This window comes from Paractinoplanes hotanensis (assembly GCF_023717965.1).
In the GTDB taxonomy this organism is placed as follows: Bacteria; Actinomycetota; Actinomycetes; order Mycobacteriales; family Micromonosporaceae; genus Actinoplanes; species Actinoplanes polyasparticus.
Genome location: NZ_JAMQOL010000075.1, coordinates 1 through 56,624, shown reverse-complemented (window position 1 = coordinate 56,624; position 56,624 = coordinate 1). Strand labels below are relative to the sequence as shown.

The following is a 56,624-nucleotide window of genomic DNA, read 5'->3' as shown; positions in this document are numbered from 1 at the left end:
CGCCATGATGCGACCCGACCTCGTTCGCGGTGTCATCGGGATCAGTGGGCCGCCGCAGATTCCCCGGGGTCCCGCCGGCCTCCTCACTGGCTCGCAAGACATGTTCACCGACGGCCGGCGGTTCTACCTCGAGTACCTCCGGGACGTCGGACCGGCCGATGCGGAGTTCGACCAGAACCCGCGGGCCACGCTGCGCGGCGCGTTCGACGTTCTCCAGTACGGCTATGAGGTCACCGAGCCCGATGAGCGCATGATCGTGCAGCCGGGACAGGGGCTGCGCGACACCTGGCCCGATCCCGGGCGTCTGCCCGACTGGATGTCCGAGCAGTATTTCGACCTGCTCGCGGCCTCCTTCGAAGAGCACGGATTCACGGCGTCGCTCAACTTCTACCGCAACCTGGATCGCACGTGGGAACTGACCGCGCCCTTCGATACGGTCGCGCTCACCGTGCCCTCGTTGCTGCTCTTGGGCGAGAAGGACGTCGTTCGCTCGATGTTCGACTATGAAGATTTCGTCGAGACCCTGTCGAGGAACCACCCGGGATTCCGCGGCACCACCATTGTTCCCGGAGCCGGGCACTGGGTGCCGGGGGAACAGCCCCAAGCCGTGACGGACATCATCCTGACATTCGTCAAGGACCTTTCGTGACCAAGCGAATGGAGAATCATGCAACTCACTGAGTACCGAACATTCGGCAGGACCGGTCTGCGCGTCAGTCCGATCACTCTCGGGACCATGAATTTCGGCGACCCGACGTGGGGCGCGGACGTGAAGACGTCCGAGGCCATCATCGACCACTACCTCGACGCCGGTGGCAACACGCTGGACACCGCCAACGGATACGCGGAAGGGCGCTCGGAGGAGACAATCGGGGGCTTTCTCACCAAGCACCCTGGCCGGCGTGACCGTGTCGTGCTGGCGACGAAGTTCGCGGGCAGCATGTTCCCGGGCGACCCCAACGGTGGCGGGGCCGGCCGGAAGGCGATCATGCACCAGGTGGAGGCCTCGCTCAATCGACTCGGCACCGACTACATCGACCTTTACTGGCTGCACAACTTGGATCCGCACACGCCGCTAGAAGAGACCCTGGGCACGCTCGATGACCTGGTACGCTCCGGAAAGATCCGGTACTTCGGATTTTCGGACACCCCAGCCTGGGCTGTGGCTCGATTGGTGACCATCTCGGAACTGCGCGGGTGGAGCGCTGTCGCCGGCATCCAGGTGGAGTATTCCTTGCTGGAGCGTTCGGTCGAGGGCGAGCTGTTCGCGGCCGCACGGGCGCTCGGTCTGGGGGTCGCCCCGTGGAGCCCGCTGAGCGGAGGTGTGCTGTCCGGTAAGTACACCCGGACAGTCCATCGTCCGGCTGATTCGGGCCGGGCCACCATGAGCGACTCCCAGGCGCTGCCGGAGTCCACGTACGTGCTCCTTGACGAGTTGGCGGATATCGCGAAGGAAGTGAATACCTCGATCGCGTCCGTCGCCCTGGCCTGGGTGCGCGGGCGGGAAGAGGTGACATCGACGATCATTGGCGCCCGTACGGTCGAGCAGTTGGACGCGAATCTCGGCTCGCTCGACGTCGAGATCTCGGCAGAGCATCGAGCCCGGCTCGATGAGCTCACCACGGTGAAACTCCCGTTCCCGTTCCCGTTGCTGGAGTCGACGGTTCCGCTCTGGCAACACGCGGGGGCGACGATCAACGGAGTGGCCGGCCCAGCCCGGCGGTGCTGAGAACGGTGCCCGGCGCCGTGTTCCTGTCGGGTCGCAGCCCGACTGGAACACGGCTGCTCGAGCCGCACTCGTCGTCCGCCACCGATGAACAGCGAGGAAGGGGAACCGGTCGAGGCGTCCCGGAGAACGGCCGGAGTTCTGGCCGAGACGAAGAGGGGGCTATCAGTCGATCATTGCCCTGTTCAGAGCGTCGCGCTTCATCTGATCTGCACGCTGCAGGTCGGCTGCGCTCACCGTGGGTGCGCCGAACTTCTTCGCGGCCTGGTAGTAGGTCCATGCGAGACCGTCGCAGGCGGGTCGAACAACAGCGTTGTACGAATCGCACTTGCGGGACAGGTCCCCGTAGAACATGTCATCCAGTCGCACCTTGTTCGAGGCGAAGCCGCCGGCTGCTTCATAGTTGCGGTAGCCGAAATCATGTCGCTGGCACGACAGCCGGAAGTCGAAGCCAGACGGCTGGTCGGGGCTGGACGTGCAGTAGTCCGTGGTCCAGTCGAAGGCGTACGCCGTCCACGGCGCCGGGCTGAGCCGTGCTCCGTTCCACGCCGCGTAACTGGTGGCTGTGGTCTGCGTCCAGGCCGACAGCACGGCCGGTTTGTCGGCCGGAGCCGCAGCTTGCGCCGGCCCGCCAGGGGCAAGAAGCGCGACCGTCATGGCCAGGGTGGTGGCGGCAAGATTCGTTCTTCTCGACATGATCGTCCCTTCCGTTGTCCTACTGTCACCACTGCGGACGAACGACCCGTCGCGATGTTCAACGCCGGGTTGCTTCATCCGGGCGGGAGCCGGTCGCGGACTGCGGAATGCCAGCACTTCGCGACTGCCGGCCCTGGCAAAGTGACGGGTATCTCCTTCCGGTACTTTTCTGATCCACCAACGCCGGCAAGCGTCTGTCCCTATTGGGTGTGACGGGCTGCTGCGGATCTCTTGGCAAGTCGCATCAGCCCTCTCGTCGTGTCTCCGGTGGACGCGACGATGGAAACCGAAGAGTCTTTTGGGGCGTTCGATGGCCGATGGTGACGAGATCAGCACGTTCAAGAAGTTTGAGCCCTACCTCAACAGGGTCAAAGAAATTTCGGTCTTCCGGGAGCTTTATGGGGGCAACAAGATCGTCTTGGCCGTCCGCGGTGGCAGCGGCAAAGGCAAGAGCGGTGATCTTGAAACAAGCCGTGATCAATTCTTGGTGATGTGGTACGACGGCCCGTTCGGCCATGCGAGAGAATTCGCGGGGACCGTGCCTGACGTCAGCAAGGAAGCCGGTTTCTGCACGCCGGTGGCCTCGGCGGGAGCGACACGACGCGAGAAGGCCGACGGGGGCGTCCAGTCCGACCCGGACCAGGTGTTCTCCGACGTGTACCTCTGTCGGATGAGCAAATCGGGTACCTTTTCCGGTCCGGCGATGAGCCCTGAGGTCTATTACCGTCTCTGGGACGCATTGAGCGATCAGGACGACTTCGTCTTTGTGCTTCTGGAGATGCCCGCGTCGAGGCAGGTGCGAGAACCACGGCCTCAGATGGCGTCCGATGCCGGCACGACATGAGCGGCGGCGGCACGAGTCGCCGGGAACATGAACCTGGCCGGTCGGTACAGCCCTCGATGCCACCACGGATGGCGAGAGTGATCAGCTGAACTCGTCGACGGTTCGCGCGTCGTCCGGTGTGGACCGCGATTGCGGCACCGATCGGCCGAGGAGAAATGCCAGCATGTCGCACAACACCGAACCTGAGACCGCATCACGCCTGCCGGTCGTCACCATCACGCCGCAGTTCAAGGCACAGGCGCCCCTCGCCCTGGCCGATTTGCGGGCCGGTGGACCGGTCCGGCGCGTGCGGCTGGCCAGCGGGCTCGAGGCCTGGGCGGTGCTGTCGTACACCGAATCCCGTACCGCGCTCACCCACCCCCACCTGCTGAAGAATCCCGAGCCCGCGTTGGCTGCGCTGGATGCGGCCGGCTTCACCTCGCACGAGGTCGGTCATGGTTTCGGCGGGTCCATGCTGTTCTCCGACCCGCCGGACCACACCCGGCTGCGGCGGCTGGTGGCTCCGACGTTCAGCGCCCGCCGCACCGGGCTGCTCGCAGGCCGGGTCCAGGTGATCGCCGACGAGATTCTCGACATGATGGCGCAGCAGGACGAGGTGGACCTGGTGGAGGCGTTCTGCGCGCCCCTGCCGATGACCGTCATCTGCGAGCTTCTGGGCGTGCCGGTCGATGAGCGCGCCCAGTTTCGCACCTGGTCGCAGGCGCTGGTGGGCATTCCCTCGCCGGAGCGGCGAGAGAACGGCGTGCGCTTGAACCGCTACCTGGCCGACCTCGTCGAACGCAAGCGGGCCGCGCCGTCGGACGACCTGCTGTCCGACCTGATCGCGCAGCACAACGAGGAGGACGGCCGGCTCTCGCACGTCGAGCTGATCGCGATGGCCGCGCTGCTCGTCGTTGCCGGTCACGACACGACCGTCAACCTGCTGGGCAACGCCATGGTGGCACTGTTCCGGCAACCGGAACAAGCGGAACTGCTGCGGTCGCGACCCGACCTGGTGGCCGGGGCGGTCGAGGAGTTCCTCCGCGTCGACTCGTCGGTCGAGCAGTCCACGTTCCGGTTCGCGGCCGAGGAACTCGAACTCGGCGGTACGCGGATCCGCCGCGGCGATCTGGTCGTCGTCTATCTGGGGGAGGCCAGCCGCGACGCACCGCAGGACGACGGGGCCGACCCCGCGAAGCTCGATGTGAGCCGGACGAACGCCCGGCATCTGGCCTTCGGGCACGGCATCCATCACTGCGTCGGGGCGCCGCTGGCCCGGATGGAGGCGAGCATCGCGATCGGTGCCCTGCTGCGACGCTTTCCGGCGCTTCGCCCGGCGATTTCGCTCACCGACGTGCCGTGGATCCCGGCCGGGATGATGCGTGGCCCGGTCCGCCTGCCCGTTCGGCTGCATGACTGAACACGCCCGGAGCCGACGGGGCGCCCGGCGACCGGACGTTGTCGCCGGCAGCCGGGCGGGCCGTCTCGCGAGCTGTTACGACTTGGCCGCGGCTTGAGCGGGCGGCTCGATGGTGGCGTCGGCTGGTGATTCTGCCGTGGTCTCGGCCGGTGTCTCCGTCGTGGTCTCGGCCGATGATTCAGCAGTGGTCTCGGCGGTTGGTTCTGTGGGGGTCAGGGCCGGCGACTGCATCCGGGACTCGGCCGGCGACATCGCCGTCGTCCAGGCCGTTTGCGCGCCCAGCAGGACGAGCAGGCAGAACAAGACGCCCTCCCACTGAGGGCCGTTGAGCGACGCCGTCGATCCGGCTCCGAGTTGTGGGTAGGCGGCGGCGAAGGCGACCAGCCCGTACAGCGGCGCACCGACGTAGAGCAACAGCCGGGACGCCACGCGGTGGCCCGGCGTCCCCATGTTCGGTGCCAGCATCAGAATCCCGGCCCCACCGGCGAGACCGGCGATCACGAAAGCGACCCGCCACAGCGTCGGTGTCTGTGGAGCGACCTGGCTCACCAACGCCGCCGTACCCGGCACGACGAACTGCAGAGAAATGATGTACGCCGTACGCCCGTTGCCCGTCTCAGGGCCGCGCAGGTGGGGGCGCTCCTGCACCGTTACCCACCAGAGACCGAGCAGGGTGAAGTTGACCCCGGCCACGATCCCGTAGAACGCCGTCAGCTCTTTCATCGCCCACCCGCCGCGGCACTGGTCCGATCGACCTCACGTACGACCTGTTTCTGCCGGCATTTGCTGCGAATCATCATGGCGTTCCTCCGAGGCATGAGTTTTGCGGTCCCGTCGTGTGCGAACGCACCGAACAGCCCGATGTTCAGGGGCGGAGCGGATCGGAATAGATCGACCGGTGTGAAGCCTTTGGATGAACTCCGTCCACAAAGGCGCGTTGTCGCGGATGAGGATCGGCGCATGTCGCGGCCTCGACTGATCGGCCGTCGGGCGGATCGGTGTTCATCTCATCCTTCGGGAGCTGAACGTGAAAGCTCTACCTGTAAGTACCCTTCGGCGGGTCGCCACCGCGGCCACCGGTGTGGTGCTGCTCGCCGGGTTGTTGCCGGCCACGGCGCAGGCCGCGCCGGTCGGTGGTGGCACCCCGGTGGCCGGCTCGGAGACGAAGCGCCGGGCCGACTTCGACAGCCGCAGCGGACTGCGGGCGGCCGGCGCCGGCGGCGCGCTGACGATGCGCGACGGCGCGCCGGCGGCCTCAGCTGAGCGCGTACGGAACCTTCGCGGTTCACTGGGCGTGCAGGGCATCGTCGATATCGACGAGAGCACAGGCACACCGCGCCGCGTAACGCGGCTCGACGGCTTTCTGACGGGACCGAGCAAACGCAAGCCGGTCTCCATCGCCCTGGACTACCTCCGCGCCCACCGTGAGACCTTCGGTCTGGACGCAGCCGCCCTGGCTTCGTTCGTCCTTCGCCAGGACTACGTCGACATCGCGGGCACTCACCACCTCAGCCTCGTGCAGCAGGTGAACGGCGTCCCAGTCTTCGGCAACGGCTTCAAGGCTCACGTCAGCAGGAACGGCCGCCTCATCCAGATCGACGGGTCACCGGTGGCCACGGTGCCGGGCGCGGTCGGGCCGGTGAAGCTGACCGCACAAGCCGCCCGGGCCGAAGCAGTCAAGGACGTCTTCGGCACGTCGTCGGCGACCGTCGGGACCACCCCCGGCGGCGCTACCCGGACCACGAGGTTCAGCGACCGCGGTCAAGCCGACCTCGCACTGTTCCTGACCGCTGCCGGCCTACGGCCGGCGTGGCGGACCGTCGTCCTCGATACCGGATACCTGCACGTCGTCGATGCGGCAACCGGCGAGGTGCTGTTCCGGCAGGATCTGGTCGACGCGCACAGCGCCGACGTCTGGGACAATTACCCGGGCGCGAAGCGTGGCGGCAAGCAGGTCACGGTGAAACTCGACAAGTGGCTGCCGAAGGCCGCCACCCGGCTCGAGGGCAACGTCGCGCACGTCTACTCGGATGTCAACGACGACGACGTCGCCAACGCGGGCGAGGAGGTGGGCCCGTCGGCCGGCCGCAGTTTCCGGTTCCCGCTGCGACCGTTCGACGCCGGTGACAACTGCTCGGCCCGGTACGTGTGCTCGTGGAATCCGTCCACCCCGGATTCGTGGAAGGTCAACCGCGAGCAGAACGCCGTGCAGGTGATGTATTTCCTGGGCACGTGGCACGACCATCTGGAGGCGGCCCCGATCGGCTTCACCCGCCCCGCGGGCAACTTCGAGGCGGTCGACGGCGACGCCGTGCAGGCGCAGACGGATGACGGCGCCGACACGGCGGACGGCCTTCCGGACGACAGGCACGCCAACAACGCGAACATGTTCACTCCGCCGGACGGCATCGCTCCCACGATGCAGATGTTCCTGTGGAATGTGCCGGCGTTCACCGCCGGCAACTCGGGTGACTCCGCAGAGATCGTCTATCACGAGTACACCCACGGCCTGTCCTCCCGGTTGGTGGTCGACGCCGGTGGTAACCACACGCTGACTTCGCCGCAGTCACAGGCCATGGGGGAGGGGTGGAGCGACTGGTACGCCTTCGACTACCTCGTCGCCCAGAGCCTGCAGAAGGAAACCGCGGCGGCGGGTGAGCTGAAGGTCGGCGAATACATCACCGGCGGCGACACCATCCGGAGCCAGCCGACGGATTGCCCGGTCGGTTCGACCTCGACAGCCTGCCCGGGAACCACCGCGGCCGGCCGCGGCGGCTACACCTACGGCGACTACGGCAAGATCTCGCCCCGAGGCGCCGAAATTCACGCCGACGGCGAGATCTGGGCCCAGATCCTGTGGGACCTGCGCCAGGCGGTCGGCAGCCGGACCGCTCAGTCCCTGGTGACGCGGGCGATGGAACTGTCCCCGAGCCAGCCCTCGTTCCTCGACGAGCGCAATTCCATTCTCCAGGCCGACCTGGTCGTCAACGGCGGCAAGCTGAACAAGAAGATCTGGGAGGTCTTCGCCCGCCGCGGCCTGGGCTACTTCGCCGCCACCATCGATGCCGGTGACACTCAGCCGGTCGAGGACTTCTCGATGCCGCCGGCTTCCGGCACACCCCGCGCCACGCTGACCGGCAGGGTCGCCGACGAGGACTCCGGTGCTCCGGTGGCCGGCATCCGGGTCTCGTTCAGCGGCCACGACTCCGGCTTCGCGAGTGACCATGTCGCGGTCACCGACAAGGATGGCGCCTACCGCATCACCGGCATTCTGCCCGGCACCTACCCGAAGATCGTCGCTCAAGGCAGCGGTTATGACCCGGTCGTCAAGACGATCACGGTGCGTGCCGGCGCCAAGCTCGATTGGCAGGTCCGCCGGAACTGGGCATCCGCCTCGGGCGGGGGCACGGTGGCGAGCTTCACCGGTCCCGACTACGCGCCCGCATGCGGCCCGGCCGGCCTCATCGACCAGAGTCAGAGCACCGGATGGGGCTCGGACGTCGCCGCCGGCGGTCAGCAGGTCGTGGTGCGTCTGCCGGCTCGCGTGGCCATCGCCGAACTGGTCATCAACCCGTCGGCCACCTGCGGTGACGACCCGTCGTCGGCCACCGGCGGCTACCGGGTCGAGGTCTCGGCCGACGGCACGACGTGGCGTCCGGCCGCGACCGGGACGTTCACCCCGGGCACCGCGGCACCGACACCGGTGGCGCTCGACGACGGCGCCGGTGTCGAGTACATCCGGTACTCGATGCTCACCTCGCAGGGCCAGGACGCGGGACTGTGCGACCCAGGCCAGCCGGGCGACGTGACCGGCTGCGCGTTCCTGGACTCGACGGAGCTCGCGGTCTACGGCAACAAGGTTCAGTAGGGGCAAGACCGGGGCCGGTCCGCCGAGGTGCGGGCCGGCCCCGACGCGTCGTCACCGTGGGCCGTCGCTGTCTCGCGACAGCGCCACCGATGACTGTGGTGAGGTGGATGAGAAGTGACCCGGCCGGGCAGTCAGCCCGGCCGGGTCACTTCATGGGTGATCGTGGAGCTGGAGGAGCGGGGGAGACAGCGCGCCCTACTCAGGCAGTTTGACGAGCAGGCGGTAGAACCGGGTGATCTGCTTCTCGCTGCCGTTGTCGTCCGTGGCGAGCAGCACCCGCATCTCGTCGCTCGGGCCGCCGTCGGTGATCACCATGGCCTCGATGTTCCCCAGCAGCGGGTTGACCTGAGGCTGCTTGCTGATCGCGCCCGACGAGGGCAGGTCCACCAGGTCGATCAGCAGCTGCTTGCCGACGACAGGCGCGTCGGCCTCGAGGTGCTCGACGGCGCTCACGTCGGCCGCCCCGCGGAGGTCGGCGAGGTGGAGCTGAACCTGGTTCCCGGTGCTGTCGAAGCCCCGCTCGATGACCAGGAGCCGGCCGTCCCCGGTGGCCGCGATGTCGGAGACCATCAGGCCGGGTTCGATCCGGTAGGCGTACTGGGCGCCCGGCTTGAAGTCGTCGTCGGTGTCGCTTCGCTCCCAGCTCTGGAACCGGGCGATGCCGTCCTGGTCGCCCAGCAGGGAGTTCTCCATCGAGCCGATCAGGGTGCGCTCGTCGAACAGGGTCAGGCCCTCGAACGACTCGTTGATCTTGGCTCGGCCCAGCGGGGTGACGCGGAACTGCTCGGGCATCGGCAGGACACCCAGAAGCTTGCCGGCGAGGTCGTAGCGGAAGATTTCCGGCCGCTCGGTCGCGATCAGCATGGTGTCCCCGTCGAAGACGATGGCCTCGCCGTCGAGGGGATGCCGGAGCTCGTCCCGCAGCTTGATCAGTTCGACCGGGTCGAGCGACTCGGGGTCGAGGTAATAGAGCACGGAACGATCGGACAGCCCCGCGATCCGGCCGTCGTGGTCACGGCTCAGGCCGGAGAAGTTGCCGACGAACTCGCCCTCGAAGGACGTCTTGTCCAGGTGGTCGGTGAATCCCTCCAGCTTGACATATCCAGCCGTGGAATCATTGCCGAGATCAGACGATGAGGTTTCCAAAAAACTGCCATTCTTCCGAAACGTCTGCCCGCAGATCCGCGGGCAGTGAACGGGGCCCCACCGTCTACAACGGACTATCTTGGGCAGTGTTCAATCTGTTTCGCCGATCTCTTTCCCGGAAAGACGCGGGGCACAGAAATGCGTCGGCTCAGTTGGTGGCCTGCTCTACGGAATCGACCGAGCGCGATGGCCGCTTCGAGGTGGCGTGAACCGGGTGTTCTCACAATGTGAGCGACAGCGTCGCCGCGGTTGGTGACCCTGAACCTGGCGCACTTCGCTGCGTCGTACAGGCGTGAGCGCTGACGAACTGGCCGAGGTCTACGTGGACGAGTGGGCTGCCCTCAACCCGGTCGCTGCCACGGTGGCCGGTGTGGCGGGACATGACGACCGGATCGACGACCTGTCACCGGACGGGTTTGCCGCCCGCGCCGACCTGAGCCGTAGGACGGTTGCCGCCCTCGAGGCGATCGTGCCGTTCGATCGCAACGACCAGGTGGCCCGGGATGCGATGCTCGAACGGCTGCGGCTTGACGTCGATCGCTACGACACGGGGGTCACGACCAGTCAGATCAGCGCGGTTACGGGCGAACTGCACCAGCTGCGTACGGCCTTCGACCTGTTGCAGGCCGGGGGTGAGCAGGCCGCAGCCGCCATCGCCGTGCGCCTTGGCGCCGTCCCGGCGGCCCTGAGGCAGTATCAGCGAACCCTGCTCGGGGCGGCACGACCGGGGCAGTCGAGTGCGCGGTCGCAGGTCTTGCGGGTGGCCGCGCAGTGCGAGCGGTGGGCCGGCCCGCACGGCCTTCCCCGCTGGGCGGAGCAGATCGAGGCTGAGGGTGCGCTGCGTGCCGAGCTGAGCCGCGGGGCCGAGGGAGCAGCGGCCGCCCTGGCCGGGTTGGCCGACTTTCTGCGATCGGAGCTGGCTCCGCGAAGCGCCGCCTCGGAAACCATCGGTCCGGAGCGTTACGCGCTTGCTTCTCGGTACTACCTCGGCGCCGAGATCGACCTGCACGAGGCGTACGAGTGGGGTTTCGCGGAATTGCGGGGGCTCGAGACCACGCTGCGTTCGACCGCAGCCGAGATCGCCGGTCCGGGCGTCGGTGTCGGCGAAGCGGTCGCCGAGCTGAACAGCGATCCCGGCCGGCGCGTCTCCGGCACGGAATCGTTCCGAGACTGGATGCAGGACCTGGTCGCGAAGGTGGTTGACCAGCTCGACCACGCACATTTCGATATTCCCCGGGAGCTGGACACGCTCGAAGTGATGGTCGCGACCGGCCGCGACGGCGCGATGTGCCACACCCCGCCGAGCGAGGATCGGACGCGCCCCGGGCGACTGTGGTGGTCGGTTCCGTCGGGCACCGAAAGCTTCAGCACCTGGCAGCAGGCGTCGGCACTGCACCATTACGGAGTGCCAGGCCATTCTCTTCGGTCGGCCGCCCCCCACCTGTTTCCCGGTCGGCTCAACCGTTGGCAGCGGATGCTCGGCACGGTCCCGGGCCATGCCGAGGGTTGGGCCCTCTATGCCGAGCGTTTGATGGCTGAGCTGGGCTACCTCGCAGATCCCGGTGACCGGATGGGTCTGCTCGTTTCCCAGTGGCTGCGGACGACCGGCCTGATCCTGGACATCGGCTTGCACCTGAAGCTGGAGATTCCGCGGGACAACGCATTCGGCTTCCACCCGGGCGAACGGTGGAAGCCCGTCCTCGTCAGAGAATTCCTGACACACCACGGCCGTATCGATCCTGGCTTGCCCGCCGTCGCCCTCGAGAGCCTGCTGGGCCGGCCCGGGCAGGCGCCGTCGTTCAAGATCGGGGAACGGGTCTGGCTGGCGGGACGAGAGGAGGCGAAGCGGCGAAACGGATCGGCTTTCAACCTCAAGACCTTCCACCGGGACGCGCTCAAGGCGGGTCCGCTCGGGCTCGACCCGTTGCGCCGGGCGCTTGCCCAGCTCTGAGACTTCGGCTGGCCCTCGAACCGGTGAGAGCTGGAAGGTGGCGTGCCGGTGCCGACGACGTTGACCCACACCCGGCCACCGGGCACACGCACCATGCGCCGGCCCGGCTTGAGTGGCGCCCTGGCGCCGCCGGTCGCGAGGGCCGGCTCGCTGCCGATCGCCGTGACCGCGGCCGCGCCGATTCCGGCGGCGGCTGGTCCCAGCCCGCCTCGCAGCAGAAGCCGGCGGTCGATCGCATTGCTGTCCGTCGTTGCCACGGATCCTCCTCGAAGTGGTGCGGAACGAGGCGGGTAGCACTTCGCTCTCACTGGGCAAGACGGTCACGGCCATGATTCGTCATCCTCATACCTGCCGATTCCCGACAGATCCTTCAAAGGGCTGTGGCTAGACGTGCGATCGGCGAGCTCGACCGTCGTCACACACGGGTGGATCGATGAACTCCGGCGGGTGGCCGTCGTCGTCAAGGCGTGACCATTGATGAACGAACCGTCCTGCGGCCCGGGGAGTCTTTGCCGTCGGCGGCGCTCGTGTCGGCCGGCACCGGCACACAGCCGGACGCGATCGTCCCGTTCATGCAGGCCATTGGCCTCGGGCGCTACCGGGACACCGACGACGGCCGTTTTCTGCCGCCCTCGGTGGAATTGGCGTGCCTGATCACCGGCTTACGTCCCCGGCCCGACCATTTCGCGGGCGTACATCTGGGCACCGTCAGCCCTGGGCACGACGCTTGTGCATACCAGGATGGCGGGCCTGGACCCGCCGGCGGCCGCCGTGCATGAGTGGGGAAAGGCGAGAATCGTGATTTCGGCCGTCCTCGTGGTCCTTGTGGTGGCGGGTATCGCGTGGGTGCGGCGTGATCCGGTGGGCGGACGGAACGAGACTGCCGCCCCCTCCGGTCCGAACAGCGAGGTCGCCCGTAGTTCGCCGGACTTCTCGAGGATCCCCTGGACGGCCACCTGGGCTACCGCCATGCAGGACGGTAGCGGATCCGGTTTCGAGCGTGAGACGGTTCGGCAGGTTGTTCGCGTGAGCATCGGCGGAGACGCCGTGCGCATCCGGCTCTCCAACGAGTTCGGCCGCGAACCGCTGGTCGTCGGTGCCGTCCACCTGGCCAAACATCTGAGCGCGGGTACGGTCGACGCGAATACCAACACGAACGTGACCTTCGGCGGCGAGGACTCGGTGACCGTCGCGGCCGGGTTGACCGCCGTGAGCGACCCGGTGGTGTTCGGGCTGCCGGCGGGCAGCGACCTGGCGATCAGCGCGTACGTCCCGCACCGCATCGGATCGGTCACCCAACACGGATCGGCCAACCGTGACAATTACGCAGCGCCGGGAAATCAGAGCACGGCGGCTTCGCTGTCCGGCGTGCGCTCGTTCTACAACTACTCCTTCCTCGCCGGCGTGGATGTCCAGAACCGCGAGGCCGAGGGTGTGGTGGTCGCACTCGGAGCCTCGATCACCGATGGCTACGACTCGACCTGGAACGAGAATCGAGGCTGGCCCGACCTGCTCGCGCGGCGGCTGGCCGGTGCGGGGCGGACGATTGGCGTGCTCAACGCCGGCGTCAGCGGCAACTCGCTTCTGCAGGACGGTGTGGGACGGAGCGCCCTGAACCGGCTCCAGCGCGACGTGCTCGTCCAGCCCGGCGTCAAGTGGGTGATCGTTGCCGATCTCGGGATCAACGACCTCGGCGGCGCCGACGCGTCCACCGGCGGCAGATTGATCACCGGACTGCGGCAGCTGATCCGGCGCAGCAACGGCGCGGGGGTCAAGGTCTTGTGCACGACCCTGCCGCCGTACGCGGGCGCGGAAGGTTGGACCAGCGTGGGCGAGGCCGGTCGCAAGGTGTTCAACGACTTCATCAGGACTCAGGGCAACGGCTGCGACGGAGTCGCGGACTTCGACGCCGTCACCCGCGACCCCGCCGATCCGACCCGTTGGGACAGGCGCTACGACCAGGGCGACCACCTGCACCCTAACAACGCCGGGATGGAGGCGCTCGTCACCGCGGTCGGCCTCGAGCTCTTCGCTTGAGCCACGCCGCGCTCCTGACCGACCGTTCTGCTGGCGATCACGTTGCGGTTGATGAGCTTGCGGGCCTGCAACTGGACTGGGCGTCTCGTCGCGGGCTACGCGACGCCCTCGACGAGGTCTGAGCCCGAGCCGAGTGGCGCCGCCCGTTCACCAAGCGCCTGCCTGTGATCCTGCGATGGTTTGTGCGTCTCGGCGCCGGACGGTCGACGACGTGCCGTCGTATCGATGGTCTCCTGCTCGTCGGTGATGAGGCGGGCCATGTCAACCCCGCTCCCGCTCCACGGGCAGGGCATCGCTGTGGCTGCACTCGAGGCTGAGCTGTCGCGCTTCCGTCCGCTCGAGTATCTCGACGACGAGTGAGCTGATCTTGCCCAAGGCGGCGGCATCACTCGGCTCGAGGCTGTCGAGAAGGACGTCTCGTACGTCTGTGCGCTGCGCGCGGAGCACCCGCGCCGCGAGCAGCTGACCTTGGGAGGTCAGCGTGGCCTCGTAGGCACGTCGTCCCTCAGGCACACGTCCACGAGTGACCAGACCTTGGCGTGCCAGAGCGGTGATGGCGTGGCTGACGCGGCTGGGTGAGAAGCGCAGCGTTTCGGCGAGCGACTTCAGGCCCAGCGTCCGACGTTCTGCGGTGCTGAGGAGAACAAGCAACTTGAGATGCCCGTGCGGGATGCTCCCGTCGCGCTGGGACTGCCGTTCCAGCGCGACCTGGAGAAGGTGGGCCGCCAGGACCAGGTCATTCCATACCGCGGCCCGGTCGAGATGGATCGCGGTCAGATCCTCGTTCGCGGACATCCCGTTCATCGCGGCGACACGATGTCGGTGTTCCGCTCAGCCTGGTCGTCCGGTGCGGTGGGCGGCTGAGTCATGATCAGGCTTCCTTGATCGTTCGGCGACGTTGTAGACGTGACGTTGAAGTTCGACGTCCGTTCGGTCACCGAGTTCAGACGGGGGGCGGGACCTCAGCAGGTCCAGAGCTATGGCGCCGGCGTGACCGCCGGGGACGGATCCTGCGCCGCGACGTTTACGCTGTCCCGCGCGGTCACCTCAAGCCGCAGCAGGTGCCCTTTCCGGCAATGGCCGTCCGGGCTGCGTCGCCCTGCCGATTTGGACACCGGGGCTGTCGCGCGGGTATTCAACGGTAATACGGCGTGCCGGTCGGCTTGATGTCGAGTTTCGTAATACGCATCACTAACCGAAAGCCGGAAAATAGTAAGTTGCTAAGAGGCTGTTTGCCGATGCCTCGCAAGTCGAGAAATCTGTAGGGGCCGCGGCCTATCCGAATCCGGCCGTTGTCCAGACTTGTGAGGGAAAAAATGGCAAGGTCCAAGACGATTCTTTGGATCGTCCTCGTCGCCCAGTTCATGGTCGTCCTCGATTCGACCATCGTGACGGTGGCGCTCCCGTCCATCGGCTCGGGGTTGAATTTCGACAGCCAGCTCCAGCTGCAGTGGGTGATCAACGCCTACATCCTGTTGTTCGGCGGATTCCTGTTGTTCGGTGGGCGAGCCGGTGACCTTCTGGGCCGGCAGCGCCTCCTGGTCATCGGTCTGCTGCTGTTCGGCGTGTCGTCCGCGGTCAACGGATTCGCACAGAACCCGGAGACGCTGATCTTCGGCCGGGCCGTGCAGGGGCTCGGCGGCGCTCTCATCTCGCCCGCCGTGCTTTCGATCATCATCGTGACGTTCGGAGGTGTGCGGGAGCGGGCCAAGGCACTCGGCGTCTTCAGCGCGGTGACCGCATCCGGCAGCGCCGCCGGCATGCTGGCCGGCGGCGTGCTCACCGAGTGGTTCGACTGGCGCGCCATCTTCCTGGTCAACCTCCCGATCGCCGCACTCGCCATCTTCGCCGCACTGAGGTTCATCCCGAACAGCAAGCACGCGACCGAGGGCCGGACCCGGATGGACCTGCCCGGTGCGGTCACCATCACGGCCGGATTGATGCTGTTGGTCTACGGCGTAGTGAACGCGGCCGAGTGGGGCTGGGGCTCGGGCAAGGTGTGGCTGCTCCTCGGAGCCGCGGCGGCGCTGATCGTGGTGTTCCTGGTCATCGAGAGCGTGTCGAAGCAGCCGCTGGTGCGGCTGGGCATCTTCAAGGTGCGCGCTCTGACGTCCGCGAACGTGGCGATGGTCCTGATGACCGGCGGCATGTTCGTCATGATGTTCTTCCCGACGCTCTACCTGGCGCAGGTCAAGGGATACAGCCCGATCGAGGTCGGCCTGGCGTATCTGCCTTGGCCTGTCGCGATGGCCGTCGCCGGCACGGTGGCTCAGAAGATCATCGCCAAGGCTGGTCCCAAGCCTGCGCTGTGGATCGGCCTGCTGATCCTGGCCGCCGGTCTTTTCCACCTGAGCCTGCTCGACGCGGACAGCTCCTACGCCGGCGGAGTCCTCCCCGGCATGCTGCTGACAGCGATCGGCGCGGGCTTCGCCTGGGCGGCGATGTTCCTGGTGGCCTCGGTCGGCGTGCGACCCGAGGAGAGCGGGTTGGCCTCCGGCCTGATCAACACGTCGCAGCAGCTGGGCAGCGCGATCGGCCTTGCCACGCTGAGCTCGGTCGCCGCGGCGTACACCCTGGACCTTCTTGACAGCGGCGTCGAGGCGAATGAGGCCCTGGTCCGGGGCTTCGACCGCGGCTTCATGATCGGCGGGATCATTCTGCTGGTCTCGACCGCGGTGGTCATCGCCGGCATCCGTTCGTCCGATGGCCGGCACGTCGCGGGGCCGGACCAGGAGGCCGGCTCCGAGCAGGTGCCGGTCATCAACCTGGAGCCCGCACTGGGCGACTGATGGACGTGTGGCCGCGACACGGCGGCCAGACCGGCAGAAGGCGGGAGCGCATCGGTGCGCTCCCGCCTTCGCGTGAGTTGCCTGCGCCAGCTTCGAGGTCAGGGTGCGGCCCGCCCTTCACGTGTTCGACGGCGGCCGGCACCCTGCGCTCCTCATCGTCGGGGTGCTCAGCCGCAGCAGCTGTGGCCCCGCCTGTCGGCAGAGCTCGGAGGAACTTCCGGTGTGCGCTCGTAACGACACCAGGCTGTGCCTTCCATAGTGGGAAGGCACAGCCTGGTGGTTCGGATCCGAGACCTGGCGGATCACCCGGCCTGCGTCCGAGGCCGGGCCGTTGATCAGGCGGCCTGGTCGAGCCGGGCCAGCTCCTCGGGGGTGAGGGTCAGTTCCGGGGCCCTCGCGTTATCCATGATGGACTCCGGCCGGCTGGCGCCGGGGATCGGGATGACGTTCTCGCCGTGAGCGAGGATCCAGGCCAGCGTCACCCGCTGCGGGCTGACCCCGTGCGCCTGCGCGACCTCGCGGAATGCGCTGATGTTGCCCAGCTCACCGGCCTTGCCGATGCCGCCCAGAGGCATCCACGGCAGGAACGCGATGCCCAGCTCACTGGTGAGCCGTAGTTCGTCCAGCGAGGAGCGGAAGGCCGGGGAGTACTGGTTCGACACCGACATCAGCCGGCCGCCGAGGATCTCCTGAGCCTGGCGGATCTGTTCGACGTTCGCGTTGGAGATGCCGGCCATCCGGATCTTGCCCGCGTCGAGCAGTTCGGCGAGGGCGCCGATGGAATCTGCGTACGGGACGTTCGGATCCGGGCGGTGGAACTGATAGAGGCCGACAGCGTCGAGGCCGAGCCGCTTGAGTGAGCCCTCGACGGCCCGGCGCAGGTGCGCGGGGGAGCCGTCGAGCCTGAACTCGTCGCCGACACGCACGTGACCCCCCTTGGTGGTGACCAGTACGCCGGAGGTGTCACCGCCCCAGATCGCCAGGGCCTGGGCGATCAGCGATTCGTTGTGCCCGACCTCGTCGCCGGCCGATTGATAAGCATCGGCCGTATCGATCAGGGTCACTCCGGCGTCGAGGGCGGCGTGAATGGTGCGGATTGACTGGTCGGCGTCGGGGCGGCCCTCCAAGGACATCGGCAAGCCGCCGAGTCCGATGGCGCCGACCTGGACATCGCCAATTGTTCGCTGTTTCATGACTGCATTTCTACACAGCCGGACTTCTGATATACGCATGAGAACTGCCACAAAAGGCCGACTGAACCAGCGGTCTCTTCATGCGTTCGGGAATGGTGAGCCGGTCGGTCGGTAGGTGGTGTGGCTCATATTCCCGGCGCGGCTTGTTTAATTCGGTGAGAATCAATGTGCTGCTGAGGGTGGGTGCTCGGTCCGGCCGGGCGGGTCGATGCCGCGTTCGCCCGGGGTTTGCCGGACCGCTGATCAGTCGGCGACCCGTGGTGAAGGAGTCGGCATGAGTAACGTGCGCCCCTGTTCGGCAACGGCCTCGACCGCTGTGTGAAGGACTGGCACGCGGCGAGCGGGGGCAGGGGGGTGGGCCGCGGCTCGTCTTTCCGACTGGTCTCAGGAGGGAGGCAGGGCCGGCAAGTGCTTCTCGCCCCACTGGAAGAGCGGCTGCAGGAATTGCAGCAGCTCCGAGCCGCGCGTGGTCGGCTCGTAGAGGATCTGCACCGGGGTGGTCGGCACCACAGTGCGGCTCATCAGGCCGAGATGCTCCAGCTCCTTGAGCCGTTGCGAGAGCATGCGGTCCGAGATTCCCGGGATGGCGCGCCGGAAGTCGGTGAACCGCCGGGCGCCGCGGCTGGCCGCCACCATGATGGCGCCGGACCAGCGGCGGCCGACCGTGTCCAGCACCGACTGGACCTGTCGGCACTCGGTGGCAGAGGCCTCGGGCGGAGAGTTGATCGGTAGCTGCGTCATGCCCTCACTATATCTACTTACTCTTCGTTAGCGACTAACGCCCGGTTTGGAAAAGGGCGGCTCGCCGAAGACCGTTGAGGACATGCCAAACACCACCTGGCTGACCCGGGCGGCCCGCCGCGGCCCGGCGACGCTCTGCCGCATCTACAACATGATCGGCGTGGTCGGGAGGGCCCGGGGCGTCCCCGGACTGTCCGGCGGCGTCGAGCAGTGGGCCGACACCTTGGCCGTCTGGTCCACCCGCCTGGGTTTCGACACGTTCGCCTTCTGGCCGGTCGCCGAACCGCGGTCCCAGCTCGAGCTGTTCGCCGGCGAGGTCATCCCGGCCGCACGAGAAAGGGTAGCCCGATGACGTCGGCGACACTTCCGAAGGAGCTGGACGGCAAGGTCGTCACACCGGCCGACCCGCGCTACCGGCTGCTGCGCTCGACCTACACCACGGTGGCGCGGCCGGCGCTGGTGGTGCTGCCGCAGACCACCACCGATGTGGTCGCCGCGTTGCGATATGCCCGCGACAGTGGTCTGCCGATCGCTGTCCGCAGCGGGGGACACGGACTGTCCGGGCGATCGTCCAACGACGGCGGCGTGGTCATCGATGTGTCCGGGCTCAACGAGGTGCGCGTGCTGGACCGCCGGACCCGGCTGGTGCGGGTCGGCGCCGGGGCACGGTGGGCCGAGGTGGCCCGGGATCTGGCATCGGCCGGCCTGGCGATCAGCTCGGGCGACCACGGAAACGTGGGCGTCGGTGGCCTCGCCATCGCCGGCGGTGTGGGCTGGTTGGTCCGGGACTACGGCCTGACGATCGACCACGTCCGGGCGGCTGAGGTGGTGCTCGCCGACGGCCGCGTCGTCCGCACCGACGCCGAGCACGAGCCCGACCTGTTCTGGGCCGTGCGCGGCGCCGGCGCAGGGGTGGGCGTTGTCACCGCGTTCGAGATCGAGGCCACTGAGCTGCGTGACATCGCCGTCGCCCAGCTGACCCTGGCGGCCGACCCGGACGGGAGCACGCTGTCCCGCTGGGCCGAGCACCTGGCTCAGGCGCCGCGCCGGCTCAGCACGGCGGCCATGCTCATGTCTGACGGTCGGCGGGCTGTCCTGTCGCTGACCGCGGTGTACGCCGGGCCGGACACCGGGCGCATGCGCAAGGCCGTCGCGCCACTGCTCGAGATCGGCACGTTGCTCGATCAACGCGCGCACCGTGTCCCGTACTCGGGATTGGTGTCGACCGCCCACCTGCACCCGAACCTCGGTCAGCAGCCGGCCAACACCACCAACGGCCTGCTGCCGACGATGACCCCGGACGCCGCCCGAGCCATCACGGCGGCTGTCACGGGACCGCGACCGGCGCTGCTGCAATTGCGTTCCGTCGGCGGCGCCGTCAACGACGTGGCCGCCGACGCCACCGCCTACTCGCACCGTGACTCGGACGTGCTGGTTGTCGGCACGGTCTTCCCTCCCGGCGACCGGGCGACACTCGACCGCATCTGGCGTCCGGTCGGCGCACACACCCGGGGCGCGTACGCCAACTTCGAAAGCTGTCCGGACGCAGCGGCCTTCCGGCGCTTCTACCCCGGCCCCACCGGAGACCGGGTTCTGGCGACGTGGCGCCACCACGACCCGGACGGCATCTTCCGCTCAGCTCTGTATCCAAGCGAGTTGTCGTGAAGCGAAGCAACGCCGGGTTACGTCCGCTGTTCCTGGCGAACGGCGCGGTGCTCACCGGCCGGCTCGGCCGCACGCCGGCTGCGCCCGAAGCGGATCCACGAGGTCCGGAGGTCGTGGCCCGTCGGATCGAATCCCCGGCGCATGCGCTGACATGCGCCCGATATTCACCATTCCTACCCGAGAGGGGGTTCGCCGTGAGTTTTCCGTGACTCTCCTTCCGGAGGATTCACCGTAGCTCCGGCCCGGCCGGCATGCGCCCGGTCGATCAGGACGAGCGGCTACCGCGGGACAAAGCGTCCCGAAGGCCGGCACGCGACGAGATCCCCAGTTTGGGGAAGACGCGGTAGAGGTGAGCGCCGACCGTGCGGTGCGACAGGAACAGGCGCTCAGCGATCTGTTTGTTGCTCAGACCGCTCGCGGCCAGCTGGGCGATCTCGAGCTCCTGCGCGGTCAGCGTGGTAGGAACGGCATCCTCGATGGTCTCCGGTCGGAGGCCGGTGACACGGAGTTCCTGGGCGGTGCGGGTGAGCCAGGGTGTCGCGCCCATCGAGGCGAACCCTTGGTGCGCGTCGAGCAGGTGACTGCGGGCGGCGGTCAGCGCCTTGCGGCGGCGTAGTTTCTCGGCGAAGGCGAGCCTGATCCGGGACGCCTCGAAGAGCCAGTGCTGTGCTGCGGGTTCCCGCAAGGTGGCTTCCAACCGCCGGTTCGTCTCGTCGTCGTCGAACGCGAGAGCGTCGGCCCCGCGCTGCACCAGGGCCATCCGAGGTGACAGCCGAGCCACTCCGGCCGAGCGCATCGCTTCGGCGTGGGCCCGGGCTTCAGCCGTACGCCCTGTGCGCATCGCGGCTTCGACCAGGTCGAACATCACCCAGGTGCAGTGCGGAGCGTATCGGGCGAGCTCACCGGCCGGGCTCATGGCGACGGCGTTCTGGTAGGCGGCCTCGAAGTCCCCCTCGGCCGAGGCTGCGAGTGTGCGCGGATGGTGGGCGAACAGCGCCGCGCCGGCCACGCCGCGGGGCAGCGCCCAGTGGGTGATCTCGTCGGCCAGACCGTTCGCCTCCTCCGGCCGGCCGCGCCCGGCCGCGATGATGGCCCGGTTGTAGCGGAAGTACCAGGCGAAGAACTGCACCCCGGCCGTGTCGCAGAGTTGCTGCCCTTCCCGGGCCAGTTCCTCGGCTTCGTCCCACCGGCCGGTCAGGTAGTCGTCCAGGCAGAGGTGCATGAGCGCGCCCAGGTGCCGGCGCGGCGAACCACCTTGACGGCCCTGATGCACCAGCCGCCACGAGGGCTCACGGTTGTCGGCCAGCCGATCCAGATAGACCGAGGCGGTCCCGGTCCGGATGATCCGGGCCGCGTCGTCCGTGCGGGCCAGTTCGGCGAGCAGACCGTCGATCTCGTCGAGGGCCGCGGCGCCGGTGCGTACGGGATCGGGGAAGGTCTTGCTGAGCACCGAGAGGATGTCGGTCGGGCACGGCGTCAAGCGGGCCATCGCCCGGTGGAAGACCGCCCAGTGCTCGGGCCTCCCGGCGTACCAGGAGAGCAGCACCAGTGTGTGAAGGGCCTCGACGAGCGCCGGGTCGTCGGACCGCCAGCCGTGCCCGCCCGTCTCGATCGCCCCGGCCAGCAACCGGTGAGCCGTGTGCACGTCACCGTCGCCGTTGAGCATCAGGAAGGCCGTCGCGTTGGCCGCGTTGAGCGAGCCGGATGGGTCCAGCGCCGTGGCTCGGGCGTCGGCCAGCAAGGTGACCGCGTCGGTTCCGGTGTCGCCTGACTCGGCGCCGATGTACGCCGCCTCGGCCAGCCGCCGGGCGCGGGCCTCCGTCGTGGCGCTCAGTTCGGCCGCGCGCACCAGAGCCGCCACCGCGCCCAGCATGTCGCCCCGCATCCGAACCCGGTGCGCGGCCTCGTCCAACTGGGTCGCCACCGTGTCGTCGGGCCCGCTCATCGCCGCGGCCAAATGCCAGGCCCGGCGTTCGAGGTCGTCGGCCAGCGCCGCGGCGATGGCCAGGTGGGCGTCGCGCCGCTCGTCGTGCGTGGACAGGGCCACGAGGGCCGACCGGATCAGCGGATGGCGAAAGGTGAGGTGCGCGGTCACACCATCCACCCGCACCAGCCGTTCCTGCTCGGCCGGGGCGAGGTCGGCGATGTCGGCCGCCTCGCGCAGGATCCGCAGATCGCCGCTGCCCTCGAATGTGGCCAGCAAGAGCAGCTTGCGGGTGGCCTCGGGCAGGCCGGAGATCCGCTGGGCGAAGAGGGTCTGCAGGTGTTCGCTCAGCGGTACCACGTCGCGCCGGGCCGGGCCCTGAGAGGCCGGGCTCACGAGCGTGGCGGGCAGTTCGGTCAGTGCGAGCGGGTTGCCCTGCGCCAGCTCGAGCAACTGCCGGCGCATGTCGGAGGGCAGACCCGGGAAACGGGCATCGACCAGTTGCCCGGAGGCCTCTGGGCTGAGGGGCTGGAGGGCCACCTCGGTGAGGCCTCGCGGATCGAGGAAGCTGCCGGTGCCCGTACGGGACGTCGCCACCACCCCGACCGGGGAACCCGCGACGCGGCGGGCGACAAAGCCGAGCACCACGGCGCTCGGCCGGTCGATCCACTGCACATCGTCGACCACCAGTAGCACCGGCGCCTTCTGGGCGACGGTCACGACCAGGGCCAGCGCGGCGTTGCAGACCAGCAGCGGAGGTGCCGACGGGCCGGGGCCGAACCCGAGCGCGACGTTCAGCGCGTCGCGCGGACCGGGCGGCAGCCGCAGCATCTCGTCGTGCAGCGGCAGCAGCAGTTGGTTGAGCATCGAGTAGCTGACGTCGGCCTCGAACTCGGAGCCGGAGGCGCGCAGCACCCGCAGGCCGGCCTCGGCCGCTAGGTCCGCCGCCGCGGCGATCAGCGCCGATTTGCCGACGCCAGGTTCGCCGCGGACCAACCGCACATCACCGCTGTGGCGCACCGACTCGAGGAATCGCGCGATGCGGTCCAGCTCGGTCTCGCGCCCGAAGAGCTCCATGCGTCAGTCGACCGCGCTTTCGAGCAGCGGCGCCAGGGTCTGCCCGTTGGCGCGCACGGCGGCAGCCGCCCCCTCGACGTCGCGAGCTTCGCACAAGGCGATGATCCGCTCGTGCTCCGCCACCGAGTCGCAGCCGTTCGGTGACGAGAACCGCAGCCGCGCCAGCCGTCTCAGCTCCGGGGTGAACTGCTCGAGCACCGCCCGCAAGGTGTCACTGGCCGAGGCGGCGACCGGGACGGCGTGGAACTCGTCGGCGGCGAGCGCCGCGTCGACATCGTCGTCCCGCCGGGCCCGCGCGAACCGCGTGTTCGCCGCGCGCATCGCGTCGAGCTCGGCCGTGGACAGGTGGGGCAACGCCTCTCGCACGGCCGGCTCGTGCATCGCCGTTGTCACCGACTGGGCGCCGCGCAACGCCCGCAGATCGAGCGGACTGACCATCGTGTAGCGGCCCCGCCTGCTGCGGACCAGGCCGGACTCCTCGAGCCGGGCCAGCGCCTCGCGCACGGGGGTGCGGCTCACCCCTAGCCATTTCGCCAGCTCGGCGTCGTTCAGCCGCTCACCAGGTGCGAAGGCGCCATCGACAATCGCGTCACGAATGGCGCAGCCCGCGTCCTCCCGCAGCAGTGAGCGGGGCGCACCTTCTGACTTCTTCGGAACCGGCACGCGATATATAGGATTCTTACGACGGTCTTCTGTCAACCCGCGGCCGCAGGGCGAACTGCTCTCCGGTCCGGCCTCGGGCAGACCACAAGGGCAGGAACGGCAGGGTCTTGAGGCGCGGACCCTGGTGAGGACCGAATGATCGTCCAGCTTCGCTGCATCGCCGCCACCTGCAGCAGGATTCGGGCAGCGGGCGGCAGACAGCTGGCGGACGAGGCCCCGCCCCCGATCCGCGCTCAAGATCTTTCTTGCGGCGGGCGCTGAACCCTCGGCGTGCGGTCCCGTCGGCAGCAGTGATGCATTCACGTCGAAGGTGAGCTCCGATGAATTCTCTGCTTGACCCCACCGCCATCGAGCAGGTGCCGCTGGCCGGACTCGACTTGCCGTCGAGCACGTACACGCTGCTCGAGCGAGCCGCGGAACAGTACGGCCACCAGACTGCCCACGTGCTGCTCGACCAAGCCCGCGATGCGGAGACCGTCACCTACGAAGTGCTCCTGCGCAGGGTCAACCAGTCGGCCAACGCGTTGCATCGGCTGGGCGTCAGCCGGCACGACGCGGTGGCGTTGCTCAGTCCCAACAACGGCGAGATGATCGTCGGCCTCCTGGCGGCTGAGGCGGTAGGTATCGCGCAGCCGCTGAACCCGTCTCTGGCACCCGAGGCCCTCGCGAGCATGCTGAACCTGTCCGGAGCCAGGGTGCTGATCGCGGCCGGGCCCGAGATCCACCCCCAGCTGTGGGGGCTCGCCGTGCGTCTCGGCGAGCAGCTCGGGCTCGACGCAGTGCTGGCCCTGCGCCCGGACGGCCCCCACGGGGCGCCCGCGGAGTTGGGCGGCGGCGGCCGAGTCGCCTACCTCGAGGACGTCGCCGCGGCGGAGCCGGCCGATCACCTTGTGCCGCCCCGGCCCGGTCCCGGCGACGTGGCCGCCTACTTCCACACCGGTGGGACGACCGGCACTCCCAAGCTGGCCGCCCACAGCCACGAGAACGAGGTGTTCACCGCCTGGTCGCTCGCGGCCACCGCCGGCGACACGGAGATCGTCCTGTTCGGCGGTCTGCCCCTGTTCCATGTCAACGCGGTCATGCTGTCGATCCTCGCGCCGGCCTTCGCGGGCGGCCGGGTCGTCTGGAGCGGGCCGCTCGGCTGGCGCGACCCGCAGCTGTACCCGGTCTTCTGGAAGCTGGTGGAGCGGTTCGGGATCACGATGATCTCCGCCGTGCCGACCGTCTACGCCCAGTTGGCTCAGGTGCCGGTCGACGCCGACCTGTCGTCGCTGAGTTTCGCCGTCTGCGGAGCCGCCATCCTGCCGCCCGCCGTGCGCGATGCTTTCGAGAAGCACACCTCGGTGCCGATCTGTGAGGGGTACGGGCTGACCGAGGCCACCTGTGCGTCGGCCCGCATCGTGCCCGGCCACTTCCGGCCCGGTTCGGTCGGGCTGCGGATGCCTTATCAGCACATCCGCGCAGTCGACCCGGCCGACGGCACTCCGCTGCCGCCGGGCCGGATCGGTGTCATCACGATCAGCGGTCCCAGCGTGTTCCCGGGGTACGTGACCCTCGAGCCGGACGGGACGCGAACGCTCGACACGCGCGGCAAGGTGATCGACGGCTGGTTGGACACCGGCGATCTCGGATCGGTCGACGCTGACGGCTACGTGTACCTGACCGGTCGGCTGAAGGATCTGATCATTCGTGGTGGACACAACATCGACCCCGCGGTCGTCGAGGATGCCGTCCTGAGCCACCCGGACGTCACCGGCGCGTCGGCGGTGGGCCGGCCCGACCCGCACGCCGGCGAGGTTCCCGTCGCGTACGTGACGGTTCGCCCCGGCTCCGACGTCACGGGCACGGACCTGGTGACGTGGGCTTCCGAGCAGGTGGCCGAGCCGGCCGCCGCGCCCAAGGCCGTGCACATCATGGATGCGCTCCCGGTCACCGCGATCGGCAAGGACTACAAGCCCGCGTTGCGGGCGGACGCGATCCGGCGAGTGGTCGCGGAGGAATTGCCGGGGACCGAGGTGGCCGTCACGGTCGAGGACGGGACGCCGGTGGCCCGGATCGACACGGCCGGCGAGCGTGACGCGGTACACGCTGTGCTCGACCGGTACACGTTCCGGTGGCGGTTCTCAGAGGCCGTCTCCTCGGAGTAGAAGGAAGCCGCAGCCAGGAACGAACATCGGCGCCGGTGAGCCGTCTGACCAGACGTGCGTACGTCATGGAAAGTTCGCGTCTCCGACCGGCCCTGGGTTCACCTGATGGTCCTGGCGGTCGCCCAGTTCATGGTTCTGCTCGACGTCACGATCGTGAACATCGCGCTGCCCGGCATCGAGACGCTCGGGTTCTCCTCGACAACGGACCTCCAGTGGGTCGTCAGCGCCTACGCCCTGGTCTTCGGAGGTTTCCTGCTGCTCGGCGGCCGCCTGGCTGATCTGGTCGGGCGGCGGCGGATCTTTCTGGCCGGACTGCTGCTGTTCGGGCTGGCCTCGCTGCTCGCGGGGCTGGCCTCGACGCCTGAACAGCTCATCGCGCTGCGCGCGGTGCAAGCCCTGGGCGGCGCGCTGCTGTCCCCGGCCGCGTTCGGCATGGTGACGCTGCTCTTCGCCCACGGCCGGCAGCGGGCCGTCGCCCTGAGCATCTGGGGCGCTCTGGCCGGGCTCGGCGGAACCTTCGGCGCCATCCTCGGCGGAATCGTGGTCGACCAGTGGTCGTGGCGCTGGATCTTCCTGGTCAACGTGCCGATTGCCGCGATGGTCACGGCTCTGGCGATGCTGCTGCTGCCCGAGAGCAAGGCCCCGAGCAGTGGGAAGCGGACCTTCGACGTCGCCGGGGCGTTGCTGAGCACGGCCGGGCTGCTCGCCGTCGTGCTCGGCGTCATCCGGTCGGACGCGTCAGGGTGGCTTTCGGCCGAGGTGGTGGGCCTGCTGACCGGGGGAGTCGTGCTGCTCGCTCTGTTCGCCTGGGTGGAGCGGCGCTCGGCCGGGCCGCTGGTGCCGCTCTCCCTGTTCCGCACCCGGACGATGAGCGGCTCGACAATCGCGCTGACCCTCAACGGCGCCGCGTTCCTGATCCTGTTCTTCCTGGCCTCGATCTTCTTTCAGCAGGTACGGCACTATTCCGCGCTCGAAGCCGGGCTGCGATTGCTGCCGATGGGCGTCACCGGCATCATCGGCGCTGTCGCCGCCGCCCGCCTGGTGAACCGCTTCGGGACCAGACCCGTCCAGATAGGAACCTCGGCGCTGGCTGCCGCCGGGCTGGTGCTGCTGTCGCGCGCGGACAGCGACAGCAGCTACGCCCTCACGGTGATGCCAGGTCTGGCGCTCTTCGGTGTGGGCGTGGTCGGCACCCTGACCGTCGGACAGATCTCCGCTGTCGCCGACGTCCTGCCCGAGCTCGCCGCGACTGCCTCCGGGGTGATCAACACGGGTCGGCAGGTGGGCGGCGCGGTGGGTGTCGCCGTGGTGACGACCGTGTCCTCCGGCCATGTCACGGCCCTGCTCGCCGACGGCGTGACCACCACCGAGGCCCTGGTCGGCGGGTTCCAACGGGGTCTGCTGGTGGCTGCGGCGTTCGCCGTCGGCAGCGCTATCGCCTCGGCTCTGACCCCGCAGGTTCATGTGGACCCGGTGGCTTCCGACACGCCTTTGGTTCCGAGCAGTGCCTGACTGCCCCGGCATCGCCAGGGCGATGCCGGGGCCCGGTCACTCTCCGGCGTACTCCTCGGCGAACATCCGGGCCGTCGGGCCGTGGGAGCGCAGCTCGTTGATGGTCGCGATGCGCAGTTCGTTCGAGAACGCTGCCTGTGCGACGTCGCCCGGAGCGCTGTGCAAGAGGTTGATCAGCCAGTGCGAGAAGAGGACGGCCTTCCAGACCTTGCCCCGCCGATCGGTGGTGTAGTTCCCGAGCGGCCGTTCGTCGTCCTGTCCGTAGTACGCGGCCATGGCTGCGGCCAGAGCCTCGGCGTCGGCGATGGCAAGATTCATCCCCTTGCCGCCGGCCAGCGAGATCGTGTGGGCGGCGTCTCCCAGTAGGAAGATGCGCCCGTGTTGCATGTTCCTTGATACGTGGTCCGACCGGCCGATGATCGTCTTCTCGGTGATGACGCCGGTGGTGACGGGGTGATCCTTGACGACCAGAACGTCGCCGAGAGCTGTCCAGATGCGCTCGTCGTTCCAGTCGCCGGCCTTCTCCCCGTCCTGGATCTGCAGATAGAAGCGGCTGACGGCCGGCGTTCGTGGCATTTGCGCTGCCCCGTTGGTCGGGTGCATCCCGTAGACGATCTCGTTGACGAACGGTGGCACCTCCGCGAGGAGAGCCAGCCAGCGGAAGGGGTGTCGGTGCGTGACGGGCATCCGGATCGACTCCGGGACGGCTCGATGGGCGATGCTGTCGCTCCCGTCGCAGGCGGCGATGAAATCACACCTGATCTCCACGGATTCGGCGCCGTCCACCGCACTGGCCGATATGGTCGCCGCTTGCGCCCCGTGGGCGCCGTCGAGGGCAGTGACTTCGTGCGCGAAGAGTATGTCTCCGCCCCGGCCCAGGTAGGTGGCGATCAGGTCACGCACGAGGAACTGTTGAGGATAGATGTGGTGCTTGCGGCCTCCGGCCAGGTCGGCGTAGGGGACGGAGAACGCCTCACCTTCGTGAATGAAGGTGCAACTGTCGGTGGTCATCCCGTTCGCGAGAAGTTCGGTGGCGAGACCGGCTCGTTCGAGAAAGGCGACCGTCCGGTGCTCTATGAGGCCCGCGCGAGCCTTCGTCTCCACCTCCTGGCGCGTGCCCTTCTCGACAACGATCGCGGTGATTCCGTGCTCACGTAACACATTGGCCAGAGTGAGACCGGCGGGTCCGGCGCCCACGATCCCGACATCGACCTGAAGCTTTTTCATCTTGTTTCTCCCGCTGAATCGGTATCGGCACATCTGGATCGAGCTGAGACACGTGTCGCCCGGGGCGGGGACCGCCCGATCGGCGAGCGGTCAACCCCAGTGCCCGAAGACGGTGGCCAGGAGGATGAGACCCCCGGTGACGCGATTGGATACGAACAACAGGCGGCAGCGCACCGGGTCGTCGATGTCGAGGGTGGCCAGCTGCCAGATCAGGTGCGCGGCGGCCGCACCCAGGAAGGCGTAGAAGGGCCACTGCACGTGAGCCATGACGCCGGCGGCAGACAAGCCGGCAATCGCGGCAGCGTAGAAGAAACCGACCCACGGGCGTGTGGCTCGATCGAACAGAAGAGCGGTTGACTTCACGCCGATCCGGCGATCGTCCTCTCGGTCCTGATGCCCGTAAATGGTGTCGTAGCCCAGCGTCCAGAAAACGCCCGCGGTCCACAGGAGGACGGCCGGCGCCTCGATCGTTCCTGTGACGGCGGCCCAGCCGGCGAAGGCGAGGGTGTTGAAACACAACCCGAGCCACGCCTGCGGAAGGGAGATCATCCTTTTCATGAACGGATAGATGATGTAGGTGGGGAGGCAGACAAGGACGATGATGGCGGCCTTCTCGCCGGCCCACCAGAACAGGGCAAGCGATGCGACGGCCTGGACTGCTGCGAAGACCACCGCATTGGTGACGCTCACTGCCCCCGCAGCAACCGGCCGGGAGGCTGTGCGGGCGACCTGAGAGTCGAATTCGCGATCGACGACGTCGTTGACTGCGCAGGCCGAACCTCGCATGAGCAGCGCAGCGAGGCCGAACAGGAGAATCTTCTGGAAGTCCGGGGCGCCCGGGGCGGCCAGACTCAGGGCCCACCAGCCGGGCAGCACGAAGAGCCAGGTTCCGATGGGCCCTTGGAGGCGCATCAGCCGGAGATAGGGCTGAACGACGGCCGGCGTGCGGCCGACGACGGCCGAAGCCACCGTTCCGGACGGGGGCGGCAGATAAGCAGGCCGACGGTAGACGTGACGCGTACCGGCAATCGAGTCTGCCACATCGGTTACACCTCGTTACTGGATTGCTTCGGGCGCGGAGATACCGGAGACGGGCGGTCGGGGCGTCCTCCGGGTCTTTCGAAGGGCCAGGTCCCGGGCGATGATCTGCTGCCGATCGGATCGTCGAGTTCGGTGAGCCCCATGACCGAGTCGACGTTCGTCGGCTGGGAGTAGAACTTCTCGTGGACATATCCCAGGGCTCGGTTCCCGCGGTACATCAGCGTGCGGGTCTGGACGACGTTCGTATCCGGATCGCCGTCACCGTCGAGGCGCATCGACAGGGTCTTCCTACGGATCCCGCGCGGCTGCAGCATGCGGCCGAGCGAACCCGCGGTTTGGGTCAACCGCCGGCGCTCCTCCTCGTCGATCCGGCTGAGGACGACCGCCGAGTAGGCGACGCCTACCGTTCCGCGAGTGGTGCTCAGCCGTACCGAACGATGCTGGAGCATCGTCGGCCGGGGCAGCTGCAGCAACTCGGCCAGATCCAGAGCGGACGGCCGCTCGGCAAACGCGAGCCGGCTCGGAGCGTCGTCATCCGAGGGTGCGGTGATTCGTTCGAGCAGCTGCACGGCGACACCTTCGCCGTGCCAGCGGGCCAGGCTTTCCGTAGCAAGCCGAGTCGGTTCGAGTAACAGCTGGGCCAGACTCACTATGACACTCCTCCCGAGGCTTACAACGCTCGGGAACGAGGGGAGTTCACCCGGACTCCTCCACGACTACCTGGCCCGCGAAGTGAGAGAGGGGACGAGCGCGCGGTCTGATGGGAGCGCGCGCTCGCCGCCTTCCCCAACTGTGTCGTCGCCCAGCGCAAGACCAGGCGCGTCGTCCCCGACCTGGTCCTCACTGGCTTACCCGCGAGCCCTGGGGAAAGTGTGACGGTTCCCTAATTGGCCTTGGCCGGATCGGGAAGCCCGCAACCCGGCCTGGTGAGGTCCAATTGTGAGTTCTTGGTGAGACACGCGGGGAGCATCGTGGTGCGTTGCCCGTAGCGGCGGCCCTGTTCCGCGCTGACCGTGCCGTCGGTGGCGACCTCGCAGGGGTTGTTCTCGGTGCACTGCTCCCCGCTGTCGTTGCCGGTGCTGTGAACCCCTACGACCGTGAAGCCGTCGGCCAGCACCAAGGGGGCTCCCGAGGTGCCGTGGGTGGCTTCGCAGCCCCGCTCGTACCGGTACGAGCGGTCCTGTTGATAGCCGGCTTCGCGGAGATGCGGGACCACGGCGTCGACGGTGCACGCGTATCGGGCCCCGGCGCCGCCGGAAATGATCGACAAGTGTGTCCCGGAAGTGGCAGCCGTCCTGGCGAGGGTGAATACCTTCGTTCCTAGCTGGGCGTATGTCTTGTCCAGGCGGTAGAGCGCGACGTCCGTACCGGTCATGGTGGCGTAGAGAAGCCGAGTTGTCCTGGCGGTGGCCTGGACGTAGCCCTGACGGTCCTGGATGCGGACGGTCTGGCTGTCCGGCTGGTCGACAGTGGCGTCGCCCGGAGCGGGTCGTTCGGTGGCACAGTGGCCGTTGGTCAGAAGCAGCGCCGGATCGTTGGCGGACGACGATGTGGTCCGCACTACGGAGGCCGAGCAGCCGTTGAAGGAGACGGCACCCTCGAGGTCGGGCACAGCGGTGTCGTCCGGGACGGTGGTCCCGTTCACGATTCCTCTGATCCAGCCGACGAAGTAGCGGACATCCGTGTAGACGACCGGTTGATCATCGCCGTTGCTGCCGCTGACCGTGCCGACGATGGTCCAGCGCCGTCCGGTGCGTACCAGAGCGGGGCCACCGGAGTCCATGTTGGTGGCGGCGACGCTGCCGTCCGTACTACCGACACACAGCTCACGTTCGTGCACGATGCCGCTGCGGTCGCAGGTGGCCGCGGGCTGGATCGTGGTGTCTGCCTCGTGAAGCCGGTCAGGGTAGCACTGCGGTTCCTGTTCCGCACACGTGACGCCCCAGCCCACGATGCGGGTAGGAGTGTGGTCGGCCACCCTGATCGCCGGGAGCTTCGCGGGCACGGCTGCAACGGGAGCGGCCAGGCGCAAGAGAGCGATGTCGCCGTCCGCCACGGGATGGGCCGAGTAACTGTAGAACTTGTCGACTCCAACGACCCGGCCACCCGAGGTGGCGCTGACCGAGCCGATCCGGACCTTCCAGTCGCGGGGCGTGCCGACCTGTGCGCCGCCCGCGTTTCGGGTGCAGTGCCCGGCGGTCAGCGCCCATCGCGACGCGATGAGGGTGACACCGCACACGTGGCCGTCGTCCCGAGGCGAGTCGGGACGCTGCAGCGATCCGGCGAAAGAATAGGGCTTCGCCGCTTCATGACCGCCGCGTATGGCCATTGCCGGCGCGCTGACGGTGAATGTCGCCACCATGACCATGCTCAGGACGGTAGCTGTCCATCGAACACGCATCGGTGTCCTTTCTCGTGGAATTTCGGATGCCGGGCCGCGGAGGGAGAACTGACTGCACGACGCAGGCGGCGGTCTCGGCTCTTCCGGTGGCTGGGGTGACAGGCTGCATGTCCGGACATCAAGGCGACGTCAGTGCGGCCCTTATGGTTTCTTTAGGCGCGCCGCGTCGAGGACAGTGCGGGGATCGCGGCGGACCGGCGCGACGAGTCGCGTCGAGGATCGACGTTCGGTCCGCCGGATTCTCGATGGTCCCGGTGTCTTGTTCGGCTCAGTCCATGTCCTGCTCGACCAGTTCGACCGGGCCGGGTGGCTCGTTGTGGGCGCAGATCGCCTCCACGAGCTCGAAGACGGAGCCGGCAGGAACCATCAAGGTGCCGGGCTCCGCCGGTGCGGTGCCGCTTCCTCGAACGATGCGCACTTCGTCCTCGACCCCGGCGAATCCGGGCACCCTCACGAGGTGGGTGTCGCCGTCACCGTGGACGGTGATGCGTGCGGCGGTGGGGTGCCCGACCAGGAATTGCACCATCACGGGCTCGTACGGACGGGGGTTCAGCGGCAACAGGTCGACCTCGCAGACAACCTCGGCGTACCGCGCGTCGAGGGTGACGATCTCGAAGGACCGGCGCAGCTCGGAGGGGTTGGCGACGTACCGCTCCAGGGAGGCGGATCCGCTGATGGACCAGCGCATGCGAAAGGGGAATTTCACGATGACCTCATCGACGAGCGAGTGGTGGACGGCGTCGCGATGGTCGACGGCGGGCCCTGTCGAAGGTTCACCCTCGGCGCTGGTGTGACCGTCCTCCGTGGTCCGGTCGGCGCCCTCGTCACCCGGATCGGGCAGATCGACGGGGTCAGGGAACGGCCCGATGAACTACCGGAAAATATGGACGTTGTCGGTAGCATGGGGACACACCTTTACACAAGACCTTGGGTCGAGGGCGATCTGCAGCGTCTCCAGAAGGCCGAGCCGTCTTTCTCCCCGGACACGCTGACCAGTCGGTTCATGGCCGGCAACAGCCGGCTTCCGCTGGCCTACATCGCCGCGTTGCGGCGTCCGGAGTCCGGTGGCCGGGCATGGCTCGGTCACGTAGCGCTCGTCGACGGCGACCTCATCGGTATGGCCGAATGCGTGTGGCTGCCCGACTCTCCGCAGCCGGCCGAGCTCGCCGTTCTCGTGGCGGACGTCTGGCAGCGTCGTGGTGTCGGCCGGCTACTCGTGAATGGATTGCTGGAACAGAGCGAGGCGGCGGGGGTGACCCGTATCGAGGCGGTGGCCGGAGCGGCGAATGTGGGTTGCTACGCGCTGTCCCGATCGATCGACCGCGGTGGGCGTCGGCCGGGAGGCTGGTCCATCCGTTCGTGGGTGACCGGCGGCCAACGGCACTTCGAGCTCAGACATCAGGATGAGCGCTTACGGCTGCCTTCGGCCGCCTGATCCGCCGTGGCGAGTAGCCGATCGCGCTCCTCCGAGTCCTCTGACCCGAGCACCGGTCCGGGTGTCGAGGCTGTGGTGGTCGGTCGAGCATCCTGCCCTGAACTTTCCGGGTGCGGACACGTAGTCAGAACCGAAGGTACGTCCGGGGGCCGGTGTCTCTCGAGACGGACCGGGCATGGTCCGTGCGCGTCGCAACAGTCTTGGAGGACAAGGTCTCATGGAGAACGAAGCTGGGTCTCGATCCGGCCGGCACGCGATCGTCATCGGTGGCAGCGTGGCCGGGCTTCTCGCGGCCCGTGCGCTGCATGCCTCGTACGAGCGGGTCACGGTGCTCGACCGGGACTCGCTCCCGGCCGAACCACTGGCACGGCGCGGGGTTCCGCAGGGCCGGCACGTCCATGGGGTGACCGCCCGTGGTGCCGCCGGCTTGGAGACGTTGTTCCCCGGCTTTCTCGGCGAACTGACGGCGGCCGGGGCTCCGCACGCCGACGCGCTGGGGGACTATCACTACTACCTCGACGGTCACAAACTGGCCCGGGCAACGGCGGACACGCCGAACTATCTGGCCACCAGGCCGCTCATCGAGAGCCTCATCCGCAAGCGCGCCGGTTCCCTGGGCAATGTCGCCGTCGTCGACTCGACTGAGGCGGTCGGCCTGCTCATCGAGGGCAGCCGGGTCACCGGTGTACGGGTGCGGCCGGTGAACGAGGACGGCGCCGAGCGGGACATGCGGGCCGATCTGGTGGTGGACGCGGCCGGCCGAGGCTCGCGCGCCGTGGCCTGGCTGAGCGAGCTGGGCTACCCCACGCCGGATGAGACAGTGGTCCGGACGAACGTGGTCTACGTGACTCGTCATTTCCAGCTGAAGCCGGGCCAGCCGGGTGGTCGGCACGCCGTGGTGTCCGGCGCCTATCCGGCGAACCCTCGAAGCGGGGCGGCCGTACAGCAGGAGAACGGCCAGATCGCTGTGTTCTTGGCCGGCATCCTCGGTGACGAGCCGCCGACCGATGCCGAGGGAATGCTCGCGTTCGCGTCGACACTGGCCGCTCCCGAGATCGCCGAGGTGCTTCGTACGGCGGTGCCGATCGACGATGCCGCGAAGATGCGGAACCCGGCCAGCTCTCTCAAGCACTTCGACAAGCTGGACCGCTACCTCGACGGGTTCCTGGTCGTCGGCGATGCGATGGGCAATTTCAACCCGCTCTACGGGCAGGGCATCACGGTGGCTGTGCTCGAGGCTGAGCTGCTCGAGTCGTTGCTGCGGGACGGTGACCACCGCTTGGCCCAGCGCTACTTCGCCGAGGCGGCTCAACTGCTGGCCGAACCGTGGGCCCTGGCGACCGGAAGTGACCTACGTTTTCCCGGGGTCGACGGTGTGCGAAGCCCGGAGGACGAGCAGGCGGGCCGCTATCTGGATGCGCTCCGTGCCGCGGCCGCGACCGACCCGAGCGTCGGTGCCGCCTTCCTCCGGGTGGCGAACATGCTGGCACCGATCGCCTCGCTCTTCGACCCGGCCCTGGCGGCCCGAGTGCAGCAGTCGTCCTCGCAGAGCGTTCCAGGCTGACGAGGGCCACCGCCTCGATTCAGTGCGCTTGCCGGTGCGCCTGTCGGACGGACAAACGCATCATGATTTGTGCCGGGCTCGGGTCGAGACGCCGGTGGCGCCGCTTCCGATGGTCGAGGACGGGCGGTGCCGAGCGGACCGGATCGTCTCGCCTCGGCCGTGCACCTGTACCGGAAAGGAACGTCGAGAACCACGGTGACCACGCATTGATTCCGGTCACGCAGGTCGGCGCCGAGCATGACCATGCTCTCGACGTCGCGCACGCCTCAGCGATGGTCGGCAACGGCGTTCGTCCGGGCCGCGACGCACTCTTCCAGCAGGCGTCGCCCGACCGCACCGAGCCGGCCGCAGGACAGACCATGAGCGCTGAGGTCTTCCAGCAGTTCTGGGACGCCCTGGGAGACCAGGACGAACTGATTCACGTACATGTGGAGGGTGAGATCGTCGGATCCGGCGGCGGCCGGTGAGCAGAGCGGATCCGCGAGTCGGCCGCCTCGGCGTCGGTTTGAGCCGCAATGCGAGCGGTCGCCCGTGGCGAACGACATCGGCTCAGCCGGTGTGTTCCTGCCGACCGATGGGTTCTCTCGGGACGACGCTCGTTGCGGCATGAGGGCTTTCGAGGTCGACAATGTCGAAGTCGGTGAGGACCACCATGCGCCGGTGCGCGATTCACCCCGGATACGCCGCGAGTCCGGAACGACCCGCTCAGAAAGCCTCGGGGGTGAACTTCGAGCGACCGCGTCCGTCAGCCGTCTCATGAACCTCCGAAAGTTACTTCGTTTCGGCGCCGCTCTCGTCCTCGTCGTCCTGATGGCGGTCGGCGCGATCTATGCCTGGCCACTCGGCCTCGACGAGGGCGCCGCCCGCCCGGTCTCGTTCACCGAGGCGCAGGCCCGTGTCGCTCAGGCGGTCGCGCGGGACGAGGCTGATCCGGCCGTGACGACAGGATGTCGTACGCGAGCACTGGTCCATCCCGGCCGCGCGGCCAAGGCGGTGCTGATGCTCCACGGCTACACCGAGTGTCCGGCTCAGTTCTCGTCGCTGGCCCAGCAGTACTACGACCAGGGGTACAACGTGTTCGTGCCGCGCGCGCCGCGGCACGGTGTCACGGACCCGGAGGCGCACGCCGGACTGCACGCCGACGAGCTTCTCGCGTACGCCTCCGAATCATGGGATTCCGCGGCTGGGCTCGGCGACGAGGTCGGAGTGGTCGGCATCTCGGGCGGAGCGGTGCTGGCGACGTGGCTGACGGTGCATCGGCCGGTGGTTCGACTCCTGGCTCTGTCACCGTTCTACGCTCCGTCCGCGACGCAGGCGCCGGCCTGGCAGGTGAAGCCGGTGATCGTTCTCTACGGCAACCGGCTGCTGCCCGATCACTTCAACAGCAGCGGCCTCTCGTATGCCGCCCTGTCGCAGTATCTGCGGATCGCCCGCAATCTCGACGGCGAACCGAGCCCCACGCTGAAGTCGGTCGGGCTGGTCGTCTCGCCGGCCGACACGTTCATCGACCTCGACCGGGCCGCCTCGGTGACGTCGTCGTTGGGCCCGTCGAACAGCTTCGTCGTCCCGGCTGAGTGGGGCATCGGCCATGACGTCGCCGACCCGGCCGAACTCGGCAACCACGTCGCGACTCTGCAACAGACCTACTTCGACCTGTACGAAGGCCGGGCCGTTGCGCTCTGACCCGGTGACCGGTGTCGGCAATCACCTTGTCCTGGTATCCAATACGCAATATATTGCCGATAGACGTTGAGCCGAGCCGCCTGAACCGCTCCGCATGACGGTGCGGCATCTGAAAGGACGAATCCATGAGTACCACCGGTCAAGAGATCAAGAACGTCGTGCTCGTGCACGGCGCGTTCGCTGATGGTTCGGGCTGGCGCGGCGTGTACGACAATCTGACGGCCCGGGGCTACCGGGTCACGATCGTGCAAAATCCGCTCACCTCGCTGGAGGCCGACGTCGCGGCGACCACCAGGGTGCTCGACCGGCAGGACGGTCCGGCAATTCTGGTGGGCCACTCCTGGGGCGGCACGGTCATCACCGAGGCGGGAGTCCACCCCAAGGTCGCCGGCCTGGTCTACGTGTCAGCCCTGGCCCCCGATTCCGGCGAGACCACCGCCCAGCAGTACGAGGGATTCGCCGCGACGCCCGACTTCGTGATCGATGTCGCCGAAGACGGATACGGCTTCATCAACAGCGACAAGTTCCAGGCCGGCTTCGCCGCGGACACCAGCGACGCCGACGCCGCCTTCCTCCGCGACTCGCAGGTGCCTATCAACATGGCGGCGTTCGCGACGGCGGTGAAGAAGGCGGCCTGGCGGGACAAGCCGAGTTGGGCGGTCATCGCGACCGAGGACAGGGCGTTCGACCAGGCGATGCTGCAGCACATGGCCAAGCGCATCGGCGCCGAGATCACCAACGTCCCGGCCAGCCATGCTCTCTTCCTGACCCAGGCCGGCGTCGTCTCCGACGTCATCGCGACCGCCGCGCAGAACGCCAACAGCGGCGCTCGCTGACGCGCCCACCACTTCATCCGGGCCGGCTCGCACCCCACGTGAGCCGGCCCCTGGCTTGCCGGAGGGTGACCCCATGTCCGTCTCGCCGTTCCAGGTGGAGCTCTGGATCGAACTGCTCGCCGCGGGACTGGGCGGCCTCCAGGGCGCCCTGTTCGCGGCCGGGGAGAGGCACCGCCGCATCGACGTGCTCGGCGTCATCGTGATCGGGCTCGCCGTCTCGCTCGGGGGAAGTCTGCTGCGCGACATCGTGCTCAATCAGCGGCCGGTCGTGATCTGGATGAACTGGTATCTGCTGGTGGCTGCCGCCTCAGCCATTCTCGGCATGGTGCTGCAGCCGGTGTTCGCGCGGGCGGACTGGCTGATCACCCTGCTCGACGCGGTCGTCATGGGGCTGTTCGGCGGGATAGGGGCCTCGAAGGCGCTGTCGCTCGGCGTCGGTGTGGCGGGTGCGCTGGTCGTCGGTGTCATCGGGGCCATCGGGGGCGGCATGCTGCGTGACGTCATCCTGAGCCGGCCGATCTCGTTCCTCCAGGTGGGAACCCTGTATGCCGTCGCCGCCGGAGCCGGGGCCGGGACGCTCATCCTGCTCGCCGAGTTCGGCACACCGATCCCGATCGCCGGCACCATGTGCGTGATGGTGACCACCGTCGTGCGTCTGGCTGCCATCCGCTTCGGCTGGACCTTCCCCGAGCAGCGGGCGGTGAACCCTCGCATCCGTCCGAGGCGCCGGCCGCGCCCACGGTTCACCGTGCGCCCGGTGAGGTGGTCTACTTCGATCCTTCGTTGCTGGCCTGGACGAGGATGAAGATGTCACACGGCGAGTGGCTGGCGTGGTGCCTGTCCGGTGATCTGCCGAAGTTCTTCAACGGACGGTTGTGGCCGGGCTGGCGCCAGCGTGCGGAATCTTCGAGTACTGAACGGTAGGTCGCCGTTGCCGTTGAGGAGGACGTAGAGGTGTCGTGACGGACTGCGTCGCGATCCGCCGAGCCGGCCGGACGGAAGAGGGCAGCCGTGGAAATGTTCGTGATCCCGTTGGGCGTCTGCGGCTGCAGGACGGACCTGGCAGCACCGGGCGCCGGCGGGCGAGTCGATCTCCCCGTCCTGGCCTACCTGCTCCGCCTCGATGACGGCCGGAATGTCATGGTCGACACTGGGATGAGCCGACTGCACGTCAACGATCCCCTCGTGACCTGGCGCGGCACCGCCCTTGCCGACGTTCTGACACCGTCGATGGCCCCGGACGACGACCTGGAGCACCAGCTGCGGCTGCTCGATCTGGGTCCGGACGACATCGACTTCGTGGTGAACACGCATCTTCATTTCGATCACGCGGGAAACAACGACCTCTTCACCCGTGCGACCTTCCTCGTGCAACGAGAGCACTATGCGGCAGCGCTGGGCAACCCCGCCTTCCCCAACCGGTACTGGAATCTGCCGGGTCTGCGTTTCGAGTTGCTCGACGGTGACGGGCCGATTTTCCCCGGCGTCGAAGTCGTCGCGACCCCGGGCCATGCTCCGGGCCACCAGTCGGTGGTGGTGAGACTGCCGGAGAGTGGCACCTTCATCATCTGCGGCGACGCGCTCCACAGCCAGGCCGGCATCGATCAGGGCAGCTGGACCGCCCAGGCCGACCCGGTGGCCGCCCGAGCTTCCGGCCGGCGTCTGGTGGAGCTGGCCGAAGCCGAATCGGCCATCCTCCTGTTCGCTCACGACACACAGCAGGCGGCTGGTCTGGTGCGTTCTCCGCACGGCTACCGCTGATTCCGGCGTCGAGGAACTATGTACGCGATCGGCGATTCGCGCCGTGCGGATCCGAGGATGATGCGAGCGCCGGTGGCTGTCCTTTCTGAGGCAGGCGCCGGCGCTCGCGCCGCTCAGCCGGCTCGTGGTTCGGCTGAGCCGTTCGGGGTGGCCACCGACCTCGTGACAACGACGAGCGCGGTGGCACACGGGGTGCGGAACCCGTGGTTACACAGCTTCCACGCCGTACTTGTGGAACAGGCCCAGCATGCGGTCGTCGAAACGTTCGGGTCCCCAGTTGTCGACCTGTACGCCCGGCTTCGGCTCGTCGCCGCCTTCCACGAACAGGCCTTCGGCGCCGGCGGGGGTGTAGATGAAGAGCAGTCTCGTGGTGTGCACGCCGACGTTCTTGAACCGGTGCCGAACCATCCGGGGGATGTGGACGATGTCGCCGGTCACCGCGGTGAAGGTCCGCTCGCCGTCCAGGAATTCGAGTTCGCCGGAGAGTAGGTAGAAGGTTTCCTCCTGCTCGGCGTGGGTGTGCGGGACCGGGCCGCCGCCGGGGGGCACGCTGGCCTCCACGATGCCGACGGAGCCGCCGGTCTGGGCCGCTTGGAGGCGAACGGTGTACACGTCACCGGAGAACCACTTGGTCACCCCCTGACCGGCGGCCACGTGAAGGCCGCCCCCGGCGGCGTCACGCGCGTCCAGGTCGGCTCCGGGAATGAGAATGCTCATGATGGCTCCCTAGGTGAGGTCTGGGTCGTCTGGTCCGGGCTGGACGGCGGCCTCCCGGGGGCGCGGAAGACCGCCGTTCGCTCTGCATGACGCGAATCCAGCCGCATTGTTCAACCGGGGAACGAAAACTCCGCGGACGGGCTGGACCTCGGTGAGGGAGCGGTCCTCACCGGTGCCTGGTGTGCCTTCGTGGGACGGCGAGACGGGCGACGAGGTCTCCACGGCGGACGCGACCGTCATTCGCGAGCGCGTCCAGCGCCTCGAGCACCTGGGCATCGGTCGGCACGTCCGGCCTGAGGTGTCGCAGCAACCCGATGGTGGGCTCCGCGCCGCGCAGCAGGACATGCGCCGCACGTCGGGGAAGCGTAGGAGCCTGCCTGTCAGTTTCCTACGTCATTGCCAGTGAAATGGATTCCGATGAGCTGTCCGGCTGTTCTGGAAAATGGGCTGAAAGGGCATCGCGGAGCCCTGCGCGTGCCGTTATGCCGAGCTTCGGAAAAATGCGGTAGAGATGCGCGCCGACCGTCCGGTGGGAGAGATAAAGGCGTTCAGCGATCTGTTTGTTGGTCAGGCCACCGGCGGCCAGGGCGGCGATCTCGAGCTCCTGGCCGGTGAGCACGGCAGTCGCCTGTCCGGTGACTGCGGGCCGGTAGCCGGTGGCTCGCAGTTCCGCGGTGGCACGGGCCAGCCACGGCTCGGCGCCCATGGCAGCGAAGCCGCGGCGCGCGGTGAGAAGGTGGGTGCGGGCGGCCGAGGCTTTCCGGTCGCGGCGCAGCTTCTCGGCGAAGGCGAGACGGATGCGCGACGACTCGAACAGCCAGCGTTCGGAGGCCGGATCGCCGAGTGTCCGCTCGAGCCGTTCGGCGGCTTCGTGGCTGTCGAGCACGAGCGCGTCGACGCCGTGCTGGATCAGCCTCATGCGTGCGGACAGGGCGGCCACGTCCGCCGCGCGCATGGCCTCGGCGTGCGCCCGGGCCTCGCCCGCTCGGCCGGTGCGCAGGGCAGCTTCGACCAGGTCGAACATCACCCAGGTGCAGTTGGGTACGTACGGGGCGAGCGTCCCGGCGGGACTCGACGCGATCGCATGCTGGTAAGCGGACTCGAAATCGGCGGACGCGGCGGCGGCGAGCACCCGTGGATGGTGGGCGATCGCCGCCGCCCCCGCCACCCCGCGAGGCAGGGCCCAGCGGGTGATCTCATCAGCGAGCTCGAAGGCTTCGCCGGACTGGCCGCGGCCGGCAGCGACGATCGCCCTGGTGTAGAGGAAATACCACGTCAGGAACGTCAGCCCGCTGTCGCCGCAGACCTGCTGCGCTTCGGCGGCCAAGGCCTCGGACTCGGCCCAGCGGCCGGTGAGAAAGTCGTCGAGACAGAGATGCATCATCGCCGACAACTGCCGCCGGGGCGCCCCTCCCTCGCGTCCCTGCCGCACGAGCCGCCACGAGGACTCGCGGTTCTCGCCCAGCCGGTCGAGATAGACCGAGGCGGTGCCGATCCGCATGACCCGGGTCAGATCCGCCTCCTCGGGCAGCGTGGCGATGAGCGCCTCCAGATCGGGCAGCGCCGAGCGCCCGGTGCGTACCGGGTCGGGGAACGTTCTGCTCATCACCGACAGGATGTCGGAGGGGCCTGGCTCGAGCCTGGCCAGAAGCCGGTGGAAGGTGGCCCAGTGGTCGGGACTGCCGGCGTACCAGGACAGCAACAGCAGCGTGTGCATGGCCTCGTCGAGCGCCGGGTCGTCCGTACGCCAGCCGTGTTCGCCGGTCTCGATCGCGCCGGCCAGCAAGCGGTGGGCGGTGTGCACGTCGCCATCGCCATTGATCATCAAGAGTGCCGCCGCGCCGGCGGCGTGCAAGGCGCCGGCGGCGTCGACGCTCATCTCCCGGGAGCGGGCGAGCAGGGTGGTCGCGTCGCCGGAGCCGCCGGCTTCGGCTCCGATGTACGCCGCCTGCGCCAGCCGCCGTGCGGTGTCCTCGGCGGTGTCGCTCAGCTCCGCCGCACGCATCAGGGCGGCGATGGCGGCCAGGGCGTCACCACGCTGCATGACGCGATGCGAGGCGTGTTCGAGCTGGGCGGCGACCGCCTCGTCGGGTCCGGCCGTGGCCGCCGCGAGGTGCCAGCTGCGGCGTTCCAGGTCGCCCGGCAAGGCTTCCGCGATGGCCAGGTGAACCCGTCGACGCTCCTCGTGGGTGGATGTCGCGACGATCGCCGACTGGAGGAGGGGGTGGCGGAAGACCATGCGCCCGGTGGCGTCGTCGACCCGTACCAGCTGGGTTCGTTCGGCCGGTGCCAGGTGGGTGAGGTCGGTCATGCCGCGCAGGGTCCGTACGTCGCCGCTGCCTTCGAACGTGGCGAGCAGCAGTAGCAGGCGGGTGGGGTCGGGCAGGCCCACGATGCGATGGGCGAAGATCGTCTGTAGCCGGTCGCTGAGGGGCACCACGTCCGAGGATTCCAAGTGCTGCGCGGGGCCGGCCAGGGTGTCCGCCAACTCGACCAGGGCCAGGGGGTTGCCCTGGGCGAGGTCGAGCAGGCGTTGCCGGGCACGCCCCCTCATGGTGGGGAACCGGACGTCCACCAGCCGCTCCGCAGCCTCGGTGCTCAGCGGTTCGACGGTGACCTCGAAGAGGCCGCGGCGGTCGAGGAAGCTCTCGGTGCCGGTCCGGGAAGCGGCGATGACACCGACGGGTGACCCCTGGACCCGCCGGGCGATGAAGCCGAGCACGACGGCGCTGGGCCGGTCGACCCATTGCACGTCGTCCACGATCAGCAGCACGGGTGCCTTTCTGGACACGGTGGTGACCAGAGACAGCGCGGCGTTGCAGACCAGCAGCGGCGCGGGGGCCGGGCCAGGGCCGAAGCCGAGAGCGACGGTGAGCGCGTCGCGCAGCGTCGGTGGCAGCCGTTGCATCGCGGTGTACAGCGGCAGTAGCAGCTGATTGAGGAGCGAGTAGCTCACGTCCACCTCGAATTCGGAGCCGGACGAACGCAGCACCCGCAAGCCGGCCGCCTCCGCCATGTCCGCCGCGGCGGAGAGCAACGCCGACTTGCCGACGCCGGGCTCGCCGCGGACCATCCGGACATCCCCGTCGTGCCGCACGGACTGCAGGAAGCGGCGGATCCGCCCCAGCTCCACTTCGCGTCCGACCAACGATTCACAGGATGGCATCACGCTCGGTACTACGCGGCCGGGTGGTCGGAGTTCACTCAGCGCCTCCTGCCGCAGGCAGGAGGCGGTCCAGCGAGAGCTGCTCACCTAAGCTGGACGCCGGTAGCCGACGATCACCGACCGTCGGCGATGTTGATGGGGGCCACATTCCGTGACCGGGGCACAGGGCGACGTGCGCTTCGCGGTGCTGGGGGCGGTGGAGGTGTGGCGTGGGGGGCAGCCGGTGGATCCCGGCTCACGACAGCAGCGCCTGATTCTGGCGTTGCTCCTGGCGCGGGCGGGCCGGCCAGTCGGCCTCGCGGACTTCGTGACGCTGTTGTGGGAGGAGCGGCCACCGCGCAGCGCGGCCAACATCGTCCACCTTCACATGGGCAGGCTTCGGCGGCTGTTCGAACCCGGTTTGCGTCCTCGCTCGCCCGGCCGGTGGCTGGTGGGGGACGCGGCCGGCTATCGCATGGTGGTCGACGCCGGGCAGCTGGACCTGCTGAAGCTCCGAAGTCTGGCACAGCGGGCACGGGCCGCTGACGATCCCGCCGAGGCGGTGGCGACCTATGTCGAAGCGCTGGAATTGTCGCGGGGGCCGTGCGCCGGAGCTCCGGCGCTGGTCAGCCGTCCGGTCGCTGACTTCGAGGCGGTCGACAACGAGTACGCCGATCTGGTGCGGGAGGCCGCCGACCTCGCACTGCCCGCGGGCGCGGCGCGGGCTGTGCTTCCGATACTGCGGCGTGTCGCCCGGCACCGTTCTCTCGACGAGGCCGTTCAGGCCAGATTGCTGCTGACGTTGTCCGCGGTCGGGCAGCAGGCAGAAGCGATCGCTCTCTACCAAGAACTACGCGGCCGGCTGTCCGACGAACTCGGGATCGGTCCGGGGCGCGAGCTCCAGGATGCCTACCGGACCGTCCTGAGCAGCGGCGTCTCCGGCACAGACGGGCCCGCGGAAGCGCCTCCGTATGACGAGGACCCGTCGACCGGCGAGTTCTTCGTCCGTCCGGCCCAGCTGTTGCCGGACCTGCCCCATTTCACGGGCCGGGGTGACAGCCTGCGCCGGGCGCTGGCCCTCATCCATGGCCGCACCGCCGGGAGCCCCGTGCGTATTGTCCTCATCGAGGGTATTCCCGGCGTCGGCAAGACCAGCCTGGCGACTCACCTCGCCTATCGGGTGGCCGACGAGTTCCCGGACGGCCAGCTTTATGCCGACCTCAGGGGTCTGGATCCGGAAGCCGCATTGACCCCGGGCGAGGTACAGCAAGCCTTCCTGCACGCGCTGGGCGTCCGCGGTCCGGACATCCCGCAGAGCGACGTGGCCCGGTCCGGGCACTATCGCAGTGTCTTGGCGGAGCGCCGGGTGCTGATCATGCTGGACAACGCCCGCGACGCCGACCAGGTCCGGCCCCTGCTGCCCGGCGCTCCCGGCAGCCTGGTCCTGGTCACGAGCCGCTACAGCCTGGCCGGTCTCGCCGCGACACACGGGGCCGGGGTGCTGGCACTCGACGTTCTGCCGGACGACGAGGCGCGCGAGCTTCTGACCTCGCGGGTGGGACCCGTGGGTGCCCGGGCCGACCGCCAAGCGCTGGACGAGATCGTCAGGTTGTGCGGGGGCCTTCCGTTGGCCCTCGCCGTGGTGGGTGCCCGAGCCTTGGCGCGACCCGGATTTCGGCTGTCGGCCGTCGCGGGTGAGCTGCACGAGACCCAAGGCAGTCTGGACGGCTTCGATTCCGACGATCCGGAGAGCGACCTGCGAGCCATCTTCTCGTGGTCCTACCGGGGACTCAGCCCTTCGGCCGCGCGCCTCTTCCGGCTGCTGGCGCTGCATCCGGGCCCGGACGTCACGCTCCCAGCGGTGGCGAGCCTGGGCGGCCTGTCCGTGCGCGACGCCCGTGCGGGCTTCGACGAGCTGGTGCGAAGCAGGCTGCTCACCGAGCGCCGGCCCGGCCGCTACGGCGCCCACGATCTCATCGCCGCGTACGCGCGTGAGCTGATGCTCGACTCCGACCCCGAGGAGGAACGCGAGGCGGCCGCGGATCGGCTGCTCAAGTACTACCGGTGTGCCGCCTACCACGCCAACCTCTTCATCAACCCCGATATCAGCGCGGATCCGCCGGCCGAGCACGACGGGATCGTCGTCCATGCCCCGCGGAGCGACAAGGAGGCCGCGGACTGGTTCGCCGACGAACGTGGGGAGCTCAAAGCCATCCTGCGTCAGGCCAACGACCGGGGCCGGGTGTATGACGCCTGGCAGCTGGAGCTGACGGTGCAGGGTTTCTACCAGCGGGAGGGCTGGTGGCACGACTGGGCGATTCTCGTCCGCGAGTGTCTGGACGCGGCCGTCGGCGCGGGTGACTCGGCCGGAGCGGCGGAGATGCTGCGCAGCCTGGCCGGTGCGCAGTTCTACCTCGGCGACGGCACCTCGGCGCTGGCTCTGCTCGAGCGGGCTCTCGTGATCTTTGCCGAGCTGGGCAACACCTCCCGCGAGGCGCTGACACTGCGCAACCTCGGCGAGGTGAGCTTCATGGTCGGCGACTACGAGCGATCCGTCGCCTGCCACCACCAGGCCTTGGACATGGCGGAGGCAATCTGCGACCGGACGGTCCAGGCGGACGTCCTGTGCCGTCTGGCCGACGCGCAGTACGAGCTCGGCAGGCCCGCGCTGAGTTTCGAGACCCTCGACCGTGCCTTGGCCATGAGCGAGCAGCTCGCCGACGTCGTCCGGCGCTGCGAGTGCCACCTGCGGCGGGCCGACCTGTTCCTGCGCGAGCGACGATACGCCGAATCTCTGGCCGACTGGAACGCGGCTCGAGAGCTCTCCGAGGCGGTCGGTCACCGCGTCCACGCGGTCCGCGCGCGAGTGGGCCTGGGCGACGTCGCCCATGCGATGAACGACCAGCCCGCCGCCCGGACCGCCTGGCTGGAGGCGCTCGCGCTGGGCAACGACTCGGATCCGAGCCAGGAAGAACGGATCCGCCGCCGCCTGGCCGAGCTGTACCGCGGCGTCGGTGGCGCAGCCGCTTAGCCACGTCGGAGGCGGCGGCCGAGCGGGAGGGCCGGAGCCGCTGATCGAAGCTCCGGTCAGCCCGCAGCCCGGACGGTCAGGTGGCCGATGCCGCGACGCGTCACGCCGCTCAGCGAGTATCCTTCGCCGGCCTCAGCCGCTATCGCTTGGAGCATGGTGTCCACGGTGACGTTCGAACCCGCATAGTCCACGGTGAACGTGGTCAGGCCGAAGCTCAGGCATCGCGCGATGAGCTCCCGCAGAAGCCGGCGGCCGAGCCCGCTGCTCAGCCGGGCGTCGGCGACGTTGACCCGCACCGTCGTCGATTCCGGGTCGGCCGGATCCCAGGCGCACTCGGCCAACGCGGTCACGCGGTCGCCCTCGATCGCGACCTGCCCGGTCCACCGTCGTTCCCGCAGGGCCAGATGGTCGGACACCATCAGATGGAAAGGACGCAGGCGGCGATCACCGGCAAGGAAGCGCCGAGGGTAGCTCCGCGGTGCGAAGAGCGAATCGGACGCCCGCAGAAGATCGAGGTCGGCGGATCGCCATGGGCGGGTCTCAAGGTTCTCGGTCACGCTTCTGCCGACGGATGGCGGCGTCAGGGGTTCACTCGTCGTTGTGCCGGAGATGACGCTCACTCCAGCGCGACAACGGCTGGAGTGAGGCGATCAGCTCCTCGGCGTCCGGCGTGAGGGCGTACATGATCTGGACGGGTGTGCTGGGGATGACGGTGCGCTCGACGAGGTGGCGCTCCTGCAGCTGCTTGAGGCGCAGCGTGAGCTGTGGGTCCGAGATGCCCGGGACCCGGGCCCGATACTCCTTGAAGCGCCGGGCGCCGCGCGCCCCGGCGAGCAGGATGGGGCCGGTCCAGCGGGTGCCGATGATGTCGATCGCGCGCAGGATGCGAAGGCAGGCTTCCTCGTCGACTCCGGTCTCGTCCTTGTTCACTTCCCCAAGGTAAGTAACTTTGGTGGTGTTTGCCAGCCCGGGTCGGTTGGCCGGACGCTTCCCTCAAGCGAAGAGAAGAGGCGTCATGAACCGGAAAGTGCATCGCGTTCTCGACAAGGTGGAACTCGGCCGGACCGCCATGTCGGCGCACAGCTCGATGATCATTTCCCCCGGCCGGAACGACTGGACCGACCCGTTCCTGTTGATGGGGGAGGAGCTGGTCAATCAGCCCGGGTTCGACTGGCACCCGCACCGCGGCCTGGAGACCGTCACCCTGATCCTGGACGGAGCACTCGAGCACGGCGACAGCATGGGCCACGCCGGAGTGCTCGGGCCCCTGGACGCGCAGTGGATGACCGCGGGCCGGGGCATCATCCACCGGGAGGTCGCGGCCAGGTCGGAGCACGCGCACATCCTGCAGCTGTGGGTCAACCTGCCGGCTGACCGGAAAATGGTGCCGACCCGCTATCAGGACCTGCGAGCCGGCATGCACGCCGTGCACACCGAGCCCGGTGTGCTCGTTCAGCTGATCTCCGGTGAGACCGCGTCGGTGCGCGGGCCGGCAGTCAACCAGTGGCCGATCCTCGGCATGCTGATCACGTTGGACCCCAGGACCGAGTATCGGCAGCTGCTCGCCGGCGACCAGCGTGCGTTCACGTACGTGATCTCCGGTCGGCTCACGGTCGCGGGCCGTGGCGTGCGGGCAGGGCAGATCGCCTGGTCCGATCCGGTGACGCAGCCGGGTGAACCGACCACGCTCACGCTGGCCACCGGCGACGGGGACGAACAGACCAAGGTGCTGCTCTTCGCCGGGCGCCCGATCGGTGAGTCCGTGTACGCCAGCGGCCCGTTCGTGATGAACTCGCGCGACGAGATCGAGCAGGCGTACCGCGACTTCCACTCCGGCACGTTCGGCAGCATCCCGCGTCACACCCGCCTGCCCGCCGGCGCCTGAGCGGCTCAGTCCACTTCTGATTGTCGGTGCCGGCGCAGGCCCAGATCTGCGGCCGGCGCGACACAGTTGCCGAACCACTGGTGCGCCAGCTCGTGGGTCATGGTCGGCTCGAGACTGGCCGCCGGCCCGCGTGAGGTGGTCGACGTGAACCCGAGCCGTTCGGCGCCGTCGTGACTACTGATGAGATCCCTCGACAACCTTTCGTCATTCGCGACGGCCGATCGGTCGGCACAGGCGGTCATCGCGGCCGAAGCGGCCGACCCCGACATCCGGCCGCAGTCGCGCAGCATTCTGCTCAGCCACGGATCGCGCACTCGACGGGCAGTGCTGCTTCTGCACGGATACAGGCACGGGCCGGAGCAGATGGACGAGCTGGCGCGCGACTTCTTCACGCGCGGCTACAACGTCTGGATCCCGCGGGCGCCGGGTCACGGGACGACCGACCGCCGGGCTGAACGCCGGATCACGGTGGAGAGTCTCACGACGTACGCGTCTCAGGGCATGGATATCGCGGACGGTCTGGGCGATGAGGTGGGTGTCGTCGGCATTTCGGCGGGCGGGATCCTCGCCGCCTGGCTGGCGCAGCACCGCAGTGACACCGTGCGCCGTGTCCTGCTGTTCTCTCCGTTCTTCGCCCCGTCGCCGCGGCAGGTTCCGGCGCTGATGGTCCGTCCGCTCATCTTTCTGTACGGGCACGGCCTGCTTCCCGACCACATCACCTCACGCGGATACTCGCTCGCTACGATCAGCAGGTACCTGGCGATCGCGCGTGATCTGTCGTCCCCCTCCGGGCGAACCGGCCTGCGCTCGATCGCCGTGGCCTTCAGTCCTCTCGACGACGTCGTCGACACGGTGGCGGCGACGGCCGTGCCCGGCCGGATCGCCGATGCCGCCGGTATTCCAGTGCACACTCTGCTGTTGCCGGAGTCGCTGGGCTTCGGCCACAACACCCTGGCCCTCTCCGGCCGGCCGGACGCCGGTCGGCTTCGGGAGCAGTACATCCAGCTCTACGAGGGACAGCGTTCCACTCGATGACAGCCTTGATGAAGCCGCCCACAGCTGTCGCGGATCGCCACCGCCGCCTTGCCGACCGGATCCGGCTCAGCTCGGTCAAGGTTTCGCGATGTGCGTCGAGTGGCAGTTCGCCGTGACGCCGGCAGAGTGGCTCGACCCGGCTCACAGCCAGTACTCGGAGTACCAGGCCGCCGAACTGGCCATCCAGCGCCTCGGCGTCGGCTTCCGCGGTTCGCTGTCGTACACCGTGGAAGACCTGACCATCCTCGCCTGATCGGCGCGCCGGGGCGGGTCGCGGTTCGCGGCCCGCCCCGCACGGCGCCGCTGCGACATCCGCGCCGGCTTCTGCGCGACCGGGGGAGGGACGCTGCCCGCCGACTCGAGCTGGCGCCGCAGCGGGCACGACGACGGTGGCGCTCGCCCGACCTCCGGGCGAGCGCCACCGAACCCGCTGTCAGCGGCGGCAGTCGATGGCCTTGCGCAGAGCCGGCAGATAGCCGGCGCGGTAGCCGACGGCTGTCGGGTGGAACGCCCCGGCATCGGTCAGACCGGTGATCCACGGATCGGCTCCGCACAGTCCGTGTGCGGTGAACCGCGGCTGAACGTCGGCGAACCGGGCCCCGGCGCGGCGAGCCTGACCGGCGATGACGCGATTGAGCAGGTCGACCGTCTCGTTCAGCGCCTTGCGCTTGACGAGGCTGGCGGGCGGCACCGCGGCGCAGTCCGCGGTGGTCTCGAAGAAACGCGGGTAGCCGGTTGCCACGATCTCGGCTCGAGGCGCCCGCTGCCGTACGGCGCGGTAGACCCCGTCCAGCCGGCCTCGCAGCTGCCCGGTGGTGAAAGCCTGGGCCGCCTCGACGACCGCGGTGCAGTCCGCGTCGGTTCCCTGCATGCAGGTGGCCATGCGGGAGCTGAATTCGAGGTCGTTGCCTCCGACGGTCACGGTTACCAGCCGGGTCTGCCGGCTGAGACTGCTCAGCTGGCCCGACACGACGTCCATGGTGGTCGCACCGGCGCACGCCTCCGAGCGGGACGCGGCTCCGTGTTCGACGGTGGACGCGAGGAGTGTGGGATATCCGTTGGAGCTGCGCAGGCACTCCGGGTCGAGGTACGGCGGCGCGCCGACCCCGGCCGCGACCGAGTCACCCACGGCGACGTAGGTGTAGGCCGGAGCAGCGGTCTGCGCGGCAGCCGGCGCGACGCCGGCGACCGCGGCCAGCACACCGATGCCACCGGCAAGGAGGCGATGGAACAACACTGTGTACGCCTTTCGTTCGGATCGATCCGCATGCTCGGACCGATTCCTTCCTTGCTAGAACGGGGGCGTAGGCGGCTGGTTCAACCGCTGCCGGCAGTTGAACGACGCCCGTCTCGGCCAGCGCCAGCTGTCCGACCTGGCCGGCCCGCCTGGCGACGGCGGATCTTCCGGCTCCGCGAACACCGGGGAAGGGTGTGATCACAGCGACTGAACCGAACTCACCCGTACGGAACGCGTCTTCGCTTTGTGGGGGCCGTCCGTTCGGGCTTGCCGAGCTCGACCGGCAGGTTCTCGACCGACTCGCGGCGTCCTGACGATCCCCCGGCCGCGCGGGCGGTCAGGTCCGGAAAACGAAGGAGACGATGCGACACCATGCCTGTCGATCCGAAAAAGAACATCACCGATGGGGCGGTGCGCCGGTGGGGTACGGCGTATTCACCCCGTACGGCCGAGTTGATGACCAAGCTGGTGGAGCATCTGCACGATTTCGCCCGCGAGGCGAATCTGACACCGGACGAGTGGATGGCCGCCGTGGAGTGGCTGACCCGTACCGGGCAGATCAGTAACGAGAAGCGGCAGGAGTTCATCCTGGCCTCCGACGTGCTGGGACTCAGTTCGCTGGTGGTGGAGCTGAATCACCGCTTCGACGAGCGGGCGACCCCGGCGACGGTGCTGGGCCCGTTCCACATCGACGGCTCGCCGGCGGTGGACTTCGGGTTCGACATGTCCGAAGGGCTGCCGGGGGTGCCGCTGTTCATCATGGGCCAGGTCACCGACCTGGACGGCCGGGCGGTGCCGAATGCCGTCCTGGACGTGTGGCAGGCCGACGTCGACGGAGTGTACGAGGCTCAGCTGCCCGAGGTCGACGAAGCCCGGCTGCGGGCGAAATACCAGGCCCGCCCGGACGGCTCCTACTGCGTGCGTACCATTCTGCCGCTGGGGTACACGATCCCGATGGACGGTCCGGTGGGTGATCTGGTGAAGCAGACCGACATCAGCGCGTACCGGCCGGCGCACGTCCACTTCCTGTTGGACGAGCCCGGCTTCGAGAAGCTTGTCACGCATCTGTTCCCGGCGCGCACGGACTACCTGGACTCGGACGTGGTCTTCGGGGTCAAGGACGCGTTGATCACCCCGTTCGTCGAGCACCAGCCGGGTCCGAGCCCGGACGGCAGGACGATGAATCGGACCTTCCTGGTCGCCCATTACGACTTCGTCCTGCAACCCGTGCCGTCATGATCCACGGCGACTGCGGATCGGCCCGATGAGGGGGGACGGCGGCGTCCTGGCGGGAACTACCGCCGCCCCGAAGGGGAGCTCCCGGGCCAACGTGTGACAGGACCGGGGCTCTTGACCAGCCCGCGGTGACTGGCCACCCACCCCGACAGACGCAGCGAACCGGGTGAGGTTCACCCGAGCGGAGAGCCGGATATCGATGTGATCCCGATGAACCGGTGAATGTCGAATCCGTCTCCATGAATAGGCGTCAACCCGGTCCTCAGCCTCGGGGGAGATGGCGCCGACGAGATCAAGGAGCAGGGTGCGGATGTCAAGTTTGACCAAGTCGGCTGTCGCTGGGATCGCGGGCGCGGCTGTGCTGAGCACGGCTGTGGTGACGGGGGCGGCATCGCCGGCCTTCGCCGCCATGGGCAAGGGGCGGGTGCAGATCTGCGCCGTCGGAAATTACGGTTCCTATCTGAGTTTCGTCGGTAATCGACCGTTGTTCGCCACGTACGTCGCGGCGCCCGGGCAGTGCGTGAAGGCCGACATTCCCGTCGGCACCACTCGGATCTCGGTGTTCGGACTGTGGAGTAGCGGGAACTCCTTCGAGATGGGAGCGTTCCTCGCCAGCGCTTCGGATGATCCCGGTTGGAAGGTCTATACCTCTGGCTCCACGGCGAACGGCGGAGCAACTCGCAGTTGGTGGGCCAACCGCAACTGATCGGCGCCGGTGATGGGCTCGGCAAGCACTTCTCGAGCCCACCACCGGTCAAGCAGGCCCAGGAACCTGGAACAGCGCAGACGTACCCCGACAGCCGAATTCCGGCGAGACCCGGCTCACTTCAGCTGAGCTTCGCGCGGAAGCTCGGCCATCGCCGAGAGCACGAAAGCCGGCGCGGCCAGCGCCTGCGGGAGATCCTTGCCGCGTCCGGCCGCGCTGTCCAGCACTTCCGCCGCTGACCCCGAAACCTGCGGGTGGCGATCGCCGCTGAGGGTGTCCGCCGTTCCGACTCCCGTATCCATGCGCGCGGTGTGGTCACGGGGTTGAAGGCGCCGCATCGCCGGAAGCGGGTGAGTTCAGCGCAGTCGGTCACGGCTTGTCGTACTAGCGCCGACCTTCATAGAGCCTGATGTACCGGGCGTACAGGAGGTCTTTCGCCGGGCCCAGGCGTGCGGGGTCGACCGCTTCATGACCGATCATCATGCTGCTCGGGATCTCATGCCACAGGGCCGGAACCCGGTTGGTCTCTGCTATGCGAGCAGGAATCCGCGTCGCCTGATCATGGTCGATGAACCGGTCCCCGGGCGACGTGACCACGGCGACGCTCTTCAGTTCGGGCAGTCGCGTATCGGGGGCCAGGACTGCCGACCGTCATCGGGCGCACCGCCAGTGGCGGCACCTGGTCGGCGCTCGGCCGGAAGAATGGTGCGATGACTAGCATCCGGTGTACCTGGGTCGGTCGTGTGGTCGTCAGCCACGTTGCCAGGACACCTCCCGCGGAGGTTCCCATCACCCCGGTCTCGGCACCGAGTGCCGCGGTGATGTCCATCGCCGACCCGGCGTAGGTGGTCAGTTCCCGGGCTGTCAGGGATCGGTGTGCCTCCGGGTCTGTCCGGCCGTGCCGCGGCGCCAGCGGCACGTACACGTTGTAGCCCTGTTCGTAGTAGATCGCGGCGAGTCCGGCCAACCGGCCGGGACAGCCGAGATAGCCGTGAAGCATGAGGACGGCCTTGGCGCTCGGCTCGGGGTGCACGAGAGCCACGGACCGGCACTCGGACCGGATCCGCGAGTCGGCCTTCTCGGCCTCGGTTTGAGCCGCGATGCGAGCGGTCGCCGTGGCGAATGACATCGGCTGAGCTGGCGGTCGCAACGTCTCGTCGTCGAGCGGCCATCGATACAGGCCCGCAACCGCTGTCATGGTGATCAGGAGTACGGTGACGCCCAGGGCGAGAAATCGACGGGTGAGGGCTGTCTGAGGTCGAGGGATCACGTCGACTCCGATGAGATGGCAGGGCTCTGGCGGACCAGTGGGTTCTCTCGAGAGGACGATCGTCGCGCCCGACTGTTCACGCCCCGATGAACTTGATGATGTGCGGTGCGTCTGGTGCGGTATGAGGGCGTTTCCTGCTGACATCGATCAGGCCGCCGAGCGATCGGCGAACGTGGTCGTTCGCACGGATTTCTCGGACGATGAAGGGTGGCTCGCCACCGTCGAGGCACTGGACCAGGCGCCGGAGGACTGGGAGGAGGACGACTTCGAGGCCGACAACGTCGTCATCGACGACCCGTCCTGGGCCGACGCGACGCCGGACGAGATTCTCGAAGTCGTCCGGCGGGACCAGCACCTGAGTGGACACCTGAGCGTCTTTCTGGTCGCCGACAAGCAGACCGTGTCCGGGGAAGAACACCACCTGCTGGTCGTCACCTCGCACGACCCGCAGGACGAGATGTACGACGAGGTCACGGAATTCGGCCGGGAGTTCCGCTGTCTCCCGAGCGAGACCCATGCGATCAGCGTCAACGTCGGCATCGCGAACATGGGGTTCGAGGAGTTCGCCGAAGCTGCCGCTGCCTCGCTGGACGGGGTCTTCCGCGGCTGGCCGCAATGACGTCCGCCCCGACTTCAGCATCACCTACACCCCTGAGGATCTGAAGGAGGACTGGTCCGGAGCGGGCGAGCTCATCGCCGTGCCGCGTTCGCGGCGGCTGGAGCGCCTGCGGTTCTCGACTCTCGGCAGCCGAGCCTCGGTGGAGCTGCGCGATCGCATCATCACCTTGTGCGAAGAGCGTGACGCCGAGGGCGCGGCGGCGGCCCGGGACAACTGGCTGAGCCTGGACGACGTCGTCGACCTGGACGAGAACGACGACCGGCCGGCCTGAACGCTCCGACGCGATGCGGTGGTGGCGTCAGATCTCCGTCGTCGTGAGCGACGGTGTCGAGAGGGCCGGCGGCCAGGCGTCGTCGGCGGGTCCCGCCGCTGCGGGGGCGAGGTCACCCGACCGCGGCGACGTCTGCCCGGCGCGCCGGATGGTCCGCGCCATCGCAGTCTCCTCCCCGGCGTCGGCGAGCGTGTCGATCACAGATCGGTTTCGGCGGCGGTCAGCGCCATGGGCCGGGCGACGGTGGCGAACACGATTGCGTGCGTCACCTCGACCACGTGGCTCTCGGCCAGCCGAGTCCTCAAGCGCGCGACGAGATCGTTCGGTAGGGGTTCGCGGAGACTGCCGAGAACCGGGCGGAAATGCCGCTCGGAATCGGCCTGCTGGATCGCGGTTCGCACTCCTCGGTCCTCTCGGCGGGCTCACTCATGTGTCAGGGCATCACGCAATTGCTGCATGGCGTAGTGCGCTCGGGATTTGACCGTGCCGACCGGGACGCTGAGCAGGCTCGCGGTCTCGTCCAGGGTGTGACCCTTGACGTACAGCTCCAGAAGGACGGACCGATGGCTGGGACTGAGCGCGTTGATGGCATCGCGCAGGGTGAGCGTCGCGATCACTGTTTCCGCAGACTCGCTGCCGGCGGCGGCCGGTTCGATGTCGAAGAGGTTGACCTCGATGGGCCGTGACTGCCGCTTGCGGTACGCGTCGATGGCCAGCCGGCGGGCCACCGTGAACAGCCAGCGGCGCTGGGACTCCGGCTCGATCGGCACGGTGTCGAGGCTCCGCCAGGCCCGTAGCATGGTCTCCTGGAGGAGGTCCTCGGCGGTGTGTGAGGCGCTGGCTGACACCAGGCCCCGCAAGAAGTGCAGCAGCTGCCCGCCGTTGTTGCGGTGAATCTCGCGCATCTGGCATTCGGCGTGGTCCGCCTGAGGCTTCGCGCCGGCCTCGGCCCGCTCCGGTGCGACATTCCTGTCGATGACGCTGGTCGCGCTGGTCATGATGACATTCCCCCGTGGCAATTCCGGCTGGTTCCGAAAAAAGCCTATGGGGCGTCTGTTTAATTGGACTTTATTGCTAGTTACGCCGATGTGGAAACCGGATCGGAGTGATTACCCAGGCCTGTTCCGGTGGAGTTCGGCGCACTGTCGGGAACCCGACCGGCAACGATATTACCGATCGTTTGTGTCCTTGTCACGGTGTGATGCGAAGAGAGGGAGTCGAAATTCGGGTGACCGCGGGTGCGCTTTCTGCCGGCATTTTGGCGAGGTCGTACCATCCGACGGCGCGGTCCCAGGACGCGATCAGGGCCGAAGACCATGCCGGTCTGCTCGTCCCCGGTCCGGAAACGGGCGGCCGAAGGTCCGGGCCAGGGACTGCCGGTACACCGCACCATCAGATGACGTCACATTCACCTCGACGTGCCCCGGCCCTCGGAGTTCAGTCGCCGCTGGTCGACGGCCTGGGCGGAAATGGTCAACCAGCTGCGGCCGCCCCGGGACACCGTGGGTGGCATGCATGCCTGTAGCCATGGCTCCATCGTGGTCGGTGCGGGTCCGGCCGGTGCCGTCGTCGCCTCCCGTCTGTCTATCCTCGCGTGCGGGTGCTGCTTCTCGAGCCGGGGCCGGCCGACACCCAGGGCTCTCTTGCGTTCTCGCGGGGCGGCGAGCTGAGCTGGGATTTCGTGGGGGTGAGTGGCCTCTGTGGAGGCCGTCGAGAAGGTCCTGGGCAGCCTGGCGGGGTCCTGTTCGTCGCCGACGCGATGCATGCCCGGAGCGATCACGCCGAGCAGATCACCAGCCGTGGAGCACACCTTCTCCTGCGGGCAAAGGGGAACCAGCCCACCCTTCATGCCCAGCTCAAGGCCGTCCCCTGGGCACCGATCCCAGTCGGTGACCGCACCCGCGACCGCGGGCACGGCCGTAAGGAGACCCGCCGCCATCTGTCGAATGACCTAACCGGGCCGTGCGGGGATTCGTGGCGGCGTGGGCGCCGTCACTTCGACTGGGATGCGCTCCTGTCGGTCCCGGCGAGATGTGGCGGATATTTGCGGCGAAACGACTTCGTTGCTGGGGAGTTCATCGCAGGCGAATGACTGATTCGGTAGGTGTGCTGGGAGGTGACTGTAGATGCCACAGTGCGCTGATCC

General features: G+C 68.4%; 53 protein-coding genes (1 of these 53 running past the window's edge). 29 read left to right on the top strand and 24 right to left on the bottom strand.

Features of this window, described 5'->3' with window-relative positions; genetic code table 11:
• Together LXN57_RS43050 and LXN57_RS43045 are read left to right on the top strand one after the other, a co-directional pair.
• A protein-coding gene (locus tag LXN57_RS43050; protein ID WP_251804083.1) for an alpha/beta fold hydrolase crosses the window boundary here: on the top strand, positions 1 to 649 show its 3' portion. It extends 299 nt beyond the left edge of the window; 649 of the gene's 948 nt are visible here — the last part of the coding sequence; its start codon lies off the left edge, out of view; the stop codon is at positions 647 to 649.
• Between the two features lie 18 nt (positions 650 to 667).
• A complete protein-coding gene (locus tag LXN57_RS43045; RefSeq protein ID WP_285904743.1) occupies positions 668 to 1,729 on the top strand; it encodes an aldo/keto reductase in 1,062 nt (353 codons plus the stop codon).
• Positions 1,730 to 1,891: 162 nt separating this feature from the next.
• Here the strand turns inward: LXN57_RS43045 and LXN57_RS43040 are convergent, their stop codons facing one another.
• A complete protein-coding gene (locus LXN57_RS43040) occupies positions 1,892 to 2,539 on the bottom strand; it encodes a phospholipase (RefSeq protein WP_308206704.1) in 648 nt (215 codons plus the stop codon).
• A 193-nt stretch (positions 2,540 to 2,732) separates the two neighbouring features.
• Here LXN57_RS43040 and LXN57_RS43035 point away from each other — a divergent pair, with 193 nt between their 5' ends.
• Both LXN57_RS43035 and LXN57_RS43030 read left to right on the top strand, forming a co-directional pair.
• Positions 2,733 to 3,266, top strand: a complete 534-nt coding sequence (locus LXN57_RS43035) for a hypothetical protein (protein ID WP_251804081.1) — start codon at positions 2,733 to 2,735, stop codon at positions 3,264 to 3,266.
• A gap of 163 nt (positions 3,267 to 3,429) precedes the next feature.
• Entirely contained in the window at positions 3,430 to 4,665 is a 1,236-nt protein-coding gene (locus tag LXN57_RS43030) for a cytochrome P450 family protein (RefSeq protein ID WP_251804080.1), read from the top strand.
• 75 nt (positions 4,666 to 4,740) lie between these two features.
• Here the strand turns inward: LXN57_RS43030 and LXN57_RS43025 are convergent, their stop codons facing one another.
• Entirely contained in the window at positions 4,741 to 5,388 is a 648-nt protein-coding gene (locus tag LXN57_RS43025; RefSeq protein ID WP_251804079.1) for a hypothetical protein, read from the bottom strand.
• Positions 5,389 to 5,692: 304 nt separating this feature from the next.
• On the opposite strand from LXN57_RS43025, the gene LXN57_RS43020 reads away from it, so the two are divergent.
• The gene (locus LXN57_RS43020; protein WP_251804078.1) at positions 5,693 to 8,533 is read left to right on the top strand and encodes a M36 family metallopeptidase; all 2,841 of its coding nucleotides are present in this window, start codon (positions 5,693 to 5,695) and stop codon (positions 8,531 to 8,533) included.
• Positions 8,534 to 8,728: 195 nt separating this feature from the next.
• Here LXN57_RS43020 and LXN57_RS43015 read toward each other — a convergent pair whose 3' ends face one another.
• Positions 8,729 to 9,679, bottom strand: a complete 951-nt coding sequence (locus tag LXN57_RS43015) for an esterase-like activity of phytase family protein (protein ID WP_251804077.1) — start codon at positions 9,677 to 9,679, stop codon at positions 8,729 to 8,731.
• A gap of 292 nt (positions 9,680 to 9,971) precedes the next feature.
• Between LXN57_RS43015 and LXN57_RS43010 the strand changes: the two genes are divergently transcribed.
• From LXN57_RS43010 to LXN57_RS43000, 3 genes are all read left to right on the top strand, one after another.
• Positions 9,972 to 11,630 carry a DUF885 domain-containing protein gene (locus LXN57_RS43010; RefSeq protein WP_251804076.1) on the top strand — a complete coding sequence of 553 codons (1,659 nt, stop codon included), beginning with the start codon at positions 9,972 to 9,974 and terminating at the stop codon, positions 11,628 to 11,630.
• Between the two features lie 467 nt (positions 11,631 to 12,097).
• On the top strand, positions 12,098 to 12,409 hold the full coding sequence (locus LXN57_RS43005) for a hypothetical protein (protein WP_251804075.1): 312 nt from the start codon (positions 12,098 to 12,100) through the stop codon (positions 12,407 to 12,409).
• A 247-nt stretch (positions 12,410 to 12,656) separates the two neighbouring features.
• Positions 12,657 to 13,667, top strand: a complete 1,011-nt coding sequence (locus LXN57_RS43000; protein WP_251804074.1) for a GDSL-type esterase/lipase family protein — start codon at positions 12,657 to 12,659, stop codon at positions 13,665 to 13,667.
• Positions 13,668 to 13,762: 95 nt separating this feature from the next.
• On the opposite strand, the gene LXN57_RS42995 is transcribed toward LXN57_RS43000, so the two are convergent.
• Entirely contained in the window at positions 13,763 to 13,927 is a 165-nt protein-coding gene (locus LXN57_RS42995; RefSeq protein WP_251804073.1) for a hypothetical protein, read from the bottom strand.
• Between the two features lies 1 nt (position 13,928).
• Positions 13,929 to 14,462 (bottom strand): MarR family winged helix-turn-helix transcriptional regulator, encoded by a 534-nt coding sequence (locus LXN57_RS42990; RefSeq protein ID WP_251804072.1) that lies wholly within the window; start codon positions 14,460 to 14,462, stop codon positions 13,929 to 13,931.
• Positions 14,463 to 14,983: 521 nt separating this feature from the next.
• Between LXN57_RS42990 and LXN57_RS42985 the strand changes: the two genes are divergently transcribed.
• Positions 14,984 to 16,456: an MFS transporter gene (locus LXN57_RS42985; protein WP_251804071.1), complete on the top strand. Its 1,473-nt coding sequence runs from the start codon at positions 14,984 to 14,986 to the stop codon at positions 16,454 to 16,456.
• Between the two features lie 335 nt (positions 16,457 to 16,791).
• Here the strand turns inward: LXN57_RS42985 and LXN57_RS42980 are convergent, their stop codons facing one another.
• Entirely contained in the window at positions 16,792 to 17,649 is an 858-nt protein-coding gene (locus LXN57_RS42980; protein ID WP_251804070.1) for an aldo/keto reductase, read from the bottom strand.
• Between the two features lie 384 nt (positions 17,650 to 18,033).
• Entirely contained in the window at positions 18,034 to 18,390 is a 357-nt protein-coding gene (locus LXN57_RS42975; RefSeq protein ID WP_251804069.1) for a winged helix-turn-helix transcriptional regulator, read from the bottom strand.
• A gap of 82 nt (positions 18,391 to 18,472) precedes the next feature.
• Between LXN57_RS42975 and LXN57_RS42970 the strand changes: the two genes are divergently transcribed.
• Both LXN57_RS42970 and LXN57_RS42965 read left to right on the top strand, forming a co-directional pair.
• Positions 18,473 to 18,742 (top strand): hypothetical protein, encoded by a 270-nt coding sequence (locus tag LXN57_RS42970; protein ID WP_251804068.1) that lies wholly within the window; start codon positions 18,473 to 18,475, stop codon positions 18,740 to 18,742.
• Complete coding sequence (locus LXN57_RS42965; protein ID WP_251804067.1) at positions 18,739 to 20,055, top strand: FAD-binding oxidoreductase; 1,317 nt, start codon at positions 18,739 to 18,741, stop codon at positions 20,053 to 20,055. The genes LXN57_RS42970 and LXN57_RS42965 overlap by 4 nt, the downstream gene beginning before the upstream one ends.
• A 265-nt stretch (positions 20,056 to 20,320) precedes the next feature.
• On the opposite strand, the gene LXN57_RS42960 is transcribed toward LXN57_RS42965, so the two are convergent.
• Both LXN57_RS42960 and LXN57_RS42955 read right to left on the bottom strand, forming a co-directional pair.
• On the bottom strand, positions 20,321 to 23,056 hold the full coding sequence (locus LXN57_RS42960) for an ATP-binding protein (RefSeq protein WP_251804066.1): 2,736 nt from the start codon (positions 23,054 to 23,056) through the stop codon (positions 20,321 to 20,323).
• 3 nt (positions 23,057 to 23,059) lie between these two features.
• The gene (locus LXN57_RS42955) at positions 23,060 to 23,719 is read right to left on the bottom strand and encodes a GntR family transcriptional regulator (RefSeq protein WP_251804065.1); all 660 of its coding nucleotides are present in this window, start codon (positions 23,717 to 23,719) and stop codon (positions 23,060 to 23,062) included.
• Positions 23,720 to 24,039: 320 nt separating this feature from the next.
• Here LXN57_RS42955 and LXN57_RS42950 point away from each other — a divergent pair, with 320 nt between their 5' ends.
• Positions 24,040 to 25,866, top strand: coding sequence for an acyl-CoA synthetase (locus LXN57_RS42950; protein ID WP_251804064.1), 1,827 nt, complete (start codon positions 24,040 to 24,042; stop codon positions 25,864 to 25,866).
• Positions 25,867 to 25,971: 105 nt separating this feature from the next.
• Positions 25,972 to 27,378 (top strand): DHA2 family efflux MFS transporter permease subunit, encoded by a 1,407-nt coding sequence (locus LXN57_RS42945; RefSeq protein ID WP_251804063.1) that lies wholly within the window; start codon positions 25,972 to 25,974, stop codon positions 27,376 to 27,378.
• Positions 27,379 to 27,414: 36 nt separating this feature from the next.
• Here LXN57_RS42945 and LXN57_RS42940 read toward each other — a convergent pair whose 3' ends face one another.
• The 5 genes from LXN57_RS42940 to LXN57_RS42920 form a co-directional block, all read right to left on the bottom strand.
• The gene (locus tag LXN57_RS42940; RefSeq protein ID WP_251804062.1) at positions 27,415 to 28,605 is read right to left on the bottom strand and encodes an FAD-dependent monooxygenase; all 1,191 of its coding nucleotides are present in this window, start codon (positions 28,603 to 28,605) and stop codon (positions 27,415 to 27,417) included.
• 90 nt (positions 28,606 to 28,695) lie between these two features.
• Positions 28,696 to 29,646, bottom strand: coding sequence for a 4-hydroxybenzoate octaprenyltransferase (ubiA, locus tag LXN57_RS42935; RefSeq protein WP_251804061.1), 951 nt, complete (start codon positions 29,644 to 29,646; stop codon positions 28,696 to 28,698).
• A gap of 5 nt (positions 29,647 to 29,651) precedes the next feature.
• On the bottom strand, positions 29,652 to 30,215 hold the full coding sequence (locus tag LXN57_RS42930; protein WP_251804060.1) for a hypothetical protein: 564 nt from the start codon (positions 30,213 to 30,215) through the stop codon (positions 29,652 to 29,654).
• A gap of 314 nt (positions 30,216 to 30,529) precedes the next feature.
• Entirely contained in the window at positions 30,530 to 32,014 is a 1,485-nt protein-coding gene (locus LXN57_RS42925; protein ID WP_251804059.1) for a S1 family serine peptidase, read from the bottom strand.
• 301 nt (positions 32,015 to 32,315) lie between these two features.
• Positions 32,316 to 32,753, bottom strand: coding sequence for a hypothetical protein (locus LXN57_RS42920; protein ID WP_251804058.1), 438 nt, complete (start codon positions 32,751 to 32,753; stop codon positions 32,316 to 32,318).
• Positions 32,754 to 32,777: 24 nt separating this feature from the next.
• On the opposite strand from LXN57_RS42920, the gene LXN57_RS42915 reads away from it, so the two are divergent.
• The 8 genes from LXN57_RS42915 to LXN57_RS42885 all read left to right on the top strand — a co-directional run bounded on the left by LXN57_RS42915 (position 32,778) and on the right by LXN57_RS42885 (position 39,326).
• Positions 32,778 to 33,482 carry a GNAT family N-acetyltransferase gene (locus tag LXN57_RS42915; protein WP_251804057.1) on the top strand — a complete coding sequence of 235 codons (705 nt, stop codon included), beginning with the start codon at positions 32,778 to 32,780 and terminating at the stop codon, positions 33,480 to 33,482.
• A gap of 217 nt (positions 33,483 to 33,699) precedes the next feature.
• Entirely contained in the window at positions 33,700 to 35,046 is a 1,347-nt protein-coding gene (locus LXN57_RS42910; protein ID WP_251804056.1) for an FAD-dependent monooxygenase, read from the top strand.
• Positions 35,047 to 35,252: 206 nt separating this feature from the next.
• On the top strand, positions 35,253 to 35,513 hold the full coding sequence (locus LXN57_RS42905; protein ID WP_251804055.1) for a hypothetical protein: 261 nt from the start codon (positions 35,253 to 35,255) through the stop codon (positions 35,511 to 35,513).
• A 289-nt stretch (positions 35,514 to 35,802) separates the two neighbouring features.
• Positions 35,803 to 36,729, top strand: coding sequence for a hypothetical protein (locus LXN57_RS42900; RefSeq protein ID WP_251804054.1), 927 nt, complete (start codon positions 35,803 to 35,805; stop codon positions 36,727 to 36,729).
• A gap of 125 nt (positions 36,730 to 36,854) precedes the next feature.
• Complete coding sequence (locus LXN57_RS42895) at positions 36,855 to 37,565, top strand: alpha/beta fold hydrolase (RefSeq protein ID WP_251804053.1); 711 nt, start codon at positions 36,855 to 36,857, stop codon at positions 37,563 to 37,565.
• A gap of 73 nt (positions 37,566 to 37,638) precedes the next feature.
• The gene (locus LXN57_RS42890; RefSeq protein WP_251804052.1) at positions 37,639 to 38,370 is read left to right on the top strand and encodes a trimeric intracellular cation channel family protein; all 732 of its coding nucleotides are present in this window, start codon (positions 37,639 to 37,641) and stop codon (positions 38,368 to 38,370) included.
• The gene (locus LXN57_RS48455; RefSeq protein WP_369077304.1) at positions 38,367 to 38,489 is read left to right on the top strand and encodes a DUF2625 family protein; all 123 of its coding nucleotides are present in this window, start codon (positions 38,367 to 38,369) and stop codon (positions 38,487 to 38,489) included. The genes LXN57_RS42890 and LXN57_RS48455 overlap by 4 nt, the downstream gene beginning before the upstream one ends.
• 93 nt (positions 38,490 to 38,582) lie before the next feature.
• Positions 38,583 to 39,326 carry an N-acyl homoserine lactonase family protein gene (locus LXN57_RS42885; protein ID WP_251804096.1) on the top strand — a complete coding sequence of 248 codons (744 nt, stop codon included), beginning with the start codon at positions 38,583 to 38,585 and terminating at the stop codon, positions 39,324 to 39,326.
• Between the two features lie 207 nt (positions 39,327 to 39,533).
• On the opposite strand, the gene LXN57_RS42880 is transcribed toward LXN57_RS42885, so the two are convergent.
• Complete coding sequence (locus LXN57_RS42880) at positions 39,534 to 40,043, bottom strand: cupin domain-containing protein (RefSeq protein ID WP_251804051.1); 510 nt, start codon at positions 40,041 to 40,043, stop codon at positions 39,534 to 39,536.
• A 388-nt stretch (positions 40,044 to 40,431) separates the two neighbouring features.
• Positions 40,432 to 43,191 carry an AAA family ATPase gene (locus LXN57_RS42875; protein ID WP_251804050.1) on the bottom strand — a complete coding sequence of 920 codons (2,760 nt, stop codon included), beginning with the start codon at positions 43,189 to 43,191 and terminating at the stop codon, positions 40,432 to 40,434.
• Positions 43,192 to 43,360: 169 nt separating this feature from the next.
• Here LXN57_RS42875 and LXN57_RS42870 point away from each other — a divergent pair, with 169 nt between their 5' ends.
• A complete protein-coding gene (locus LXN57_RS42870; protein ID WP_251804049.1) occupies positions 43,361 to 46,219 on the top strand; it encodes an AfsR/SARP family transcriptional regulator in 2,859 nt (952 codons plus the stop codon).
• A 56-nt stretch (positions 46,220 to 46,275) separates the two neighbouring features.
• Here the strand turns inward: LXN57_RS42870 and LXN57_RS42865 are convergent, their stop codons facing one another.
• A complete protein-coding gene (locus LXN57_RS42865; protein WP_251804048.1) occupies positions 46,276 to 46,638 on the bottom strand; it encodes a hypothetical protein in 363 nt (120 codons plus the stop codon).
• Between the two features lie 169 nt (positions 46,639 to 46,807).
• Positions 46,808 to 47,149, bottom strand: coding sequence for a winged helix-turn-helix transcriptional regulator (locus tag LXN57_RS42860; protein WP_251804047.1), 342 nt, complete (start codon positions 47,147 to 47,149; stop codon positions 46,808 to 46,810).
• An 85-nt stretch (positions 47,150 to 47,234) separates the two neighbouring features.
• On the opposite strand from LXN57_RS42860, the gene LXN57_RS42855 reads away from it, so the two are divergent.
• The 3 genes from LXN57_RS42855 (at position 47,235) to LXN57_RS42845 (ending at position 49,392) form a co-directional block, all read left to right on the top strand.
• The gene (locus tag LXN57_RS42855; protein WP_251804046.1) at positions 47,235 to 48,104 is read left to right on the top strand and encodes a pirin family protein; all 870 of its coding nucleotides are present in this window, start codon (positions 47,235 to 47,237) and stop codon (positions 48,102 to 48,104) included.
• A 180-nt stretch (positions 48,105 to 48,284) separates the two neighbouring features.
• On the top strand, positions 48,285 to 49,139 hold the full coding sequence (locus LXN57_RS42850) for an alpha/beta hydrolase (protein WP_251804045.1): 855 nt from the start codon (positions 48,285 to 48,287) through the stop codon (positions 49,137 to 49,139).
• An 88-nt stretch (positions 49,140 to 49,227) separates the two neighbouring features.
• Complete coding sequence (locus LXN57_RS42845) at positions 49,228 to 49,392, top strand: hypothetical protein (RefSeq protein ID WP_251804044.1); 165 nt, start codon at positions 49,228 to 49,230, stop codon at positions 49,390 to 49,392.
• 180 nt (positions 49,393 to 49,572) lie between these two features.
• On the opposite strand, the gene LXN57_RS42840 is transcribed toward LXN57_RS42845, so the two are convergent.
• A complete protein-coding gene (locus tag LXN57_RS42840; protein ID WP_251804043.1) occupies positions 49,573 to 50,376 on the bottom strand; it encodes an SGNH/GDSL hydrolase family protein in 804 nt (267 codons plus the stop codon).
• 372 nt (positions 50,377 to 50,748) lie between these two features.
• On the opposite strand from LXN57_RS42840, the gene LXN57_RS42835 reads away from it, so the two are divergent.
• Positions 50,749 to 51,615: a dioxygenase family protein gene (locus tag LXN57_RS42835; protein ID WP_251804042.1), complete on the top strand. Its 867-nt coding sequence runs from the start codon at positions 50,749 to 50,751 to the stop codon at positions 51,613 to 51,615.
• Between the two features lie 316 nt (positions 51,616 to 51,931).
• Positions 51,932 to 52,318, top strand: a complete 387-nt coding sequence (locus LXN57_RS42830) for a hypothetical protein (protein ID WP_251804041.1) — start codon at positions 51,932 to 51,934, stop codon at positions 52,316 to 52,318.
• A gap of 116 nt (positions 52,319 to 52,434) precedes the next feature.
• Here LXN57_RS42830 and LXN57_RS42825 read toward each other — a convergent pair whose 3' ends face one another.
• Positions 52,435 to 52,620 carry a hypothetical protein gene (locus LXN57_RS42825; RefSeq protein WP_251804040.1) on the bottom strand — a complete coding sequence of 62 codons (186 nt, stop codon included), beginning with the start codon at positions 52,618 to 52,620 and terminating at the stop codon, positions 52,435 to 52,437.
• 257 nt (positions 52,621 to 52,877) lie between these two features.
• Positions 52,878 to 53,588 (bottom strand): alpha/beta hydrolase, encoded by a 711-nt coding sequence (locus LXN57_RS42820; protein WP_251804039.1) that lies wholly within the window; start codon positions 53,586 to 53,588, stop codon positions 52,878 to 52,880.
• A 172-nt stretch (positions 53,589 to 53,760) separates the two neighbouring features.
• Here LXN57_RS42820 and LXN57_RS42815 point away from each other — a divergent pair, with 172 nt between their 5' ends.
• Together LXN57_RS42815 and LXN57_RS42810 are read left to right on the top strand one after the other, a co-directional pair.
• Positions 53,761 to 54,207, top strand: a complete 447-nt coding sequence (locus tag LXN57_RS42815; RefSeq protein WP_251804038.1) for a DUF6924 domain-containing protein — start codon at positions 53,761 to 53,763, stop codon at positions 54,205 to 54,207.
• A gap of 79 nt (positions 54,208 to 54,286) precedes the next feature.
• The gene (locus LXN57_RS42810; protein WP_251804037.1) at positions 54,287 to 54,478 is read left to right on the top strand and encodes a hypothetical protein; all 192 of its coding nucleotides are present in this window, start codon (positions 54,287 to 54,289) and stop codon (positions 54,476 to 54,478) included.
• Between the two features lie 27 nt (positions 54,479 to 54,505).
• Here the strand turns inward: LXN57_RS42810 and LXN57_RS48100 are convergent, their stop codons facing one another.
• From LXN57_RS48100 to LXN57_RS42800, 3 genes are read right to left on the bottom strand one after another with little or no spacing between them, the layout of a single operon-like run.
• The gene (locus tag LXN57_RS48100) at positions 54,506 to 54,640 is read right to left on the bottom strand and encodes a hypothetical protein (RefSeq protein ID WP_285904742.1); all 135 of its coding nucleotides are present in this window, start codon (positions 54,638 to 54,640) and stop codon (positions 54,506 to 54,508) included.
• A 35-nt stretch (positions 54,641 to 54,675) separates the two neighbouring features.
• Positions 54,676 to 54,879 (bottom strand): hypothetical protein, encoded by a 204-nt coding sequence (locus LXN57_RS42805; RefSeq protein ID WP_251804036.1) that lies wholly within the window; start codon positions 54,877 to 54,879, stop codon positions 54,676 to 54,678.
• Positions 54,880 to 54,900: 21 nt separating this feature from the next.
• Entirely contained in the window at positions 54,901 to 55,476 is a 576-nt protein-coding gene (locus LXN57_RS42800) for a sigma-70 family RNA polymerase sigma factor (protein WP_251804035.1), read from the bottom strand.
• Positions 55,477 to 56,624: the final 1,148 nt, after the last annotated feature.

Coding starts and splice junctions, on each gene's coding strand:
- LXN57_RS42900 (WP_251804054.1), top strand. CDS start 35,803: ATGAACCTCCGAAAGTTACTTCGTTTCGGCGCCGCTCTCGTCCTCGTC.
- LXN57_RS42890 (WP_251804052.1), top strand. CDS start 37,639: ATGTCCGTCTCGCCGTTCCAGGTGGAGCTCTGGATCGAACTGCTCGCC.
- LXN57_RS42970 (WP_251804068.1), top strand. CDS start 18,473: ATGCCAAACACCACCTGGCTGACCCGGGCGGCCCGCCGCGGCCCGGCG.
- LXN57_RS42950 (WP_251804064.1), top strand. CDS start 24,040: ATGAATTCTCTGCTTGACCCCACCGCCATCGAGCAGGTGCCGCTGGCC.
- LXN57_RS42880 (WP_251804051.1), bottom strand. CDS start 40,043: ATGAGCATTCTCATTCCCGGAGCCGACCTGGACGCGCGTGACGCCGCC.
- LXN57_RS42835 (WP_251804042.1), top strand. CDS start 50,749: ATGCCTGTCGATCCGAAAAAGAACATCACCGATGGGGCGGTGCGCCGG.
- LXN57_RS42845 (WP_251804044.1), top strand. CDS start 49,228: ATGTGCGTCGAGTGGCAGTTCGCCGTGACGCCGGCAGAGTGGCTCGAC.
- LXN57_RS42800 (WP_251804035.1), bottom strand. CDS start 55,476: ATGACCAGCGCGACCAGCGTCATCGACAGGAATGTCGCACCGGAGCGG.
- LXN57_RS42895 (WP_251804053.1), top strand. CDS start 36,855: ATGAGTACCACCGGTCAAGAGATCAAGAACGTCGTGCTCGTGCACGGC.
- LXN57_RS42980 (WP_251804070.1), bottom strand. CDS start 17,649: ATGAAACAGCGAACAATTGGCGATGTCCAGGTCGGCGCCATCGGACTC.
- LXN57_RS42945 (WP_251804063.1), top strand. CDS start 25,972: ATGGTCCTGGCGGTCGCCCAGTTCATGGTTCTGCTCGACGTCACGATC.
- LXN57_RS42960 (WP_251804066.1), bottom strand. CDS start 23,056: ATGGAGCTCTTCGGGCGCGAGACCGAGCTGGACCGCATCGCGCGATTC.
- LXN57_RS43030 (WP_251804080.1), top strand. CDS start 3,430: ATGTCGCACAACACCGAACCTGAGACCGCATCACGCCTGCCGGTCGTC.
- LXN57_RS42885 (WP_251804096.1), top strand. CDS start 38,583: ATGTTCGTGATCCCGTTGGGCGTCTGCGGCTGCAGGACGGACCTGGCA.
- LXN57_RS43045 (WP_285904743.1), top strand. CDS start 668: ATGCAACTCACTGAGTACCGAACATTCGGCAGGACCGGTCTGCGCGTC.
- LXN57_RS42910 (WP_251804056.1), top strand. CDS start 33,700: ATGGAGAACGAAGCTGGGTCTCGATCCGGCCGGCACGCGATCGTCATC.
- LXN57_RS42965 (WP_251804067.1), top strand. CDS start 18,739: ATGACGTCGGCGACACTTCCGAAGGAGCTGGACGGCAAGGTCGTCACA.
- LXN57_RS43035 (WP_251804081.1), top strand. CDS start 2,733: ATGGCCGATGGTGACGAGATCAGCACGTTCAAGAAGTTTGAGCCCTAC.
- LXN57_RS42855 (WP_251804046.1), top strand. CDS start 47,235: ATGAACCGGAAAGTGCATCGCGTTCTCGACAAGGTGGAACTCGGCCGG.
- LXN57_RS42985 (WP_251804071.1), top strand. CDS start 14,984: ATGGCAAGGTCCAAGACGATTCTTTGGATCGTCCTCGTCGCCCAGTTC.
- LXN57_RS42925 (WP_251804059.1), bottom strand. CDS start 32,014: ATGGTCATGGTGGCGACATTCACCGTCAGCGCGCCGGCAATGGCCATA.
- LXN57_RS42990 (WP_251804072.1), bottom strand. CDS start 14,462: ATGTCCGCGAACGAGGATCTGACCGCGATCCATCTCGACCGGGCCGCG.
- LXN57_RS42865 (WP_251804048.1), bottom strand. CDS start 46,638: ATGGTGTCCGACCATCTGGCCCTGCGGGAACGACGGTGGACCGGGCAG.
- LXN57_RS42995 (WP_251804073.1), bottom strand. CDS start 13,927: ATGGCCCGCCTCATCACCGACGAGCAGGAGACCATCGATACGACGGCA.
- LXN57_RS43025 (WP_251804079.1), bottom strand. CDS start 5,388: ATGAAAGAGCTGACGGCGTTCTACGGGATCGTGGCCGGGGTCAACTTC.
- LXN57_RS42975 (WP_251804069.1), bottom strand. CDS start 18,390: ATGACGCAGCTACCGATCAACTCTCCGCCCGAGGCCTCTGCCACCGAG.
- LXN57_RS42940 (WP_251804062.1), bottom strand. CDS start 28,605: ATGAAAAAGCTTCAGGTCGATGTCGGGATCGTGGGCGCCGGACCCGCC.
- LXN57_RS42850 (WP_251804045.1), top strand. CDS start 48,285: ATGAGATCCCTCGACAACCTTTCGTCATTCGCGACGGCCGATCGGTCG.
- LXN57_RS48100 (WP_285904742.1), bottom strand. CDS start 54,640: ATGGCGCGGACCATCCGGCGCGCCGGGCAGACGTCGCCGCGGTCGGGT.
- LXN57_RS48455 (WP_369077304.1), top strand. CDS start 38,367: ATGAAGATGTCACACGGCGAGTGGCTGGCGTGGTGCCTGTCCGGTGAT.
- LXN57_RS42825 (WP_251804040.1), bottom strand. CDS start 52,620: ATGGATACGGGAGTCGGAACGGCGGACACCCTCAGCGGCGATCGCCAC.